Source organism: Veillonella parvula (genome assembly GCF_040097785.1).
GTDB lineage: Bacteria > Bacillota > Negativicutes > Veillonellales > Veillonellaceae > Veillonella > Veillonella parvula_D.
Genome location: NZ_JBBNNS010000001.1, coordinates 519042 through 576712, shown reverse-complemented (window position 1 = coordinate 576712; position 57671 = coordinate 519042). Strand labels below are relative to the sequence as shown.

59 protein-coding genes (2 of these 59 cut by a window edge) are annotated in these 57671 nt (G+C 38.2%); 56 read left to right on the top strand and 3 right to left on the bottom strand.

From position 1 onward, the window contains the following. From AAA071_RS02745 to AAA071_RS02720, 6 genes are all read left to right on the top strand, one after another. Window positions 1–625, top strand: the 3' portion of a protein-coding gene (locus AAA071_RS02745) for a cobalt-precorrin 5A hydrolase (protein ID WP_316589119.1). The gene continues 521 nt to the left of window position 1, outside the view; the window shows 625 of its 1146 coding nt (coding positions 522–1146); its start codon lies beyond the left edge, outside the window; it ends in the stop codon at window positions 623–625. A 29-nt stretch (window positions 626–654) separates the two neighbouring features. Next, window positions 655–1344 carry a precorrin-3B C(17)-methyltransferase gene (gene cobJ / locus AAA071_RS02740; RefSeq protein WP_232055015.1) on the top strand — a complete coding sequence of 230 codons (690 nt, stop codon included), beginning with the start codon at window positions 655–657 and terminating at the stop codon, window positions 1342–1344. Beyond that, window positions 1341–2129: a precorrin-6A reductase gene (cobK, locus tag AAA071_RS02735; protein WP_008714166.1), complete on the top strand. Its 789-nt coding sequence runs from the start codon at window positions 1341–1343 to the stop codon at window positions 2127–2129. The genes cobJ and cobK overlap by 4 nt, the downstream gene beginning before the upstream one ends. Next, window positions 2116–2781, top strand: coding sequence for a precorrin-8X methylmutase (locus tag AAA071_RS02730; RefSeq protein ID WP_004696261.1), 666 nt, complete (start codon window positions 2116–2118; stop codon window positions 2779–2781). The genes cobK and AAA071_RS02730 overlap by 14 nt, the downstream gene beginning before the upstream one ends. 72 nt (window positions 2782–2853) lie before the next feature. Continuing rightward, the gene (locus tag AAA071_RS02725) at window positions 2854–3849 is read left to right on the top strand and encodes a FecCD family ABC transporter permease (protein ID WP_156697606.1); all 996 of its coding nucleotides are present in this window, start codon (window positions 2854–2856) and stop codon (window positions 3847–3849) included. Then, entirely contained in the window at window positions 3849–4631 is a 783-nt protein-coding gene (locus AAA071_RS02720) for an ABC transporter ATP-binding protein (protein ID WP_008601260.1), read from the top strand. The genes AAA071_RS02725 and AAA071_RS02720 overlap by 1 nt, the downstream gene beginning before the upstream one ends. 68 nt (window positions 4632–4699) lie before the next feature. On the opposite strand, the gene AAA071_RS02715 is transcribed toward AAA071_RS02720, so the two are convergent. Then, window positions 4700–5641 carry an ABC transporter substrate-binding protein gene (locus AAA071_RS02715; RefSeq protein WP_008601258.1) on the bottom strand — a complete coding sequence of 314 codons (942 nt, stop codon included), beginning with the start codon at window positions 5639–5641 and terminating at the stop codon, window positions 4700–4702. Window positions 5642–5692: 51 nt separating this feature from the next. Then, a complete protein-coding gene (locus AAA071_RS02710) occupies window positions 5693–6682 on the bottom strand; it encodes a sirohydrochlorin cobaltochelatase (RefSeq protein ID WP_302131568.1) in 990 nt (329 codons plus the stop codon). A gap of 1187 nt (window positions 6683–7869) precedes the next feature. On the opposite strand from AAA071_RS02710, the gene AAA071_RS02705 reads away from it, so the two are divergent. The 29 genes from AAA071_RS02705 to AAA071_RS02565 all read left to right on the top strand — a co-directional run bounded on the left by AAA071_RS02705 (window position 7870) and on the right by AAA071_RS02565 (window position 37794). Further along, window positions 7870–8874: a DUF805 domain-containing protein gene (locus AAA071_RS02705; RefSeq protein WP_156697604.1), complete on the top strand. Its 1005-nt coding sequence runs from the start codon at window positions 7870–7872 to the stop codon at window positions 8872–8874. Window positions 8875–9286: 412 nt separating this feature from the next. Further along, complete coding sequence (locus AAA071_RS02700) at window positions 9287–10168, top strand: sirohydrochlorin cobaltochelatase (RefSeq protein ID WP_004696252.1); 882 nt, start codon at window positions 9287–9289, stop codon at window positions 10166–10168. A gap of 206 nt (window positions 10169–10374) precedes the next feature. Next, complete coding sequence (locus AAA071_RS02695) at window positions 10375–11229, top strand: sirohydrochlorin cobaltochelatase (RefSeq protein WP_302131569.1); 855 nt, start codon at window positions 10375–10377, stop codon at window positions 11227–11229. Window positions 11230–11315: 86 nt separating this feature from the next. Continuing rightward, window positions 11316–12023, top strand: a complete 708-nt coding sequence (gene cobI / locus AAA071_RS02690; RefSeq protein ID WP_077708518.1) for a precorrin-2 C(20)-methyltransferase — start codon at window positions 11316–11318, stop codon at window positions 12021–12023. Window positions 12024–12052: 29 nt separating this feature from the next. Then, window positions 12053–13429, top strand: coding sequence for a cobyrinic acid a,c-diamide synthase CobB (locus AAA071_RS02685; protein WP_077708517.1), 1377 nt, complete (start codon window positions 12053–12055; stop codon window positions 13427–13429). A 171-nt stretch (window positions 13430–13600) separates the two neighbouring features. Next, window positions 13601–14143 carry a cob(I)yrinic acid a,c-diamide adenosyltransferase gene (cobO, locus tag AAA071_RS02680; RefSeq protein ID WP_077708516.1) on the top strand — a complete coding sequence of 181 codons (543 nt, stop codon included), beginning with the start codon at window positions 13601–13603 and terminating at the stop codon, window positions 14141–14143. Between the two features lie 139 nt (window positions 14144–14282). Then, window positions 14283–14672: a class II SORL domain-containing protein gene (locus tag AAA071_RS02675; RefSeq protein WP_004696242.1), complete on the top strand. Its 390-nt coding sequence runs from the start codon at window positions 14283–14285 to the stop codon at window positions 14670–14672. 319 nt (window positions 14673–14991) lie between these two features. Then, window positions 14992–16221: an aspartate kinase gene (locus AAA071_RS02670; RefSeq protein WP_004696945.1), complete on the top strand. Its 1230-nt coding sequence runs from the start codon at window positions 14992–14994 to the stop codon at window positions 16219–16221. 7 nt (window positions 16222–16228) lie between these two features. Next, window positions 16229–16546, top strand: coding sequence for a hypothetical protein (locus AAA071_RS02665; RefSeq protein ID WP_004696238.1), 318 nt, complete (start codon window positions 16229–16231; stop codon window positions 16544–16546). A gap of 140 nt (window positions 16547–16686) precedes the next feature. After that, window positions 16687–19596 carry an insulinase family protein gene (locus AAA071_RS02660; protein WP_156697602.1) on the top strand — a complete coding sequence of 970 codons (2910 nt, stop codon included), beginning with the start codon at window positions 16687–16689 and terminating at the stop codon, window positions 19594–19596. A gap of 80 nt (window positions 19597–19676) precedes the next feature. After that, entirely contained in the window at window positions 19677–20651 is a 975-nt protein-coding gene (gene gluQRS, locus AAA071_RS02655) for a tRNA glutamyl-Q(34) synthetase GluQRS (RefSeq protein WP_302131570.1), read from the top strand. A 132-nt stretch (window positions 20652–20783) separates the two neighbouring features. Then, window positions 20784–21158: a CoA-binding protein gene (locus tag AAA071_RS02650; RefSeq protein WP_287525650.1), complete on the top strand. Its 375-nt coding sequence runs from the start codon at window positions 20784–20786 to the stop codon at window positions 21156–21158. 9 nt (window positions 21159–21167) lie between these two features. Beyond that, on the top strand, window positions 21168–21488 hold the full coding sequence (gene trxA / locus AAA071_RS02645) for a thioredoxin (RefSeq protein ID WP_287525648.1): 321 nt from the start codon (window positions 21168–21170) through the stop codon (window positions 21486–21488). 402 nt (window positions 21489–21890) lie between these two features. Beyond that, window positions 21891–22322 carry a division/cell wall cluster transcriptional repressor MraZ gene (gene mraZ, locus AAA071_RS02640; RefSeq protein WP_004696227.1) on the top strand — a complete coding sequence of 144 codons (432 nt, stop codon included), beginning with the start codon at window positions 21891–21893 and terminating at the stop codon, window positions 22320–22322. Between the two features lie 9 nt (window positions 22323–22331). Continuing rightward, complete coding sequence (gene rsmH / locus AAA071_RS02635) at window positions 22332–23264, top strand: 16S rRNA (cytosine(1402)-N(4))-methyltransferase RsmH (RefSeq protein ID WP_156697599.1); 933 nt, start codon at window positions 22332–22334, stop codon at window positions 23262–23264. A 21-nt stretch (window positions 23265–23285) separates the two neighbouring features. After that, on the top strand, window positions 23286–23690 hold the full coding sequence (gene ftsL, locus AAA071_RS02630) for a cell division protein FtsL (RefSeq protein WP_004697156.1): 405 nt from the start codon (window positions 23286–23288) through the stop codon (window positions 23688–23690). A 55-nt stretch (window positions 23691–23745) separates the two neighbouring features. Next, window positions 23746–25230, top strand: a complete 1485-nt coding sequence (locus tag AAA071_RS02625; RefSeq protein ID WP_278469763.1) for a UDP-N-acetylmuramoyl-L-alanyl-D-glutamate--2,6-diaminopimelate ligase — start codon at window positions 23746–23748, stop codon at window positions 25228–25230. A 1-nt stretch (window position 25231) separates the two neighbouring features. Further along, on the top strand, window positions 25232–26590 hold the full coding sequence (locus AAA071_RS02620) for a UDP-N-acetylmuramoyl-tripeptide--D-alanyl-D-alanine ligase (protein WP_278469761.1): 1359 nt from the start codon (window positions 25232–25234) through the stop codon (window positions 26588–26590). Window positions 26591–26646: 56 nt separating this feature from the next. Beyond that, window positions 26647–27633 (top strand): phospho-N-acetylmuramoyl-pentapeptide-transferase, encoded by a 987-nt coding sequence (mraY, locus tag AAA071_RS02615; RefSeq protein WP_302131572.1) that lies wholly within the window; start codon window positions 26647–26649, stop codon window positions 27631–27633. Between the two features lie 83 nt (window positions 27634–27716). Next, window positions 27717–29087, top strand: a complete 1371-nt coding sequence (murD, locus tag AAA071_RS02610) for a UDP-N-acetylmuramoyl-L-alanine--D-glutamate ligase (protein ID WP_302131574.1) — start codon at window positions 27717–27719, stop codon at window positions 29085–29087. Further along, on the top strand, window positions 29087–30196 hold the full coding sequence (gene murG / locus AAA071_RS02605; RefSeq protein WP_004696212.1) for an undecaprenyldiphospho-muramoylpentapeptide beta-N-acetylglucosaminyltransferase: 1110 nt from the start codon (window positions 29087–29089) through the stop codon (window positions 30194–30196). Before murD ends, murG begins: the two co-directional genes overlap by 1 nt. Before the next feature lie 14 nt (window positions 30197–30210). Further along, window positions 30211–31593, top strand: a complete 1383-nt coding sequence (gene murC, locus AAA071_RS02600) for a UDP-N-acetylmuramate--L-alanine ligase (RefSeq protein ID WP_004696210.1) — start codon at window positions 30211–30213, stop codon at window positions 31591–31593. Next, window positions 31590–32522 carry a D-alanine--D-alanine ligase family protein gene (locus AAA071_RS02595; RefSeq protein ID WP_004696208.1) on the top strand — a complete coding sequence of 311 codons (933 nt, stop codon included), beginning with the start codon at window positions 31590–31592 and terminating at the stop codon, window positions 32520–32522. Before murC ends, AAA071_RS02595 begins: the two co-directional genes overlap by 4 nt. 28 nt (window positions 32523–32550) lie before the next feature. After that, on the top strand, window positions 32551–33432 hold the full coding sequence (locus AAA071_RS02590; protein ID WP_060919742.1) for a cell division protein FtsQ/DivIB: 882 nt from the start codon (window positions 32551–32553) through the stop codon (window positions 33430–33432). Next, window positions 33433–34128, top strand: coding sequence for a DUF881 domain-containing protein (locus tag AAA071_RS02585; RefSeq protein ID WP_004697175.1), 696 nt, complete (start codon window positions 33433–33435; stop codon window positions 34126–34128). Further along, window positions 34125–34469 (top strand): small basic family protein, encoded by a 345-nt coding sequence (locus tag AAA071_RS02580; RefSeq protein WP_004696202.1) that lies wholly within the window; start codon window positions 34125–34127, stop codon window positions 34467–34469. The genes AAA071_RS02585 and AAA071_RS02580 overlap by 4 nt, the downstream gene beginning before the upstream one ends. 138 nt (window positions 34470–34607) lie before the next feature. Further along, entirely contained in the window at window positions 34608–35648 is a 1041-nt protein-coding gene (gene ftsZ, locus AAA071_RS02575) for a cell division protein FtsZ (protein WP_004697140.1), read from the top strand. An 80-nt stretch (window positions 35649–35728) separates the two neighbouring features. Continuing rightward, entirely contained in the window at window positions 35729–36298 is a 570-nt protein-coding gene (locus AAA071_RS02570; RefSeq protein ID WP_004696198.1) for an outer membrane beta-barrel protein, read from the top strand. Between the two features lie 248 nt (window positions 36299–36546). Further along, entirely contained in the window at window positions 36547–37794 is a 1248-nt protein-coding gene (locus AAA071_RS02565) for an aminotransferase class I/II-fold pyridoxal phosphate-dependent enzyme (protein WP_270278635.1), read from the top strand. A gap of 130 nt (window positions 37795–37924) precedes the next feature. Here AAA071_RS02565 and AAA071_RS02560 read toward each other — a convergent pair whose 3' ends face one another. Continuing rightward, window positions 37925–38194, bottom strand: a complete 270-nt coding sequence (locus AAA071_RS02560; RefSeq protein WP_024062250.1) for a DUF896 domain-containing protein — start codon at window positions 38192–38194, stop codon at window positions 37925–37927. Window positions 38195–38317: 123 nt separating this feature from the next. Between AAA071_RS02560 and nth the strand changes: the two genes are divergently transcribed. The 21 genes from nth to AAA071_RS02455 form a co-directional block, all read left to right on the top strand. Beyond that, entirely contained in the window at window positions 38318–38953 is a 636-nt protein-coding gene (gene nth / locus AAA071_RS02555) for an endonuclease III (protein WP_118091303.1), read from the top strand. A 1-nt stretch (window position 38954) separates the two neighbouring features. Further along, on the top strand, window positions 38955–40400 hold the full coding sequence (locus AAA071_RS02550; RefSeq protein WP_287511097.1) for a hypothetical protein: 1446 nt from the start codon (window positions 38955–38957) through the stop codon (window positions 40398–40400). Window positions 40401–40504: 104 nt separating this feature from the next. Further along, window positions 40505–40774, top strand: a complete 270-nt coding sequence (locus AAA071_RS02545) for a YdbC family protein (protein WP_004696187.1) — start codon at window positions 40505–40507, stop codon at window positions 40772–40774. 79 nt (window positions 40775–40853) lie between these two features. Further along, window positions 40854–41051 carry a 50S ribosomal protein L31 gene (gene rpmE, locus AAA071_RS02540; protein ID WP_004696185.1) on the top strand — a complete coding sequence of 66 codons (198 nt, stop codon included), beginning with the start codon at window positions 40854–40856 and terminating at the stop codon, window positions 41049–41051. A 57-nt stretch (window positions 41052–41108) separates the two neighbouring features. Further along, window positions 41109–42014, top strand: a complete 906-nt coding sequence (locus AAA071_RS02535) for a DUF1385 domain-containing protein (RefSeq protein ID WP_008601206.1) — start codon at window positions 41109–41111, stop codon at window positions 42012–42014. 2 nt (window positions 42015–42016) lie between these two features. Further along, on the top strand, window positions 42017–43099 hold the full coding sequence (gene prfA, locus AAA071_RS02530; RefSeq protein ID WP_004697261.1) for a peptide chain release factor 1: 1083 nt from the start codon (window positions 42017–42019) through the stop codon (window positions 43097–43099). After that, window positions 43092–43973 (top strand): peptide chain release factor N(5)-glutamine methyltransferase, encoded by an 882-nt coding sequence (prmC, locus tag AAA071_RS02525; RefSeq protein WP_123137883.1) that lies wholly within the window; start codon window positions 43092–43094, stop codon window positions 43971–43973. Before prfA ends, prmC begins: the two co-directional genes overlap by 8 nt. Further along, on the top strand, window positions 43963–44994 hold the full coding sequence (locus AAA071_RS02520; RefSeq protein ID WP_302131575.1) for an L-threonylcarbamoyladenylate synthase: 1032 nt from the start codon (window positions 43963–43965) through the stop codon (window positions 44992–44994). The genes prmC and AAA071_RS02520 overlap by 11 nt, the downstream gene beginning before the upstream one ends. Before the next feature lie 112 nt (window positions 44995–45106). Next, window positions 45107–45553 (top strand): low molecular weight protein arginine phosphatase, encoded by a 447-nt coding sequence (locus AAA071_RS02515; protein WP_004696171.1) that lies wholly within the window; start codon window positions 45107–45109, stop codon window positions 45551–45553. Between the two features lie 11 nt (window positions 45554–45564). Next, on the top strand, window positions 45565–46002 hold the full coding sequence (rpiB, locus tag AAA071_RS02510; RefSeq protein WP_004696168.1) for a ribose 5-phosphate isomerase B: 438 nt from the start codon (window positions 45565–45567) through the stop codon (window positions 46000–46002). Between the two features lie 45 nt (window positions 46003–46047). After that, entirely contained in the window at window positions 46048–47280 is a 1233-nt protein-coding gene (glyA, locus tag AAA071_RS02505; RefSeq protein ID WP_004696166.1) for a serine hydroxymethyltransferase, read from the top strand. Window positions 47281–47465: 185 nt separating this feature from the next. Continuing rightward, window positions 47466–48092, top strand: a complete 627-nt coding sequence (gene upp / locus AAA071_RS02500; RefSeq protein ID WP_004696164.1) for a uracil phosphoribosyltransferase — start codon at window positions 47466–47468, stop codon at window positions 48090–48092. A 244-nt stretch (window positions 48093–48336) separates the two neighbouring features. After that, window positions 48337–49362 (top strand): sugar-binding transcriptional regulator, encoded by a 1026-nt coding sequence (locus AAA071_RS02495; RefSeq protein ID WP_195213162.1) that lies wholly within the window; start codon window positions 48337–48339, stop codon window positions 49360–49362. 67 nt (window positions 49363–49429) lie between these two features. Further along, on the top strand, window positions 49430–50440 hold the full coding sequence (gene gap, locus AAA071_RS02490) for a type I glyceraldehyde-3-phosphate dehydrogenase (protein ID WP_004697289.1): 1011 nt from the start codon (window positions 49430–49432) through the stop codon (window positions 50438–50440). 13 nt (window positions 50441–50453) lie between these two features. Next, window positions 50454–51632, top strand: a complete 1179-nt coding sequence (locus AAA071_RS02485) for a phosphoglycerate kinase (RefSeq protein WP_038125415.1) — start codon at window positions 50454–50456, stop codon at window positions 51630–51632. A 1-nt stretch (window position 51633) separates the two neighbouring features. Further along, window positions 51634–52404 (top strand): triose-phosphate isomerase, encoded by a 771-nt coding sequence (gene tpiA, locus AAA071_RS02480; protein WP_302131576.1) that lies wholly within the window; start codon window positions 51634–51636, stop codon window positions 52402–52404. 13 nt (window positions 52405–52417) lie between these two features. Then, window positions 52418–53944, top strand: coding sequence for a 2,3-bisphosphoglycerate-independent phosphoglycerate mutase (gpmI, locus tag AAA071_RS02475; RefSeq protein ID WP_302131578.1), 1527 nt, complete (start codon window positions 52418–52420; stop codon window positions 53942–53944). Between the two features lie 117 nt (window positions 53945–54061). Then, window positions 54062–55345, top strand: a complete 1284-nt coding sequence (gene eno / locus AAA071_RS02470) for a phosphopyruvate hydratase (RefSeq protein WP_024061889.1) — start codon at window positions 54062–54064, stop codon at window positions 55343–55345. Between the two features lie 188 nt (window positions 55346–55533). Next, entirely contained in the window at window positions 55534–56544 is a 1011-nt protein-coding gene (locus tag AAA071_RS02465) for a GspE/PulE family protein (RefSeq protein ID WP_004697265.1), read from the top strand. Further along, window positions 56528–57547, top strand: a complete 1020-nt coding sequence (locus tag AAA071_RS02460; protein ID WP_128113878.1) for a type IV pilus twitching motility protein PilT — start codon at window positions 56528–56530, stop codon at window positions 57545–57547. The genes AAA071_RS02465 and AAA071_RS02460 overlap by 17 nt, the downstream gene beginning before the upstream one ends. An 8-nt stretch (window positions 57548–57555) precedes the next feature. Then, a protein-coding gene (locus AAA071_RS02455; RefSeq protein ID WP_287508979.1) for a type II secretion system F family protein crosses the window boundary here: on the top strand, window positions 57556–57671 show its 5' end (the start). 1060 nt of this gene lie beyond the right edge of the window; only the first 116 of its 1176 coding nucleotides appear in the window; it begins with the start codon at window positions 57556–57558; its stop codon lies beyond the right edge, outside the window.

Genomic DNA, 57671 nt, shown 5'->3' with positions numbered 1-57671 from the left:
TGCCATCGTTGGAGGAGAGCGTGTTGATTATTATATCGATGCAAGCTTACCGAATGCAGAGCATTTAGAACAAGCTGCGAAAGCTCATATTGGTAAACATGGTATGGTTCATATTGTTTCTTTGGATCAACTTGAGTCTATTCCCTGTAAAAATGAGAGCGCTGGAGAGGGCTCATCTCGAGTTGTAATTACTGATAAAGTAATGACCGAGTATGGTCATCAATTGATTTTGCGCCCTCGTACGTATACGATGGGCATTGGCTGTCGTCGAGATACGCCGAAGGAATTGATTCTTGATGCTATTCAACAGTCGCTAGCAGCACATAAGCTTTCACCAAAGAGCCTTGTAACGGCTGCATCGGTCATAGTTAAACAAGATGAAGTAGGCCTCTTAGAGGCTATGCAAATTATGGGGTGGCCTATCGTGTTCTATACACAAGACGAGATGGCACCACTCATTGAACAAGAAGAATTAAAAGAATCTAATTTTGTAAAAGGAACTATAGGAGTAGGAAACGTATGCGAGACAACGGCATTACTAGCGGCCAAGAGCCGAACACTAATACAGCACAAAACAATTTATCCCAAAACAACGGTAGCCATTGCTCAGGTAACATCAAAGTAATCGGCATCGGCCCTGGCGATGAAGAGTTCATGACACCTCAAGCACGTGAAGCTATCTTAGCGGCTGACCGTGTTGTAGGTTATTTGACTTATCTTGACTTGATTAAAGACCTAATTGAAGGTAAAGAGACTGTAGGCACTGCCATGATGCAAGAGGTAGATCGTTGCCAACAAGCAGTTGATTTAGCAGTAGAAGGTCATCAAGTCGTAGTTGTATCATCTGGTGACTCTGGCGTATACGGCATGGCAGGTCTTGTGTTGGAACTTGCTAATAAAATACCAGCAGAAAAACGTCCTTCCGTAGATATCGTACCTGGCCTTAGTGCTGTAAACGTAGCGGCTTCTGTTTTAGGCGCTCCGTTGATGCATGACTTTGCAGTTATTTCTCTTAGTGACTTGATGACTCCATGGGATTTAATTAAAAAACGTGCTGACCTTTGTGCACAAGGTGACATGGTTATCTCCTTGTACAACCCGCGCAGTAAAAAACGCGTTACTCATTTAGATGAAGTTCGTGAAATCGTTCTTAAATACCGCGATCCTAAAACACCTGTTGGTATCGTGCAAAAAGCAGGTCGTCCAGGGCAACACATGGTAATTTCTGACCTTGAGAATTTTACAAACGAAGAAGTGGATATGCAAACACTTGTTATTATCGGCAATAGTCAAACCTATGTTGAAAATGGTCGCATGATTACACCTCGAGGCTACAAATTATGATTTGGGTCATCGCTGGTACCTTGGATGGTCGTACCTTAGCGGTAGACATCCAAGAACGGACAGGTGAAGAGGTTCTCGTTACTGTTGTGAGTCAATATGGGGCAGAGCTTGCTGCCCATAAAGGCATTACTGTTCATACGGGCCGTCTTGATCAAGAGGCTATGCAAAATTTGATTAAGAAACACAACGTACGTTTATTAATCGATGCAAGCCATCCGTATGCGGCTATTGTTACAGCTACGGCCCAAGATGCAGCAAAAGCTGAAGGTATTCCTTTTGTTCGCTTTGAACGTAAAGAGGTGCCATTGCCAGACTATGATAAATTGCATATCGTAGTGGATGAGGTAGAAGCCGCTAATTTAGCTGGCAAATTGGCAAAGGAAAACAATAAACATGTGTATTTGACCACAGGTAGTAAGACAATGCACATCTTTGCTAAATCTGAGGCTTTACAAGATTGTGAAGTATGGACACGTATTTTGCCGACCGCCGAGGTGTTACAAATGATGGAAGACCTCAACGTGAGTCCTAAGCGCATTGTTGCTGTCCAAGGTCCATTTTCTTATGATATGAACCGCATCATGTTCCACGATACACAGGCAAGCGTTGTAGTTATGAAAAACTCTGGCCTTGTAGGTGGTGCTGATACAAAATTACAAGCAGCTATGGATCTTGGTATCCATGTTATTGTTATCGATCGTCCGCGTGTTAAACTTGAAAGTCACGTGGTATCATCAAATGATGAATTCTTTAAATTATGGGAGGACACTAATGGATTACGTTAAAAATCCTAAAGCTATTGAAGATAAAAGCATGGAAATCATTTACGATTATGTAAAGGATTTAGGCTTAACAGATGATGAAGTGCGCGTTGTATCTCGTACAGTACATGCGTCTGGCGATGTTGAATATGCTCAACTTGTAAAAATGAGCCCTGATGCTGTTCAAAAAGGTATTGAAGCATTGGATAATGGTGCAGATATTTATACAGATGTAGAAATGGTTCGCACAGGTATTTCTAAGCCAGCTCTTAAAATTCGCGGTAATGAAGTGCACTGCTTAATTAAAGATGAAAATGTAGCTAAAATGGCTAAAGAATTAGGTGTAACTCGCTCCATCGCAGCTATGCGTACCTTTGGCAAACAATTAGAAGGACAAATCGTTGCTATCGGTAATGCACCAACTGCATTGTATGAAGTATTGCGCCTTGCTTTAGAAGAAGGCATTAAACCAGCTCTTATCATTGGTATTCCTGTAGGCTTCGTAGGTGCAGCAGAATCCAAAGACTATCTGATGGAAGTATCTCCGGTTCCTTACATCACTGTAAAAGGCAACAAAGGTGGTAGCCCAATCGCTGCCTCCGTATGTAATGCATTGCTTTATACAGACGTAAAACGCAATGACATGCTCTTCGTAGAAGGCAAAGAATCTAAATAATACAAAACCCGAATCGTATATGTAGTTTTGCGATTCGGGTTTTACTGTATATATTATTGAGAGGGGATTCATATGGCATCAAGTAATGAACGAAAATTATTTCGCGTATCAGTGATTTGTATCTTAATCATCGCCGTTATTACGAGCATGATTATATCTCTTATTTGGGGATCAACACCCGTATCATTAGCTGAGATTTGGCATACATTATGGTCTAGTGAGCTAACTGATACATCTTCACAAATTATTTGGAATATTCGATTGCCTCGCAATATTGTAGCTGCGTTAGTGGGGGCTTGTCTAGCTGTATCTGGTGCAATTTTGCAAGCAGTTATGAAAAATCCCCTAGCGGATCCACAGATTGTAGGAGTATCCTCTGGTGCAGGACTAGCTGGTGTTATCATATTTATTTTATTTCCTGGGTATGATCATATAGTTCCTTTAGTGGCCTTTTTAGGTGCTATGGCTGCAGCGCTCATGGTGTATGCATTAGCATGGAAAAATGGAGTGCGACCTAGTCGTATTATCTTAGCTGGTGTTGCGGTCGCAGCCTTTTTAGGCTCAGGTATTTCAGCACTACTTGTATTCTTCGGTGATCGTGTACAAGGGGCATTGCTTTGGATGGTAGGGGGACTCGCTGCACGCAGTTGGCCTCAGGTAGAAGTGCTGTTTCCATATGCTATAATTGGTCTTATTTTTGCCTGTTTAGGAGCTAAACGACTTACCATTTTAAGTTTAGGTGATGAAACTGCAAAGGGATTAGGCCTTAAGGTAGAACAAACACGGTTTATTATGACTGCAGTGGCTGCTCTTTTAGCGGCTGGTGCTGTAAGTATAGCTGGGCTTATCGGATTTGTAGGTTTGGTTATTCCCCATATGTTACGTCTTATAATCGGTAACGACTATGCATATTTACTGCCTGGATCCGCATTATTAGGCGCACTAGTTCTTGTTGTCAGTGATACAATAGGACGTGTTATGTGGAGCCCTATAGAGGTACCAGTGGGCATTATTATGGCATTTTTTGGAGCGCCGTTCTTCTTGTATCTGTTGAGGAGGGATAACTAATGAATACCGCTATTGATGTAAAACAGTTATCCGTAACTCTTGGTAATCGTCATATTCTACATGACATTAATGTATCGGTTCCTATCGGTAAAATTACGACATTAATTGGGCCTAATGGTTGTGGTAAAAGTACGCTTTTACGATCTATGATCGGATATATTCATAGTCCTCATGAATGTATTACCATATTTGATAAACCGTTACAATCATATTCTCAAAACAATCTGGCAAGGCAAATGGCATTTTTGCCACAAGTACCGAATATGCCAAAGGATATGACTGTAGAAGAATTGGTATATTGTGGACGGTATCCATACCAAACGTGGTGGAAAAACACGGCTAAAGAAGATCGTGAGATTGTTGACTATGCGTTACATATCACGAAAACGAATCATTTGCGAGAACAATTAATCCCATTCCTATCTGGTGGTGAACGGCAACGCGTTTGGATTGCTATGGCGCTAGCACAGCAACCAAAATTATTAGTCTTAGACGAACCAACAACATATTTAGATATTAATCACCAATTAGAAATTATGGAGTTATTGAAACGATTAAATAAGGAACAAGATTTAACCGTTCTCATGGTACTTCACGAACTAACACAGGCGGTTCAATATTCACATTATATGGCTGTTATAAAAGAAGGCCATTTAGTAGTATCAGGAGAGACAAGTAAAATTATATCGGATGAGTTGTTTAGAGATGTATTCTCTGTAGATGTACAACTTGATACATTTGATAATAAAAAATATGTGCGCGTAAAAGGATTAGTTGAGTAGCTTGATACTAATAGAAAAAGAGGGCATTCCCTATTTGGGGGATGCCCTCTTTCGCATGATACAATATGTTAGAATGTAACATTAATACCGTATGCTTCTTTAACTAAACGTGCCATAGCTTCAGGTGTTTGTAGTCCTGGGTTTAATAGGAATAGTTTAGATGGTAAGTATATTACGCGGTTATTTTGTACGGCTTTTAAATTAGCCCATGCAGGATTATCTGTCATAGCTTGTTTCATAGCTTTTGTAATTTCTTCTTCTTTACCCATTGTAACAACAAAGATAATATCAGGGTTATCTGCAGTCAATGTTTCAAGAGAGTAAGGGACAGTTTTATCCTTAGTTGTGCCTTCTAAGTGGGAGGCAACAACGTTTGTCATGCCTAGTTCTTTTACCATAGATGCAGTAACTGCTTCATCAGTTTCGGCAGTTACACCTTTTCCTGTGGCACGTAATACGGCAACACGTGCAGGCTGTTGATTCTTAACAGCATCTTTTACCTTGGTAATATTGCTTTCATAGGTATTAATAACAGATTTAGCCTTATCTTGATGGTTGGTTAACTCGCCAAGGAATGTTAACATTGGTACATTATCTTTAATACCATCGTAATCAAAAAGTACGGTTGGAATATTATTAGCTTGTAATTGGGATTCATATTTTTTATGTTGATTTACTAAACCCAATACTACATCTGGCTTCAAGCCTAATAGTTGTTCCATGTTGATATTTGCAGTTTGACCAAGAGCGGGTAGAGCTTCTAATTCTGGGGCTAATTTATCCGTTGTATTGGCACGGCTAATGGCTTTACCATCGACAGCATAAAGCATAGATAAAACAGAATTAGATAATACAGCAATTTTTTGTGGATCCTTTGGTACAGTATAGGTTTGACCATTAAAGGTCAACTCCTTCGTAGTAGCAGAAGAGCTGGATGTGGTTTTACCACACCCAGCTAGTGCTAGTACAATCATAACCAAAGCGATACTACCGAGTAGTAGTTTTTTCATGATGTACTCCTATGAATGTTATATATGCAATAACGATCTTAGTTATATTGATTATTTTTCTAATGCATCCCAAGCTTCGTTAGCACGTTCAACGAATAAGTTACGGATGTTTTGGTTTTCACCTAAACCATGGATGTAAGTGTCAACTTTGAAGCCTTCTTTTTCAAGAATGGATTTGTGGGAATCTGGTTCGTTACCAGCCATGTCGTTGTTTGCATGGTCACCAGCAACCATCATGAAAGGCATCAATGTAACATGTTTAATACCATGTAATTTCAATTGAGGGATAACTTGTTCAAGATTTGGTGTACCTTCTACTGTGTAGATGAATACATTTTTCATGCCAAGAGTATGGATACGGTCTTGAATTACAGAATAGTATGCATTGGAAGGATCTGGAGTACCATGAGCCATGATAAGAAGACCATCTTCTTTACCTAATTTAGGGAATTGGGATTGAACAGCTTTTAATGTTTCAATAACTTGGTCAGTTTGGTTTTCTTGACCCATCCAGTACATAAGAGAAGTACCGAGTGTCATTTTTTTGAAATCATTTTTGTATAAATTATATACTGCTGCATCGTAGTTATATTCCATACCAGGAATTACATCTAGAGATGCCAATGCAACGCGAGTGTAACCATCTTTTTTAAGTTCAGCTAAAGCTTCTTCAGGCGTAGGGTATGTTATACCTTCTTTTTGTTGGATACGATCACGAATAATATGGCTTGTGAAAGCAGTTATCACTTTAGTATTTGGGTGAGCTGTCTTAATAGCATCTACAGTAGCATCGATTGTTTTCACACGAGTATCTTTATAAGTTGTACCAAAGCTCATAACAACCATAGCATCTTTGTTTGGCAAGTTTTGTAAAGCTTCTGTATTATGTGTACGAACACCAATTGCAGCGGCTTCTTTCAATGCTGGTGTAGGATCTTTTACTTCCTCATTTAATTGATATGCAGCATTAGATACAACTGGTGCACCAAAGGATACTGCAAGACCTAGAATAGCGGATGCTAAAGCTAATTGTTTTTTCATTTCTATACTCCTATCTATAACTATAACTACACTAATATGCAATCATTTACATAGTTCTATTATATGAAAACTATGGATTCATTGCATATATATAACCTTATTTCAATCGTAACAAAGCGGAAAACAGGTGTCAATAAACCCTATACCCCTAGAAGTATAGAGAAATTAAAAAGTTTTTAATAAATTAATGTGATGAATAAAGTATGATAGTACATTTTATAATTATATTCTTATTGGTTATAAGGATATGAATATGTGAATATATAAGTGATTTTATTTGATCTTTATTTAGGCATATTTTGATGGGGCCCCATAACATTACTACAAATATATTAAAAATGATGCCCTATACTTGTTTGCTCCTCGTTCCTGATGTCGCTACACAAGTACAGGGCATCATTTTTATTACTGTAGTTATGTAGGCGTCCCATCAAAATATGATATATAATAAATATAAATATAAAATTTTAGTAAAATAAAATTATCATATAAAAGAGAGAAGGACTATGTTTGTTTTTTTGAGAGAGAACAAATTCTTTTAAAACAGAATGTATACGATCTACTACATAATACTAGGATAGGTAGAAAAGCTTTTTTACTTATTGTTTGGTAAGGGATCTTGGCAATTTGTAAAAGACCTCTAGGTTTATATTCTATGAAATAGGAAATAGATTATAATATATGATTTATTAATTTTAGGCATTAGTATATGGTTATTATATGATATTTTTCTTATGTATAAAGCAAAGAATAAATCACAAGTCCTAATAGAGTTTATATTGCTTGCTGTATTAATTGCTGGATACTTAATAAATAAACTGTATGAAACTAACTATTTTGTATCAGATATATATTTTTATTTAGGTATGGTATTAGCGGTTATTATATATTGTTGTATATTATGGTTACATAGTTATAAATATATAAATACTGACGACGAGAGAAAAAAGAAAAATATAATTAATTCAATTCTAACAATTCATGCAATCATATTTTTATATGGATTAGTGATAGTTTGGATAGTATTCTTTTAGATTTTAATATGATTCTTAATTAAAACATGGTGTTGGACTCCTTTGAGTTTAACACCATTGGTAGATATGTTTGAGAATATTGTAAATGGAGGATGGATACCATTGAGTAAATCAGATTTTCAAAATAATTTTACTAAATATAAAGGGTAGATTATGCATCTTAAAATAAATATCCCTAATGACTGTAATTTATTCAAAGCTAATATACGAGCATTAGGAGATTCTAATATTTTTAGAAATAGACGTTTAAATATTATAACAGCAATAACATATTATGCTGCGATAGTATTTATATTCTTAATGACAATGGCTTTAGGTTTTTATGTTAACCCTAGATTATATAGCGCCTTTTTTTATGGGATTGATATGATAACTAATATATTGTTTTTAGTTGTATTGGGATATCGATGTCAAGATTATGGGATTCATAGATATATAGGTATTTTATGTGTTGTTGTAATTAGTTCCCTTATTACCTTATATTGTGGTGGTGATTTTTTTGTAAGTCCTAGTAATTATATTTTAGCGGTATCGGATACAACTATTTCTCTTAATAAACCCTTTTTTTTCATGGTAATGAATAGAATGATTTTTTTATTACTTTTAATTCCTGGAAGCCAAAAGAATTCGTATGGTGATAGACCTGCATCCGGATTTTGGGATGGCTCTTATTTAGTAATGGATCCTTTAAATATTAAAATTGTAAAGAGTAAGATTAGAAAATTATGGAATAATTTAATTGGTAAAAAGGACTATGATGATACATTAAGGTCTGGTAATGCTATAAAAGAGCAAAAGTTTGAGTTTATGGAAGTTCTCCAAAAAATTCTCATTAAAGATATTTTTAATTTTGAGGGCCGATCTTCTAGAGATGAACTGATGATATTTACTATGCTATTTTCTGTGCTATCAATGTTATTAAGTTATATAAATATATCTGATATATTGAATAGTTATGTTGTTAATATTTTTATAATTGACGTCTTAGTCGCTATTATTATATTAGTACCTTATATAAGTTTACTTGTTCGTCGTCTTCATGATAGTGGAAATAGTGGTCTTTGGCTTTTCTTTATAGTAGTTCCTATTGTAAACGTATATGTTTTATATATGCTATTTTTTAAGCCAACCTATAATGATGAGACAATCAAATGCTGAAATTGATTTTTTATTTATTTTTAGAGAAAATTGATAGGTTGGTATGTTTGAGAATATTGTAATTGGTCTCTTTGGCTTATTAATGGTGAATTATCTCGTCATATTTGAAGTATATTTTGATTATTATTCTTTGTATTGCTTGTGTCTTTGATCTATGGCGTCATAATCGCTCAGGCAAAATCACAGCTGACGACAAGAGAATGTATGATACCTTTATAGGTCGAATTAAGTTCATTGTTATGTTTTTACTTGTTTTATGTGGTGTTGCATCGGTTATACATTATTTTGGTTGATTTTGATATTTTTTCTCATTGACTTCTATAGATTAATCTTGTACTATTATTACATAGTAGTTGATAACAATTTTCAATTGTGAAAGTTGTTTCATGTATGAGTAATATGGAGGTCACATATGAAAGGCATAATTATTGCATCCTTTGGATCAATTTACCAAGATGCTGTGGAGAAATCCATTGGCAGTATAGAGAAAAAAGTACGTTCCATGTATAGTGATATGGAGGTACGCCGCGTATTCTTATCTGATGCATTAGTAGAGAAGTGGAATGAGAAATACGAAGATAAGATTTCTTCTTTCACAGAGGCTATGCAAGATTTCGCTCGTATGGGTATCGATGAGGTGTACATTCAACCTATTACATTGGTGGCAGATCAGTGTTACCAACAAATGCGCAAACAAGCATTAAAATTTTTACATAGCAATGAATATGGTTTTAGCCAGGTAAATATTGGTAAACCATTGCTTACCTCTTTAGGTGTAAAAAATTATGCCGATGATTATGAAGCAACATTAGAAAGCATTGTTCGTCACGTTAATACAAAAGCACTTAATAAATCTGTTGTGCTCATGGCGAATGGTCAAAATCAATTAGAGTTCAGTACATTGCAATTAAAGGCGATGTATGGTGCAGCACCAAATGTAGTAGTATTTACTACAAATGGTTTCCCTACTTTTAAACAAGCTCTTACTTTCTTGGATCGTATGGGGCATAAAGATTTATTAGTTGTACCATTGGCTCTCATAGGTTCTACACATTTAATGGATTATCTTGGCGGTGAACGCTCCGATTCCATTTATGCTTTACTCGCTGAGGAAGGCTACAATGTTGACATCTGGAATGAAGGGCTTGGGGAAAACCCACATGTACAAGATTTATTTTTGAAACATTTAGGTCAAGCTATCCGCATGTCTGATCGGAAACGGCCCATGCCTAGAGAATCCGTAAAACCTGTCATGACAAATTCTCGCTTAGAAGCGCAAGGTTTGATTTCTTGATTTTTGCTATTACATAATTAGACATACAACACTCCACTCTTTCACATTAATAAAAATCCTCCTTGTTGGACATCCAATGAGGAGGATTTTTACTTTTACCATGAAAGATAAGAATAATTTCTATTTTATACGTACCACGGTATGCCCCTATAGAATGGTCTATGGTATGATTAAGATACATTATTAGTTAATATAAGGAGACATTCATGAAACAAGCTATTTTAGTTGTTGCCTTTGGATCCACTGTGGACAGTGCTCGTGAACATAATATCGATTCCGTAGTAGAACATATTCGTAAATCGTATCCGGATTATACTGTAGAATTAGCTTTTTCCTCTCGTATCATCGTTAAGCGCTTACGTGAGCGTGGTATTGAGATTCCTACTGAACAAGGGGCGTTAGAAAAACTAATTCGAGAAGGTTATACACATGTATATGTGCAGCCACTTCATTTCACCGGTGGTGAAGAGTTCGATAAATTGAAAAATAATATCCTTGCTCATGAAGGGGAAGGACAACTCGAAGTATTACGTGTAGGTAGACCTCTCGTATACTATATGGGACAAGAAAAGCACCCAGATGATTACCAAATCTTGATTGACCATTTCATTAAATCTCTTAATATTTCCAAAGATGATGGTTTGTTATTGGTCGGTCATGGAGGTCTTGGTTCTGGCAATTCTTCATATGGTAATTTACAGTTTAAGCTAATCCGTAATGGACTTACGAATGTGCGTATTGCTGTACTTGAAAACGCACCATATGTGTCAGATGTAGCAATGCCTTGGGAATGGCTTGATGGTAAACGTCCAAAAACAATTTATGTACATCCTTTATTATTGGTACTCGGGGATCATGCACAAAATGATTTATTTGGTGAGGAAGAGGATAGTGTTGTTAATGAACTTTCTGGAGCAGGATATGCGGTTAAACCAATTCATAGTGCTCTAGGTGAATATGAAGCGATTCATGATATTTTCCGTCAACATGTGCAAGATTGTATCGATGATTTGTATGGCAAACGTAGCCCACATCGTCCTGCAATTCCAAATATTAAATAGTATCTTTGTATATATTGTATAAATTGGTTATAATAAAAGATATTGCAATTATAAATAGAGTGTGACTATAAGAATAGGAGATACCCATGAAAGGTAAATTATATGGTATTGGCGTAGGCCCTGGCGATTCTGAATTAATGACTGTGAAAGCTGCTCGCATCGTAGGTGAAGCAGATATTATCATCACACCTAAAACAGAAAAAAAAGATGGTTCCGTAGCCCTTGATATTGCATCCCCATATATTCAAGAACATACAGAAATCGTTCCCGTAGTATTCCCAATGGTATTGGATGATTCTACACAGGAGGAAGGTTGGCAAGAGGCTAAACGCATTATCTTGTCTTACTTAGATGAAGGTAAAAGTGTTGTATTCTTAACATTGGGTGACCCGATGTTCTATAGTACATATATGTATGTATATCGTTTGATTGAAAATACAGGTCATGAAATTGAAACAATTCCTGGTGTGACTGCATTCTGTGCTATCGGATCTCACCTTGGCTATCCAATTGTAGAGAAGGAAGAGGTATTGGCCATCGTTCCAGCTACAGCGCCTAAAGAAAAAATCGATGCTGTATTAGCTGTTGCAGATGATGCAGTTATCATGAAGGTATATAAAAACTTTGATGAAGTACAAGAAACCTTGATTAAACATAATATGGCAGATGATGCGGTTATGATTAGCCGTGTAGGCTTGCCTGATGAGCAAGTATTTATAGGTTTAGATAATATGCCAAAAGATACTAAACTCAACTACTTATCTACAATTCTTGCAAAACGCAAGGATCGTTAACAAACACATCGTATTACGAGGTAATATCTATGAACACAGTACAGATTCCACGTGTTGTCATTGCTGGCACTAATTCTGGTGTTGGTAAAACAACTATCGTAGCGGGCTTATTGGCCGCTTATGCAAATGGTGGACGTACGGTGCAATCCTTTAAAGTGGGCCCGGATTATATTGATCCGGGCTTTCATAAAATTGCATCCGGCCGTGACAGTTATAATTTAGATACGTGGCTCGTGCCACCTCATAAATTAAATCCTTTCTTTGCTACTATGGCGCACGATGTAGACCTTGCCATTATTGAAGGTGTTATGGGCCTTTATGATGGTGGGCGAGAAGGTGTTAGCTCTACAGCTCAAATTGCTAAACAGTTAAATGCACCAGTGGTGCTCGTTATTGATTGCAAGGCTATGGGTGAAAGTGCGGCTGCTATTGCAAAAGGTTTCCGTGATTATGACCCAGAGGTAAACTTTGGCGGTGTCATCTTGAACCGCTTAGGCTCAGCTAATCATGAGCGTATGGTTCGTGAAGGGATGGATAAAATTGGCGTACCTGTTATTGGTGCCATTTATCGTGATGATCGTATGCATTCTCCAGAACGTCATTTAGGACTTACACCGGTTACTGAAATTGATCCAACAGAGGCGATTAATACGATTCGAGAAGCTGTTGAGAAAATGGTAAATCTCGATGCACTATTGGAAATTGCTACTAATGCACCAACTATCGAACTACCAGATGCTATAGATGTTAAAACAATTGAAAAACGTGTGAAAATCGGTGTAGCTTATGATGAGGCGTTCTCTTTTTACTATCCAGCTAGTCTTGCTGCGTTAGAGGAAAAAGGGGCTGAGCTTGTTTATTTTAGTCCGCTTAATGATTCGGTAATTCCTGATGTAGACGGACTTGTATTTGGGGGTGGCTTCCCAGAAATGTTTTTATTCCAGTTATCTAGCAATGAGTCTATGAAGGAATCCATTCGCCAAGCTAATGCACAAGGTATGCCTATTTATGCCGAATGTGGTGGCCTTATGTATCTTTGTGAAAGCATTCATGACTTTGAAGGTTTTGTATATAAAACTGTAGGTATTGTACCTGCCAATTGTGTGATGCAACAAAAGCTTCAAAAGGTGGGGTATGTTACAGCAACTGCAAAGAGAGATACTTTATTAGGCGCTATGAATACAGCTATTCGTGGTCATGAGTTTCATTTCTCTACAATGGAGCCAACTATAGATGACTTCCCATGGGCTTTTCATTTAGAAGGAGGCCGTAAACCTCAATCGTATGACGGCGGCTATGCAACAAAAAATGTATTAGCTTCTTACTTACATTTGAACTTTGCTGGCTCTGATGAAGGGGCACAACACTTTGTTGATACATGTGCTACTTATAAAGCTCAAAAGTAATTGATGTATTTAATCGGTTTATATCATTAAGTATTATCGCAATTACATTTATAAGTATTATCGTAAATACATTCATAAGTATTGTTGCGATTACATAGCTAAGTACTAGTGAGATGTTATTGATTGGGAATAGTTAGTTCTAAGGGGCAGGTTCGTATTAAAGGAGCTATTATGAATGAACGAGGTTTAATTCTAGTTAATACAGGCAATGGTAAAGGTAAAACAACAGCTGCTTTAGGTGTTGTTTTGCGTGCTGTTGGACAAGGTTTCAAGGTTCTTATATTACAATTTATTAAGAGCGGCAATGGCTATGGTGAATTGGCAGGTCTCGCTAAACTAGGTGATCAAGTTGAAATTCGCTCTATGGGAAAAGGCTTTATTTACTATAAACGGGATGAAGTTGGGGAAGCTGAGCTTTCTCGTCACAAAGAAGCAGCACAAGTCGCTTGGCGTACATTAGTAGAGGAAGTAAATTCCGACAAATGGGATCTAATTGTTATGGATGAAATAAATAATGCCATTAATTATGAGCTTATCGATGTGCACTCTGTAGTGGAAATGCTTAAAAATAAGCCAAAAAGACTTCATGTTGTTTTGACGGGGCGTTATGCTAAACCTGAAATCATTGATATGGCGGATACTGTAACAGAAATGAAGGTAGTAAAGCATGCTTATGAAAAGGGCATAAAAGCTGCTAAAGGAATAGAATTTTGATTTAATTCAAAAAAATCGAAAAAAATCGAAAAAGAACTTGCTAAAACTATATCGAAAATGTATAATATAGTCATAAGCACAGAGGTGCTCAATATTCTTGACATTAAGTATGTATATAAGACTAACCAGGAGGTTAACTATGGCTGTACATGATTACATTAAATCTGGCGATTTCGCTACTGAAAAACACGTTCCTGTTATCGAAACAGTTGACACTGTAAAAGCAGGTGAAACATTCCACGTTACTTTATCCGTAGGTAAAGACATTGCACATCCAAACACTGTAGAACATCACATTGATTGGATTAAATTGTACTTCGTAGCTGAAGGCACTCAATTACCATTCGAAGTTGGCGCTATCGAGTTCAACGTTCATGGTGACGGTGCAACTGCAAACGAAGGTCCTGTAGCAGCAGTTTCTGAAGGTACTTTAGCAGTAGCTTTGAAAAAATCTGGTAAATTGATCGCTGTTTCCTACTGCAATATCCACGGTTTGTGGGAATCCGAAAAAGATATCGTAGTTGCTTAATTAACTATTACAACTAATAAAGACCAGTCCTAGGGCTGGTCTTTTTGTATATCTATGTGTTCACATAGTTTAATAATGAGGCAAAGTTAAACTTTTAATAGTAGATATTTAATGGCATTATGGCTAATACATGTTAGGATTGTTTAATGCATATTCATAATATTATAGACATATTATTTGATTTTTAATGTCCGCATAAAAAGGAGTTTTGTATCACTCCAGTGGATTAATTGCTGTACATCCCTTTACAGTGCTATTTGTTTGTGGTAAAGTATATGCATATTGATATTTAGTAAACATAGTTAAATGAGGGATTATTGTGGCCTTAATCGTTAAAAAATTTGGTGGTAGTTCCGTAGCTACACCAGAAAAAATATTTAATATTGTTGATCGCGTTCTTCGTGAGAAGCAAGCTGACGATAAAATCGTTCTTGTTGTATCTGCTATGGGTGATACAACTGATGACTTGGTGGCCTTAGCTAAACAAGTTACATCCAAGCCGTATGGTCGCGAAATGGACCGCTTGTTGTCTACCGGTGAACAAGTAACAATTGCATTGATGGCAATGGCTTTTAACGAACGTGGTCAGGAATCTGTATCCTTAACAGGTGATCAAGCAGGTATCACAAGTAGTGATACGTTTAATAAAGGTCGCATTTTGGGCGTTGATCCTAATCGTGTGTTTGAAGCTTTGGATGAAGGTAAAATTGTGGTAGTTGCTGGTTTCCAAGGTATAACTGAATATGGTGATATGGTGACATTAGGCCGTGGTGGCTCTGATACAACAGCTGTTGCATTGGCAGGTGCTATGAAAGCGGATGTATGTGAGATTTTTACGGACGTAGACGGCGTATATTCTACAGATCCTCGCGTGGCGAAGGAAGCTTTCAAATTAGAAGAAGTAACGTATGGCGAAATGCTTGAGATGGCACGCCTTGGTGCAGGTGTAATGCAGCCGCGTGCCGTAGAAATGGGTTTCCGTTATGGTGTACCTATTCATGTACGTTCTACATTTAGTGATAAACCAGGTACTATTATTCGGGAGGATTATACTGTGGAAGCAAATAAACACGTAATTACTGGCGTAGCTGATGATACAAATACAGCAAAAGTAGCTCTTGTAGGCGTTGAAAATAAACCAGGTGTTGCAGCGACTGTATTCAAAGCATTAGCTGCTAGAAACGTTGACGTAGATATGATTGTTCAATCTATCCGTTCCGTGGGAGAACCAAAAACTGATCTTATCTTTACAGTAGCTATGGATGATGTGGTATTAGCTCGAGAAGTATTAGAAGAATTACAAAAAGCAGTAGATATTGAAGCTGTTAATATTGACGAAAAAATGGCGAAAGTTTCCATTATTGGTGCAGGCATGTTAGGACAACCTGGTGTAGCTGCGCAAATGTTTGATATCTTGAGCCAAGAAGGTATCAATATTGAAATCATTTCTACTTCTGAAATTAGTATTTCTTGTCTTGTTGCTGAAGATCGCGTAAAAGATGCTGTTCGTGTAATTCATAATGGCTTATTGTTAGATCAACGAGGTTAATCACTGCATGGATAGTCTACGTAGTTTTATGGATGAAATGCTCAATGACCAAGGTCGTAAGGAAGGTTTCATTAGCGATCTACTAGGAAATCTAAAAAATCAGCCTATTCCAACATTGGAACAAGCTCAAACTGGTTATACAACAATGAGTAATTTACATGGTATCTTCTATGATTACGATAAGTCTGAGGTTACTATTACTTACAAGGTTGTACCAGATATGTATCAACCATATACATTGAGTTTTATACAATTCGAAGCCGTGTTAGAAGGCTTATTAACCTTGCGTCGTAATCAAAAGTGGCAGATGCAACATAATAAATAATATGAACCCCATGGGTATACTTGCCTATGGGGTTTTGTAATTCGATAATTATTCTTAACATCTATATATAGAGTCATCGATATGATATAATAAATTATTCAGAGAGAAATCATTATATTAGTATAGAAAGAAGGGACAGCATGGAAATAAATAAGGTTTATTCTGGCTTTCGCCTTGACCGCATTGAGCGCATTGATGAGATCAATGGTACCGCTTATGAAATGAAACATGAAAAGTCTGGTGCTCGTTTAATTTATATTGATTCACCAGATTCTAATAAAGTATTCAATATCGCTTTTAGAACAACACCACATAATAGTACTGGTGTGGCACATATTATGGAACATTCCGTTTTATGTGGTTCTCGTAAGTTTCCTTTAAAAGAGCCATTTGTTGAGCTTGTTAAAGGATCTTTAAACACGTTCTTAAACGCTATGACTTACCCTGATAAAACAATGTATCCTGTAGCCAGTAAGAATGATAAAGACTTCCACAACTTGATGGACGTATATCTTGATGCTGTATTGTATCCACGCGTTCGTGAAGATGCGGAAATCGTAATGCAAGAAGGTTGGCATTATGAATTAGATAGTGCGGACGATGAACTTACCTATAAAGGTGTTGTATTTAATGAGATGAAGGGGGTTTATTCCTCTCCGGATTCCGTTCTAGAACGCCAAATGATGCGTGAACTTTTCCCAGATACCACTTATGGTGTTGATTCTGGTGGAGATCCTGACCATATTACAGACTTAACTTATGAAGAGTTCCAAGAGTTCTATCGAGTTCATTATCATCCGTCCAATAGTTATATCTTCCTTTATGGTGATATGAATATTGAAGAGCAATTGGCATTCTTGAATGATGAGTACTTAAGTCATTTTGATGCTATTGAGGTTAATACAGAGGTTGGTATACAAACTCCATTTACAAAAGGTAAGGTGGTAAGCTATCCATATAGCGTAGGTTCTGAAGAGCCAACAGACAACCGAACTTTACATTCCTTTGCCTATGTTTTACCTGATGTAACGCCTGAGCATAGCTTGGCTTTTGAGGTATTAACACATGCATTGTTGACATCTCCTGCGGCTCCTCTTAAACAGGCTTTGGTGAAAGCAGGTATTGGCTCTGATGTGAGTGGCTATTATCTTGATAGTATTCGTCAACCTTTGTGGACCGTGCAAGCAACTGGTTCCAATCTCGATAAACAAGCTGAGTTGCAACGCATTGTGGAGTCTACATTGCAAGAACTTTGTGATAATGGTTTAGATAAAGAATTATTAGAAGCTTCCTTGAATAGCATTGAGTTTGCTCTTCGTGAAAGTGACTTTGGTGGTCGGCCAATTGGTTTAGCGTATGTTATCCGTATGATGGATAACTGGCTATATGACAATGATCCACTCGAGTTATTACACTACGAAGAAGCATTAGTGAATATTCGTAAGGGCTTATCCGGTACGTACTTTGAAGATTTAATTCGTCAATCTATCTTAAATAACAATCATAAAGTGCTTGTTTCTATTTATCCTGAACGGGGTCTTCAAGAGCGCAAGGATGCAGAGGTTAAAGAACATTTAGCTTCTGTAAAAGCTAAGATGTCTCCAGAAGAAATCGAAGCAATTGTAGAGCAAACAAAACGACTTAAACTTCGTCAAGAGGCTCCAGATAGCGACGAAGCGTTAGCATCGATACCATTGCTTGAATTATCAGATTTAAATCCTAATATTGAAGAGGTAGAACGTCGTGAAAGTAAAATTGGCAACACTACAGTACATTTTGTGCCTACTTTCACAAAAGGCATCAACTATGTAGGGCTTTACTTTAATTTAAGCTGTCTTACAGAAGATGAATTGTTCTACGCCGATATTTTAAGTGATATTATTGGTCGTATTGACACATCTGAACGTGGCTATGAAGCATTGGCGAAAGATATCAATATGAATCTTGGTGGTTTAAGCTCAGATATTACGGCTATTAGCAAAGATGGTAAGCGTGATGAATTTACGCCTCTCATGATTGTTCGAGCTAAAGCCTTGCATTCCAAATTACCTGACTTATGCCGTTTGATTAACGAAGTAGTACAAAAAGCAGATTATAGCGACGATAGACGCTTGACCGAACTTGTTCAAGAAAGCAAAGCTATTTGGGATAATGAAGCATTCCGTCGTGGCAACTCCATTGTAAGTCAACGTGTTATGGCACAAGTATCTGCAGTTGGTAAATTTAGAGATAATGGTAACTTTGGTTACTATCAAAAGATTAGTGAATTGGCTTCTAATCCTGCGGCATTACCATTATTGCCAGAAAAATTAGCTGATGTGGCTCGTAAGATTTTCCGCGCTAATAATGTGGATATCATGTTCGTTGGTGAAGAAGGCGAATTAGAAGCCTTTGAAAATCTCATGAAACCATTGATTGAAACCTGGGATACTACTGACTTAAGTAATGATACATTAAAGATTACACGTTTGTCTGGTAATGATGGTATCGTTACAGCTGGTAAGGTTCAATACGTAGCTCAAGGTGGTAACTTTGTAGACCATGGGTATAAACACGTAGGCCCAATGAGTGTATTGGAAACGATTTTACGCTATGAATATCTATGGATTCGCATTCGTGTACAAGGTGGTGCTTACGGTGCCTTTGCAAACTTCTATGACGATGGTAATATGATTTTCTGTAGCTATCGCGATCCAAACTTGGTAGAAACATTAAATGTATATAAAGAATTACCTCAATACCTTCGTGAGTTTACGTTGACTGATCGTGAGATGCGTAAATATATTATCGGTACTATGAGCTCCTTGGACTTGCCTATGACTCCTGCGTTGCGTGGTCCACGTGCGATGGGGATGTATTTTAGCGGTGCTAAACTAGAGGATAAGGTAGAGTTTCGTAAACAAGTTATCGCTTGTAAGCCAGAGGATATCGTTGCTTTAGCAGATGTGGTTGAACCAGTGTTGAAGGACAATCATATTTGTACAATGGGGAACGAACAAAAAATTAAAGACGCTGGTAAGGTATTCGATAACATTATTTCTCTAGGATAATCGTTTTATATCATGTATAGTGGCATATTCTGTGTAAGTTTACGGGATATGCCACTTGTTTTGTACTGTAGGAGGGCATCATGAAAGGTCGATTTGCTCCAAGCCCCACAGGATATATCCATCTCGGAAATGTATGGATAGCCCTCTTATCTTATGTTTCTACGAAGCAACAAAAAGGGCAGTATGTTGTGCGAATGGAGGATATAGACATCCAACGCTCTAAACGTGAGTTAGGGGAATCTCTATTAGATGATTTAGAGTGGCTAGGCTTTGAATGGGATGAAGGGCCTCGTGTTGGTGGACCAGAATCAACATATTGGCAAAGTGAACGACAAACATATTATGGAGACGTATTAGAACATTTTGCATCAGAAAAACTAATTTATCCTTGCTTTTGTAATCGCACAAGATTGCATTCTATTGCTTCGGCGCCCCATGTAGGAGAGGTAGTACATCGATATGATGGTCATTGCCGTCATCTAGAGGATAAATTGATAAAAGAGTTTATGATGTCTAAGGAGCCATCTTTGCGTTTAGCCGTTAATTCCTGTGATATAGATTTTGTAGATCGTTGGCAAGGCTTTCAACATATTCATTTGGAAGGTGAATTAGATGATTATGTATTGCGTCGTGGTGACGGTATGTATGCCTATAATTTAGCTGTTGTACTGGATGATATTGCTATGGGGATAACAGAGGTCATTCGTGGAGATGATTTACTAGAGACTACGGGGCAGCAAATATATTTATATAAAACATTACAAACCAGTTTCAAATCTAAAAATATACAACTACCTTCTTATGGGCATGCTCCATTATTAATTGATTCTGAAGGGCACAGATTATCTAAGCGACAAAAGAGTATTACTATTCGTGAATTACGTGAAAATCAATGGTCTCCTAATAGGATTTTAGGTGAGCTGGCTATTGTAGGGGGCTTAGTTGAAGCTCATACATTAAGTCGTAGAGAAATCAGTTTATCTGAATTAATTGAGATTGATTTAAATTTACCTAGTCTTAGTCAAAAAGCGATTGAGATAGAAATCAAAGAATAGAGCAAAAAAATAGTATTGCTTTATGTTATAGGATGTTTGCTAAAAGAGAATAATTCTTTAACCATATAATTCGATATAATATATTGACAATATTCGATATTTATTTATAATAGTATATAAGAGGTGGTCGAAATGACAATTCAACAAGCTTTAAATCAAAAAGTATGGGCCGTTATTGGAGCTACCCATAAAACCGAAAAGTTCGGTTATAAGATTTATAAATGTCTTAAAGATCACGGATATGAAGTATATCCAGTCAATCCTAATATTGCAGAAATAGATGGAGACACTTGTTACTCTAGTCTTTCTGCACTTCCCGTTGTGCCTACTGTGGTAGATTTTGTTGTACCAGAAGCAGCGGGGTTAGCTGCACTTGATGAATGCAAAGAACTTGGCATTTCTATTGTGTGGTTGCAACCGGGGGCGGATAAACCATCTGTTGTTGAAAAAGCACATGCTTTAGATTTGCATGTCATTCAAGATTGTGTATTAGTTCAATTACCGTAGGAGGGTACAATGAGCGAATTAAAAGATTTAAAAACTGCTGAATATCAAGATTTAGTAGACCAAGGTGGTGTTACTGTTGTTGACTTCTGGGCTCCATGGTGCGGTTATTGCGTACGTATGATGCCAATCATTGAAGAAATTGCAGGTGAGCTTGAAGGTAAAGCTAACTTTGTAAAAGTAAACGCTGATGAAGAACCAGAATTAGCACGTAACTTACAAGTTGAAGTATTGCCTACATTCGTTATTTTAAAAGATGGTGAAGTAGTAGACCGTAAAATTGGTTTCTTGCCTAAAGGCGATCTTCAAGCGGCTATCGAATCTAAATTCTAATACTATAAATAAAATTATATAAATAGAGGAAAACCTCATCAATGTATGTGTTGTACATTGATGAGGTTTTTTTGCTTTTTAATATAGACCTAAATATATTTAACGTTTATGCGTTACTAAACATAATACATTGAGTTGCTAAACATAATACATCTAAAAGTGGGGTTTATGTCCATTTAAGGCGTGACATTACGCAATTGTGGTGGAGAGTGGTTTAAATTGTTTATTTTTGAATATTTAATCGAACATATGTATTAAAGAAAAGAGGAGAAAAATAGAGATTAAACAAGAAAAATATAAAAAAGTGGGATAAAAATGGATTTTTTGTTGTGAAAGGTGGGGAATTGTGGTAGAATTTACCATATAGTGGTGGATAAGAAATAGAGAAAGGCGGTGATACGTATGTTCATGGGCGAATATAATCACACCATTGATACAAAAGGGCGGATGATTATACCTGCGAAAATACGTGAACAACTAGGCGATTTGTGCATCGTTACAAAAGGCCTAGATAACTGCTTAGCTATTTACACCGAAGAGGCGTGGAAGAAAATTTCCACTGCTTTACAATCACAATCTTCCACTAAAGCTAGCGTGCGTGCCTTAAAACGTTTTGTTTTTGGTAGTGCTGCTGAGCTTGAATATGATAAACAAGGTCGTGTCCTCATTCCTGTACCACTACGTGAATATGCAAGCCTCGATAAACAGGCTGTTATTGTAGGTGCTGGGGACCACGTTGAAATTTGGAGCCGTGAAAAATACGATTTCTATGATGAGCAAGTGGCTGAAAGTATGGAAGAATTAGTTGAAGGGCTTGAAGGGATTATGTTATAGGAGGCTATGATGGAATTTAATCATACTAGCGTACTCTTACGTGAAACGGTGGACTCCGTCGTAACTAATCCAAAAGGTATTTATGTGGACTGTACCCTTGGTGGGGCAGGACATGCTCATGCAGTGGGCGAGATGCTAGATCCAGAAGGCATGATTATAGGTTTAGATCAGGATGAAGATGCTTTGAGTGTAGCTCGACAGCGTTTATCTGATTTGAAATGTCAGGTGTTAACGATACCTACAAACTTTTCTAACTTAAAAGAAGCCCTCCAAAATGCAGGCATTTATGAAGTCGATGGTTTTATATTTGATCTTGGTGTATCCAGCTATCAACTAGATACTCCTGAACGAGGTTTTTCATATATGAATGATGGACCTCTTGATATGCGAATGGATAAAGATGCACCTCTCACGGCAGAGGAAATTGTCAATGAATATGACAGCGAACAATTACTGCAAATTATCCATGATTATGGGGAGGAACGATGGGCTAAACGAATTGTCGAGTTTATTGTTGAAGCACGTCAAGAAAAAAGAATTACTACTACTGGTGAGTTAGTTAGAATTATTAAGAATGCAATACCTGCAAAGGCGCGACAAGATGGACCTCATCCGGCAAAACGGACGTTTCAGGCCATACGTATTGAAGTAAATAGAGAATTAGCAATTTTGCATGATAGTTTTGTAGATGCTGTATCAATGTTAAAACCAAAGGGAAAGATTGGAGTTATTACATTCCACTCCTTGGAAGATCGAATTACAAAGCAAACTTTTAAAGAGTTAAGTACTGCATGTATATGTCCTCCACAATTGCCTGTGTGTGTTTGTAATCACAAGGCAGTTGTAAAGGCAAAGAATAAGGCTATAGAGCCAAGTATAGGGGAGATTGAAGTTAATCCGAGAGCTAGAAGCGCTAAATTGCGCGTAGCAGTAAAGTTGTAGATTTGGAAGGGGTTAAGTGTTATGTTAGCTAGAAAGGCTGTTGTGGGCCAAGTAAAAGGTGATATGTTGGTCATTGCACAAGGGAGAAGACGTAGTGCAAACGTAGCTTTAGATTTAAGCCCTATGATGTGGCAAGTTGTATATGGTATTGCTGCATTAGTTGCATGCTTACTTATCATGATGGTTATGAATGCATACAGTACAAAGTTGGGCTATGAGGTAGTTAAAACACAGCAAGCTGTAGTACAATTAACAAAAGATAACGATGCATTGGACGTTGAAGTGGCTTCCTTGAAGTCTCCTGTACGTATCCAACAAATCGCAGAAGAACAACTAGGAATGGTTTTGCCTGATTCTTTTGTTTATAGCACAAAAAGCGCTGTTACTGAACGTAATGTACAAGAGAAACAGCAAATTATAGACTAGCAGGCGAAGCAGCTCGTATTGGGCTGCTTTCCTTTGCGTGTAAAGGAGATTGTATATGAAACACTTACAAGATATAGTAAAAACCTTACATGCACCGCATGTAGAAGGTAATACAGCTGTTGAAATTTTAGATGTAACCGCTGATTCTCGTGCTGTAAAAGCAGGTAGTTTATTTATTGCTTTAGATGGTGCTACTGTCGATGGACATGATTATGTTAATAAAGCTGTTGAGGCTGGGGCAGTAGCCGTATTAGTATCTAAACCTGTTGAGGTAAATAGTGATGTTTGTGTTATCACTGTTGAAGATACACGTGTGGCTATGATGTCCTGTGTGCCATACTTTTTTGATTATCCAGCCAATTCCATGCGCATGATTGGTGTTACTGGTACTAATGGTAAAACGACTACAACTCATATGATTCGTCATATTTTGAAAGCTCAAGGTCATAAGGTCGGTGTGATTGGTACTGTTCATATCATGATTGGTGATACATCATATCCGATTCATAATACGACTCCTGACGTAGTAGATTTACAACATATTTTGCATCAAATGGTAGAAGAGGGTGTTACACATTGTGTAATGGAAGTATCTTCTCATGCGTTGGCTTTAGGACGCGTATCTGGTGTTGAGTATGATACGGCTGTATTCACAAATCTTACACAAGATCATTTAGACTTTCACAAAACATTTGAGAATTACTTGGCAGCTAAATGTAAACTATTTGAACAAGTTAGCAAATCAAACCAAGTAAAATCTGGTAAGGGTGCTGTTATCAATATCGATGATGCCTATGGGCATCGGGTTGTTGAAAAAACTACTGCCCCTATCATTACCTATAGTATTGATGGTAGCGGCACATTGAATGCTCATGACGTAGATATGACGCCAAAGTCTAGCCGTTATACTGTATCTTATGATGGTCATGATTATACAGTTGAAATGAATACGACTGGCTTGTTTAATGTGTATAATACATTAGCAGCTATTGGTGCCTGCCTATTGGAAGGTATTTCCATGGAAGACATCGATAAAGCGTTGAAAACATTTAGTGCTGTACCTGGTCGTTTTGAATTGATTGAAGAAGGTCAACCATTTGCTGTTGTTGTAGACTATGCACATACACCAGATGGGTTAGAAAATATTTTACAAACAGCAAAGGCTATTCAAGAAAATCGTATTATTGTAGTCTTTGGCTGTGGCGGGGACCGAGATGCAACCAAACGTCCTATTATGGGACGCATTGCGGCACAATACGGTGATGTTGTGTATGTTACATCTGATAATCCGCGTACAGAGGATCCTGTACAAATTGTTAAAGATGTGGAAGTCGGCGTTAAAGACGGCCTTCGAGAAGGAACTCACTATGAAGTTATCGTTGATCGTCGAGAAGCGATTCAACATGCAATACAACATGCAAAACCTGGGGATATTGTACTCATTGCAGGTAAGGGGCATGAGGATTACCAAATCTTAAAGGATAAAACGATCCATTTTGATGATCGTGAAGAGGCGCGAGCAGCCCTCAAGGAGATCTAATATGGCAGAATTTACATTGTCTCAAGTACTGGAGGCCACAAAGGGGACGAGTGCACATACCGATAATATTAAGTTTTTAGATGTATCTACTGATACAAGAACTATTGAATCAGGCTTTTTATTTGTAGCCTTAAAAGGTGATACCTTTGATGGTCATGATTTTATCAATGCGGCTATCGAAAAAGGTGCTACAGGGGCTATCGTTGAAAAAGGACGTTCTGTAGAAGGTATTGCTTGCATCGAGGTAGACAATACTTTGGTAGCATATCAAAACTTAGCACGATATCATCGTCGCCGCTTTGATATTCCTGTAGTTGCTATTACTGGTTCCTCTGGTAAGACTACGACAAAGGAAATGGTGGCAGCCGTACTTGGCACAGAATTTAATGTATTAAAAACTGAGAAAAATTTTAATAATGAAATTGGCTTACCAAAAACACTATTGCGCTTAACTGCTGAGCATGAAGCCTGTGTTGTTGAAATGGGTATGCGTGGGCTCGGACAAATCGAAGAACTGGCCTTGATTGCAGAACCAACGATGGGGATTATTACCAATGTTGGTACTAGTCACATCGAGCTTTTAGGTTCTCGAGAAGCCATTGCCGAAGCGAAAGGTGAATTGATTCGTTGCTTGCCTGAAAACAGCGTGGCTATCCTTAATGAAGATGATCCATATGTAAAAGCTATGGATCGTTTAGCTAAGGGTAAAACAATTACCTATGGTATTGAACGGAATGCTACTTGTATTGGTAGCCATTTGCGCTATAAAAAAGACGGTATTAAGTTCACTTGTAAGTGTTATGATGAAGTTTTTGATATCTTCTTGCCTATGATTGGTGAACACAATGTATATGATGCATTGGCGGCTATCGTTGCAGGTCGAGTGCTAGGCATTAAATCTAACACAATTCGCAAAGGTTTGAGTGAGTTTAGTGGAACTCCAATGCGTCAAGAAATCGTCCCATTTGAAGATATTGTTATCTTAAATGATGCTTATAATGCAAACCCTTCATCCATGGCAGAAGCTATTAAAGCACTTGGCCAATTAGAAGGTAAGCGTAAAATTGCGATGTTAGGCGATATGCTCGAGCTCGGCGACTTCTCTAAAGAAGCACATCGTGAAATCGGCCATTTGCTTGCTGAAGAGGGTTATAGTGTTGTATTCACCTTTGGTGATGCTGCTGCCTTCATTGCAAAGGAAGCAAAAAAAGCAGGTTTAACTACATTCCGTTGTAACAGCCATTTAGAAATGGCCAACGCATATAGTGATATTCGTGAAAAAGGGGATGTTATCCTTGTGAAAGGTTCTCGTGGTTTACGAATGGAGCGCGTTGTTGAAGAATTAAAGGATCGAGAATAATAGGTAACGGCTAGTTATATCTAGCCGTCCTATTTATTAATAAGTAGAGGATTCATATGATAAATCACATTCTATTAGCCTTCGTAGCGACTTTCATCATTACGGTAGTGCTAGGTAAAATTGCTATTCCTATGTTGCGTTCTTTGCACGCACAACAAAGTATTCGTGAAGAAGGCCCTGAAAGTCATCAAGCAAAAGCCGGTACGCCAACAATGGGTGGTGCTTTCATGATGGTGGCCCTTATTATTGGCGTGGCATTGTTTGCACCATGGAATGTGGGCACAGGAATGTTATTATTCTTAACACTGGGTCATTGTTTATTAGGTTTTTTTGATGATTTTGTAAAAGCTGTAAAAAAACGCAATCTTGGTTTAACAGCAAAGCAAAAATTACTTGGACAATTTATATTGGCTGCCGTATTCTGTTATTGCATTACTGAGATTATGGTTGTTCCTACCACATTATGGATTCCTGTTGTAGATATACAATTACAATTGGGATGGGGTTATTATGTATTGGCATTTTTGATTATTGTAGGAGCTACAAATGCAGTAAATTTAACAGATGGTCTTGATGGTCTTGCTGGTGGTACATCAGCAGTGGCGGCGATAGCATTCTCTGTTATTGGTTTGATGGCTGCATCGATGACAAATTCTATTGGTGCTGAAAGTGTTGCGTACTTCGGCGCTATAATAGCAGCTGTATGTCTTGGCTTTTTGGTATATAATGTGAACCCTGCAAAAGTATTCATGGGGGATACAGGCTCTTTGGCATTAGGTGGTGCCTTTGCAGCAATGGCTATTTTAACTAAAACAGAATTGCTACTTGTGGTGATTGGTGGCATTTTTGTTATGGAAGCATTATCTGTTATTATTCAAGTTATTTCTTTCAAAACACGTGGTGTGCGTGTTTTGAAGATGAGTCCTATTCATCACCATTTTGAACTTTCCGGATGGGCAGAACAAACAGTTGTTAATCGCTTCTGGTTTGGTGGAGCTGTTTTAGCCATTATTGGTGTACTTTTAGCGACTATAACTTTATAAGATAATACTTAACGGAAGTTGTAAATAATGGTATGCTTATTAGATAGGATACATTAATTTTATAAATAGTTTAGGTGATATAGATGGAATATGGAGATAAACATATACTTGTTCTTGGAGCTGGAGCCAGCGGTATAGGTGCATCTTGGGTATTAGCCCAAGTGGGTGCGCATGTTGTGTTAAATGATTATAAGCCTATGACACTGCCTACGGCTGAGGAGAAACGACTCGTTGCGGCAGGGGTAAATATTATTACAGGACGTCAAGATGAATCCTTGCTAGATGGCGTGGATCGTATCGTTATTTCTCCAGGTATTTCTTTAGACATTCCGATTGTAAAAGCAGCACATGCCCGTGGTATTGACGTGGTCAGTGAAGTAGAATTAGCTTATGAAGTATCTAAATCACCTATCGTAGCTGTTACTGGTACAAATGGTAAGACTACGACAACAACCTTATTAACTAAAGTACTAGAAGGCTCTGGAAAACCAGTTCACGTCGGTGGAAATATTGGGGATTCCCTTAGTGAAGTGGCGTATTCTATGCCTGCAGGCGGTTTTTTGGTAGCTGAATTATCTAGTTATCAATTAGAGACAATTAAGTATTTTAGGCCTATTGGGGCTATTATGCTCAATATTACTCCAGATCACTTAGCTCGTCATAAGACGATGGAAAACTATATTGCTGCGAAGGAACGCATCTTTGAAAATCAATTAAGTACAGATTATTTAGTGTTGAATATAGATGATCCCGTTGTAGCTGATATGGAACATCGTGCGCCTAGTCATATTCTAAAAATTAGTCAAAAAAAAGCCGTAGAGAATGGCGCTTATTATGCTGATGGGCAATGTTATATTGCTAAAGATGGGGTAGCAAAATTTGTTATTGCAGATGAAGATATTCATATTCCAGGCAGTCATAATATTGAAAACATATTGACCGTTATTGTTTTATCTCATGCATTGGGCGTACCCGTAGAAACAATTCATCGTATTATTAGTGAGTTCCATGGCGTTGAACATCGTTTAGAACGCGTTAAGACGATTGATGGTATTACATTTTATAATGATTCTAAAGCGACTAATGTAGATTCTGTGGTTAAAGCATTAGAATCCTTTGATCAACAAGTTATTCTATTAGCTGGTGGTCATGATAAAATGACGCCTTTAGAAGACTTCATGGAGTTAGTTAAGGAGAAGACTAAAGCTGTTATTTTCATGGGGGAAGCAGCAGATCGTTTTGAGACGGCTGCAAAAGAGGCTGGTGTGAAGCTGATTTATCGTGCTTTATCCATGAAAGAAGCCGTAGAACAAGGCTATAAATTGGCAGAGACTGGCGATATTGTGCTATTATCTCCGGCTTGCTCAAGCTTTGATTGGTACAGCTGTTTTGAAGAGCGTGGAGATGACTTTAAACGTTGTGTTCATATGTTGCAAGAGGGAGGACACCATTAATGAAACGTGTTATTATTTCAGGTGGTGGCACTGGTGGACATATATATCCAGCAATAACTATATATAAGGAAATTATGAAACAAAATCCTGATGCAAAGGTGTTATATGTTGGTACCAAGCAAGGTCTCGAGGCTACATTAGTTCCTAAAGAGGGGATAGAGTTTACTACGATTCCTGTGCAAGGCTTGCAGCGTCAATTATCGTTAGGTACATTAGTTACATTAGGTAAAACTGCTTTAGGCATTGTAAAAGCTAATGCCATAGTTTGTAAGTTTAAACCTGATGTGGTTATTGGTACTGGGGGTTATGTATGTGGCCCTGTTCTCTTGGCTGCAGCATTACATAATATTCCTACTATAATTCAAGAACAGAATGTCATAGCAGGCATTACTAATAAAATTCTGAGTCGTTTTGTTGATGTGGTAGCCCTAGGCTATAAGGATGCAGAAGCATCGTTTTCTAAAGCAAAGCGCGTAGTCTATACAGGGAATCCTGTTCGTCCAGATGTGCTAGTTGATTCGAGAACAGAGGGACGTAACTATTTCAACTTAAGTGATGATACTTTTACAGTACTCATAGCTGGAGGTTCTCGAGGGGCGAGAACTATTAACAATGCTATGATAGATGTACATAAACACTTCCAAGGTGTGAAAGGTATTAAATTAATCCATATTACGGGAAACGGAGAATATGAATCTGTTTTATCCCAATTGGGCATTACCGATGGGGATGGTTTAGGTAGTTCATCTTTGATTTTGCCGTATTTACATGATATGCCAAAAGCACTAGCAGCAGCCGACTTAGCAGTATTTAGATCTGGTGCTATAGGTCTTGCAGAATTAGCAGTTCGCGGTATTCCATCCGTATTGATACCGTATCCATACGCAGCGGAAGATCATCAAACCTATAATGCACGTATCTTTGTACAAGAAGGGGCGGCGCATATGATTGTAGATAAAATGTTGAGTGCTCACGATTTAATAGGGGAAATCGAGATGTTTATGGCCAACCGTGATTTGTTGGCACAAATGGGAGACCGAGCATTGCAATTGGGAAAACCGAATGCGGCTCACGATATTGCAAAATTAGCTTTATCTATTGCAAAGTAACAAGGAGAGGTTTTATGTTAGACGGTATTCACAAAATTCACCTTATCGGTATTGGTGGATCTGGTATGCGTGCGATAGCGAATATTTTGATTCAAAAAGGTTATGATGTATCTGGTTCAGATATTGCTGAATCTGCAGTGATTTCTAAGTTTAGAGATATGGGTGCCACGGTGCATATCGGTCATAATAAAGAATATGTAAATGGTGTTGATGCCATAGTTCGTTCTACAGCGATTCGTGAAGACAATCCTGAAATTGTTGCCGCTAAAGAGCAAGGGATTACCATTTTACATCGTTCTGATATTGTAAAGGCTGTATTAGATGTAACAGATGGTATCGCAGTAGCTGGTGCGCATGGTAAAACATCTACAACTTCAATGATTGGACAAATTTTAGTGGAGGCTAATGCGGACCCTACGGTAATTATCGGTGGCGAAGTAGATTATCTCAAAGGTAGCAGTTGCCTTGGGAAAGGCCATTTTTCAGTTGTGGAAGCGGATGAGAGCGATGGTTCATTTTTAAAATTGCATCCACATACTATCGTTATAACTAATATTGAAGATGATCATATGGATCATTATAAGACTATGGATAACTTGTTAAACGCTTTCTGTGAGTTCGTCGAAACGTTACCAGAAGCAGGCAAGGCTATCGTATGTGGTGATAATGAAAATATTCGTTATGTTATGAGCCGCGTAAAACGTACTTTTATTACATATGGCTTAGAGGATAATAATGATTATGTAGCAAAAAATATTCATTATGTGGACTCTTCCTTGGTATATGATGTATATCATAAAGGTATTAATATAAGCCGTATCAGCTTGCGCGTGCCTGGAGAACATAATGTATTAAACTCATTGGCAGCCTTTATTGTGGCTCATGAATGTTGCGGTGTAGAAAATCGCTTTATTACAAAAGCGTTAGGTAAATTTATCGGTGCAAAACGACGTTTTGAAACAAAAGGTCATGTTGCTGGCGTCTGGGTTGTCGATGATTATGCACATCATCCAACAGAAATTAAAGCGACCTTAAGAGCAGCAAAAGAACTTGAAAAACATCGCGTTATTTGTGTGTTTCAACCGCATCGGTATACACGTACAAGCTTGTTGAAAGATGAATTTGCCACTGCTTTTACAAGTGCTGATGAAATATATATGACAGATATTTACAGTTCTGGTGAAGATCCGATTGCAGGTATCGATGGACGTACTATTCCTGACGCTGTTGAAGCTGCTACACATAAGGTTGTACATTATGTACCATCTGTTGATGATATACCGGCTGTATTGGCAAAAATTGTGCGACCTAACGATCTGGTTATCACAATGGGGGCTGGTTCTATTAATCAATATGGACCAAAATTATTAGCTATATTGGAGGAAGGCTTACAATGAAAGATAGAAAAATAATTGTATTGATGGGTGGCCCTTCCAAAGAGGCTGAAGTATCTCGCCGTACTGGCGCTGCTATTGCGGAAGCACTCGAAAGTAAAGGGTATAATGCCCAAACATTAGAACTTAATCCTCGTACGGTTTTAAAAGACATTGAATCCTTAGGTGGAGAGATTGTATTTAATGCAATTCACGGTCGTTATGGTGAAGATGGTGCATTACAAGGCTTACTTGAAATGGCTGAAATTCCATATACTGGATCGGGCATCATGGCTCATGCGGTAGGAATGAATAAAAAAGTAAGCAAAGATGTTTTCAAAGGGGCTAATATTCCAACAGCTACTTCTGAATCCTTTAATGGTAATTTAGAATCTGCAGAAGCTATTATAGGACATATTCGTAAACAGTTTACGATTCCTGTAGTGGTGAAATCTGCTACTCAAGGCTCTAGTATTGGCGTTACCATCGTTCGTGATGAGGCACAATTGGAGGCTGCTGTTACAGAAGCGCTAAAATATGATCCGATTCTTGTAGTAGAGCAATTTCTTGATGGTCGCGAATTTACAGTATCCGTTCTTGACGGAAAGGCATTGTCAGTAATTGAAATCCGTCCACATTCTGGGGAGTATGACTATACCAGTAAATATACTGTAGGTGCTACAGAATATTTAGTACCTGCGCCTATTAGTGAAGAAATGACTGCTGAGATGCAACGCATAGGGGAACTTGTGTATCGCGAAGTACAAGGCAGTGGGGTTATTCGTGTTGATATTATGACAGATCATGCAGATAATATGTATGTTCTAGAATACAATACTGTGCCAGGTATGACGGCAACGTCTTTAGTACCAAAGGCAGCTAAAGAAATGGGTATTGACTTCCCAACATTATGTGAAAAGATTTTATTAACAGCTAGTATAGGGAAATTTTAAGGGCTGAATAGAATATAAGGAGTTATCTATGGATGATAAGCAATACCATCCATCCAACTCTGGGGAGATGCAGTCTTCTACACCTGTTCAAGATGAACGGGCTGTATTTAGAAAACGAGTGTTAAAAATCGGTGGTGCAGTTACTCTCGTGTTGGTGGGATTGTTTACACTACCTATTCCTTTTGGATCCTTAAAAATTGTAGGATCGGATAAGGTAACTGTACAAGATGTAATGGTAGCAGGGGATATTCATGAACCTGTAAATATATTGCAAATTAGTACAGAGAAATTAAAAACTAGATTGGCGAAAGACTTACGGGTTGAAGAGGCTCAAATTAGTTATCAATTGCCATTTACAATGGTCGTACGTGTCATAGAACGCAAAGCTGTTGCAGTTGTACCAGCTCAGTTTGGCTATCTAACACTTGATAGTAAAGGTCAAGTGATTGCATCAGAGCCTGCTATACAAGATACGTCGGTACCAATGATATCAGGAGTTAAGGCGGGAAATATTTTATTAGGTGATACCGTTGTGGATAAACCTATTTTAGCGGCTCTTGAATACTTGAACTCTCTTGATGAAAGCACCTTCAAGAATATTGCAGAAGTCAATATAGGAGACCCTGATGCAATAATGGCGTATACCGTATCGGGGGTACAAATTCGATTAGGAGATAGTAAAGACTTACCTAAAAAAGCCGAGTTAACTCAGTCTATGTTACAAGATATTAAGACAACACATAGCAATGTACAATATATAGATGTTAATGTTTCATCGCCATATATAAAAACTGATGTAATACCGGAAGTTAAAAAGCATCAGTCTGGAACAAAGAATACAGAAGATTCATCTACTAAGAAGGATGATACAAAACAAGATAAACAAGGTCATGTTGAAGATAAAAGGTAGATGATTGTCGTGAGACACGAACGGTGGGCAATAGCCTTAGTCAGCTGTATATTGGGCTTCATGGTTGTTACTCAATATAAGATGACTCAAGATAATATAGAAGAAAATATCCGTTTACAACGGGCTGGTGATTTAGCCGTACAATTGCGAGAGGCTCAAAGTGAACGTGATGCATTGTTAAAACAAATAGAAGAACTTAAACAGTCTGGTGCTAGTAGCAATGTTAAAGCAGATGAACAGTTGATGATGAAAGCAGCTTTAACTAATGTTAAAGGTACGGGTGTTAGTGTATTAATTGAGGATAGCTTAAAGCCAATTCAAAGTGGTGAAAATCCTAATTTATATGTAATTCATGATGAGGATATTTTACGTATTGTTAATGAATTGCGAGCTGGTGGGGCTGAGGCGATAGCTATCAATGACCAACGTCTCATAGGGACTTCTGAAATACGATGCTCTGGTCCGACTATTACTGTGAATGGTAAGGTTTTTGGGGCTCCTTTTACAGTTAAAGCGATTGGTGATCCAAAAACATTAAATTCTGCGCTCACTATGCGAGGCGGTGTGGTGGATTCCTTGAAACACTGGGGCATAAAGGTAACCATAAAGGAAGAAAATGAAATAGCTATTCCAGCTTTTACAGGAACCTTTAGAGAAGAGCATATAAAGCCTAATGAAACAGGAGGTAAAGAATGAATATTTATATCTTTGCCATTGTTGGTTTAATTGTAGGTACTACATTAGGGTGGCTTTCACCATTTCATATACCTATAAGTTATGCGAACTACACATCAGTTGCTGTTCTGGCTGCACTAGATGCTGTATTTGGTGGTAGCCGTGCTGCATTGGAACGAACCTTTGATCTTAGTAATTTTGTGCTTGGGTTCTTTTCAAATGTTGTGTTAGCTGTTATTCTTGTATATGTAGGTGACCTCATAGGAATTAACCTATATTACGTAGCTCTTATTGGCTTTGGATTGCATGTATTTATTAATGTAGGCGCTATACGAAAGATTATTATGACTAAGCGATTCTAATAAATCACATTCTATATAGTGGAAAGTTTTTAAATTTTAGTGTAAAATAAATGTAATTGTTATAAGATTGTCAGTATATAAATCGATACATTGGGACGTATATTGATACGATAGATAACGATAAGAGGAGGAAGTTCAATGTCTGATTTTGCAAATATTAAAGTTATCGGTGTTGGTGGCGGCGGTAATAACGCTGTTAATCGCATGGTAGATAGCGATCTTAAAGGTGTTCAATTTTTATCCGCTAATACTGAAAGCCAAGTGCTTGAATTATCTAAAGCGGATGTAACGATTCAAATTGGCGAGAAGGTTACAAAAGGTCTTGGTGCAGGCGCAAATCCACAAATCGGTGAAGAGGCTGCTCAAGAAAGCCGCGAAGAAATTATAAAAGCTCTTGAAGGTGCTGATATGGTATTTGTAACTGCTGGTATGGGTGGTGGTACTGGTACAGGTGCTGCTCCTATCGTTGCAGAATGTGCTAAAGAAATCGGTGCATTGACAGTCGGCGTCGTTACTAAACCGTTCGCATTTGAAGGTAAACGCCGTCGTGCACAAGCGGAAAAAGGCATTGAATTCTTGACTCAAAAAGTAGATACTATTATCGTTATTCCTAATGATAAATTGTTGCAAGTTGTAGATAAAAAATGTTCCTTAAGCGATGCATTCCGTACAGCTGATGATGTACTTCGCCAAGGTATCAAGGGCATTTCAGACTTGATTCAAGTTCCTGGCTTGATCAATCTTGACTTTGCAGATGTTAAAACTATCATGACTGAACAAGGCGAAGCATTGATGGGGATTGGCGTTGGCGAAGGTGAAAACCGCGCTGCTGACGCAGCTAAAATGGCTATTAATAGCCCATTGTTGGAAACATCTATCGATGGTGCAAAAGGCATCTTACTCAATATTTCCGGTAGTGCTAACTTAAGCTTGTTTGAAATTAATGAAGCTGCCGAAATTATTTCTGAAGCGGCGGATCCTGATGCAAATATTATCTTCGGTTCCGTTATCGATGAAAGCTTAGGCGATACAGTTCAAATTACTGTTGTGGCAACTGGTTTTAATTCAAATACTAAGAATGTACCTGAATTCGGTAAAACAACAACTACATCCCGTCCGGCATCCACTACAAATACTAACAGTGGTATCCCTGATATCCCTGTATTCATGAAACGCTAATTTATAGATTGTATAATTACTATACCTATCGATTAGTAACTTATTAAGACATACCGTTGGTATGTGTATAGGAGGTAAAAATGAAGAAATTAGTATTATTAACTTTAGCAGCTACAGTTGTAGCCGGTAGTGCATTTGCTGCAGCTCCTGTAACGAAAATTAGTGATGGATCCACTAAGGTACAAGCTGATTATGCTTTTAAACAACATGTATCTAACGGTGGCGGCAATAGTAATGATGGTTTCGGTGTTTCTTTACAACACGACCTTTCCAATAAAGCCGCATTACAATACTCTTACGATAAATTAAATGCAAAAAATGGTGATATTAAAGATCATCAATTAGCATTGGTTTATAAAGTACATCCAAATGTAAATTTATATGGTGCAGGTACTGCGATTCGTACAAATGATACTGAACTTGGTTTCCAAGCTGGTGTTATCGGTCATGTACCTTTGACTAATAAAGTAAACGGCTTTGCTAAGGCTGGTTGGGGTAATGATATTAAGCAAACTTATCAAGTAGGTGCTCAATATGAAGTACGCCCTGATGTAGATTTGAATGTATACTATGGCTATGATAAATATAGTGTAGATAGCAATGATAAAACTGCAAAAGGTTTACACGCTGGTGTAGGCTATTCCTTCTAAGGATGATGATGACCACTCTTTTGAGTGGTCTTTTTTTATATATTTACTGTTTTATTGTATATTTGTTAATTATTTTTCCTAAATAAGGTACTTAATATATTCTATATATATTTAATAAGTGTTGAGTTACTAATAGTTAGTTAAATCTTCTATGTATACAATATATTTACTGAATATACGTTGTATATTTAAATTAGTTTAGGTATGATAAATATGTAATATTCATTTCAGATAGGATGGTGCTAGTTATGACAAGTGTTGCTGCAAAGCATGCAAAAGGAAAAAAATTAAAAGATGTGATCTTCGTAACTGCTGGTCAAGCTCAAGCTGATGCTAAAGAAAATGGCCGTGAGAATGTTGTAAATGGTACGTTGGGTGCTATTCATGATGAAGAGGGAAACTTAGTTTTTCTTAAGACCGTTAAAGAAGAATATTTGAGTCTTTCGGATTCTGAACATGTTGGTTATGCACCAATTGCGGGTATTCCAGATTTTTTGTGTGCTGCTGAAAAAGAATGTTTTGGAAATTTCCGTCCAGAAGGTCATATTCGTAGCATTGCTACCGCAGGTGGCACTGGTGGCATTCATCATTTGATTCATAACTATACAGAGCCTGGTGATGAAGTATTAACAGCGGATTGGTACTGGGGTGCATACCGTGTTATTTGTAGTGATACTGGACGTACACTAGTTACGTATTCCTTATTTGATGAACATAATAACTTTAATCATGAGGCATTCCAAAATCGTGTAAACGAATTGGCGGCTAAACAAACAAATGTGGTTGTTATCTTTAATACACCTGGTAATAACCCAACCGGCTACTCTATTGAGGATAAAGATTGGGATTCTATCCTTAATTTTCTGAAGGATTTAGTTGCTATTGGTCGAAATAATGTGATTATTGGTATTGATGTAGCATATCTTGATTACTCTGGTGAAAAAGATGAGGTACGTGCGTTCTTCAATAAATTTAGTCATTTGCCAAAAGAAATACTCACCTGTGTGTGTTATAGCTTATCTAAAGGATTCACTATGTATGGTCAGCGCGTTGGTGCGATGATTGGGATCTCTGACGATGAAGAAATAGCTGATGAGTTTTTCGAAGTTAACAAATCTACAAGTCGTGCCACATGGTCCAATATTTGTCGTCCCGCAATGCGTACAATGGCTAATATTGTGGCTGATCCAGCTAAGTTTAAGGAATATGAAGCTGAACGTAATTGCTATTATCAATTAATTCGCGATCGTGCTGATATCTTTAAACAAGAAGCAGCACAAGTGGGTCTTCCCATGTTACCTTACCGTGGTGGGTTCTTTATTACAATCCCTACAGACTCTGCAAATGCTATTTGTGAAGAGTTGAAGAAAGAGCATATCTATGTAATTGCATTAGCAAATGGTATTCGCATAGCTGCCTGTGGTATTCCTAAAAAACAAATGACAGGACTCGCCGGGAAAATTTATACTGCTATGAAACGTCTTGGTAAATTATAATAGATAAGTGAAATTATATTAAAAACCACTTGATACATGTATCAAGTGGTTTTTAATATGTATATATAAATTTGATTGAATAAATATAAAAGGATATTAGTAATGTAATCAATTTTGTTTATTTGTTACATTAATAAATATCCTTATGCTCTTTAATGTCTTGATCAACTTCTTTTGCCAAGTTTTCAAGCGCTCGTTTAGGAGCGGTTCTTTCACCTGTTTCTGGGTCTACAAATTCAACGCGATTCAAGGTGCTTGTAATTTGACCACGAATGAAGCTTAAGTAGATTTCGTATAATTCTTTTTTTTCTGCTAATTCCTCTGGTGTTAATTCTTGCCCAGATTTTTTCTTTGCAGCTAGTTCATTTATTCGTTTTAATGTATCGTTAATATGACTCATATGCGCCTCCTGTATTCTATATTAGAATAGCATGTTTTATTATAACATAGAACTTAATGAATACGTATGGTAAGATATAAGTTGTACGCGTCTGTACTTTCACAGGTGAGAAAGGAGAACTGTATGCGTGTAACAAAAGCGATAAAGGCAGAGCAGTTGAAACTGTTACAAGAGCATTATTTTGATGCAAAACCTGCCCTTGAGTATACAAATGAATTTGAATTATTAGTTGCTGTAGTTTTGTCTGCACAATGTACGGATGAACGGGTTAATATTGTTACTAAACGACTGTTCCCAGAACTTAATCATCCTGCAAAGATGCTTGAAATCGGAGTTGCTAAGTTAGAGACTCTCATTAAAGATTGCGGCCTTTATAAGTCCAAGGCAAAAAACTTAATTGCTACTTGTCAAATTTTAGTTGAACAATATCATGGAGAGGTGCCTCGTGAGTTTGATCAACTCGTTGAATTGCCTGGTGTGGGGCGTAAAACAGCAAATGTTGTGGTATCCGTTTTATTTGGTACACCAGCCATTGCGGTAGATACACATGTATTTCGCGTGTCTAACCGATTAAAATTAGGTATTGCTAAGACGCCAGAAGAGATGGAACAAAAGTTACAAAAGGCAATTCCAAAAAAGGATTGGGCTGCTGCACACCACTGGTTAATCTATCATGGCCGTAGAGTGTGTAAGGCTCGTAAGCCTTTGTGTAATGAATGTTTTTTAAATCATCTATGTCCTTCAGCCGGAAAGGTTTAATATGAAAGTAAATAACGAAGAATTTATTGCCCTTTGTGCTAATCATGGTATTGAGGGAATTGATATTGTAAATGAGTTAATGCGTTTTAAAGTGCTAGATCAATTGATTTCTAGTAATGCTAGCTCCCGTGAGTGGGGGGTAACGGCAGATGATTTATATGCGTTAGCAGAAAAATCCACAGTAGAATCCTTTGGTCCAGTACCATATGATTTGAATACATTCCAAGCTCTTTATGGACCATCCTTTAGAGTGGAATTGTTTGATTTTATTAGTGACACAGGCATTTTAGAAGGTCTAGATGTAGGCACTATTTGGGAAACTCCTGTTCGTGAAAGTATCGAAGCTCATAGTAAAACGGGAGAACTGGTTCTGTATGCTTATGTAGAAGAATATGCAGGCATGGTTGAAGAGATTCTTCAATCTTATGAAGATAAAAAAGTCGTTCTGTATACGGCATCTCCCGTGTGTTATAGCATTTTGACACGTTTATATCCGATGGCTCAAATCATTAATCAATGGCCTCATCGTAGCTATTTTGACCATATCTTTACAGGCACAGTTGGTATGTTCCAATCCTCTGAAGATATTGTAGAAGAGGTCGCTAACGGATTACATAACTTGGTTCCAGAAGGGACTGCTCAATTATTCTTACCTGCTACAATGGCACAAAATCAATTGGGCTTAAATAATATGGCGTTGCAATTTTTCTTGAACCAAAAACGAGTGGAAGCTATACGAGAATGGACTCCATTAGGGGCTTATGAAATCGTATATGGTAAATACGATGTAAAAAAAATGCGTGTTGGTCTTCGTGAACGTGTAGGGGATAAGTGGAAAACAATTAATTATATTCCATTACCCCATGGCGTATTTGCGCAATTGCCAGTATTTACGGTATTAAATTATGGCTTGTCCTTGCGCTCTATTTTGTTGCCCGGCGGTCAAACGGACGTAGCCTTAGGTCAAGATGGTATTTATTGCATTGATAGCCGTGTATCTGAATTAGGTCGCACTGCTCTTATTGAAAGTGGAGCTTATTTTCTTACTTTTAAACGTCATACTGATTATATTGATGTAGATATTACGACAGAAGCGCCTGTAGATGATATGTACTGGATGTTCCCAGATGCTGAATTAGCATATATGTGGTATGCCTATTTCTGCAGCACTACGGGTCAAACATTGATTCAAGAAATCTCCATGCTCGTTCAAACAGATGAATCCTTTGGCTATATGCTTAGTAGCGTACGTCGTCGCGTATTAGATGTGAAGAATGAAGCCCAACTAATTAAATCTGTACAGGCTGCTGACGAGGCATATATCAAGGCTGTTACGGAGGCTACAAGGAGTTGGAAAGAGACCGTAGATTCATTAGGTGCACAAGTTATGCCACCTACAGCTTCTATTGATATTGAAGATTATAGTGACTATAAAAAAGAATTGTAAATCATATAATTTTGGTTTAAAATATATCGTATCCTAAAAAATATAAACTACTAAATATAGTAGATACGAAACATAGCATATGAATATGTAAGAAAGGAGGACCTATGGCAGTTATTAATTTTGAAATCTTCAAGGTTATTGGTACTTTATCTGAAGATAAAGATGGTTGGAAAAAACAATTAACATGTACTAGTTGGGGAAAATACAATCCTAAGTTTGATCTTCGTGCTTGGGATAGTGAATATACAAGCATGAAAAAAGGTATTACCCTTTCTTTAGAGGAGCTCATTGCATTGCGTGACATCCTCAACGAAAGTGACTTGGAAGCTATTTTAGCTGAGGCTATTGAAGAAAAGCAAGCGTCCAAGGAATAGTATTGGTTACTTGCATTTGTGTAGGTGTCATGCTATAATCTATAAGAATAATATTGATTGCTGGAAAGAGGTGTATAGAATGAAACAAGGTATTCATCCAGACTATAAAGAAGCTACAGTAACTTGCGGTTGTGGCAACACATTCAAAACTGGCTCTGTAAAAGAAGACCTTCGTGTAGACGTTTGCTCCAAATGCCATCCGTTCTTCACTGGTCAACAACGTGCGGCTCAAGCTCGTGGTCGTATTGAACAATTTAACAAACGTTACGGCAAATAATTTGTTTTGTAATGTAACATGTATTGGCAGGGCTGTTGGCTCTGCCTATATTTGTTTATGAGAGGAGATCTTGTGAACAGAGAACGTATAAAAAAGTTTGTCGGAGGACAGGCTGTGATTGAAGGTGTCATGATGAGAGGCCCTGGCTATACGGCAACTGCCGTACGTGAGCCTGCGGGAACTATTGTAGTTCAAAAAGAAGCTACAAAGTCCATTGCTGACACATATCCAATATTGAAAAAACCATTTCTTCGCGGCTGTGTAGCTCTCTATGAATCTCTAGTGATAGGCATGAAGGCTTTATCCTTCTCCGCTAAGGCTGCTGGCGATGAAGAGGAAGAAATGTCTAATAGTGAAATCGCCATTACCATGGTCATTTCTACACTGTTTGCGATAGCTGTGTTTTTGGCATTGCCTACATTTATCGTAAAATTCATTCCTGGTGTACAGGATAATCATATAGTATTAAATCTCATTGAAGGTGTCATTCGTTTAGTACTTTTCTTACTTTATATTTGGGGGATTGGTCTTACGAAGGATATTCAACGAGTTTTCCAATATCATGGGGCAGAGCATAAAACGATTCATACTTATGAATTAGATTTGCCTTTAACTGTAGAAAACGTTCGCCAACAAAGTCGCTTGCATGCGCGATGTGGTACAAACTTCTTACTTATTGTTATGGTAGTTAGTATCTTTGTATTTGCTTTCTTGGGTTGGCCCAATTTGTTGGAACGTATCGTGAGCCGCGTACTCCTTATGCCTGTAGTAGCTGGTATTGCGTACGAGGTGATTCGTCTTGCTGGACGTAGCGATCATTCTTTTGTGAAAGCTCTTATAAAACCAGGTCTTGCGTTACAATATATGACAACGCGTGAACCAGAAGATGATCAAATTGAAGTTGCTATACGAGCTTTAGAAGAGGTCCGTCCTCCTGAGAGTGACGCATATGAAGAGGAATAAACATGTTAGTTGATAAATTACAAGTTATTGAAGATAAATTTATGGATCTTGAGCAGCGCATTAGTGACCCAGAGGTCATTGCTCGCCAAGATGAATGGCGTAAATTGACCCGTCAACATGCTCAATTATCTGAAACTGTTGAAACGTTCCGTACTTACAAAAAAGTTTTATCTGGTATTGATGAAGCTATGGAAGTTATTGAAGATAAATCCATGGACGAAGAATTCCGAGAAATGGCTCAAGAGGAATTGAAAGAGTTAAAACCTCAAAAAGAGGAATTGGAAGAAAAGTTGCAAGTTCTATTATTGCCTAAGGATCCTAATGATGATAAAAATATTATCATTGAGATTCGCGGGGGCGCTGGCGGTGATGAAGCTGCATTATTTGCAGGCGACTTGTTCCGCATGTACACAAAATATGCGGAAAGCCAAGGCTGGCGTTGTGAGATTATCGATGCTAATGAACCAGAGCTTGGTGGCTTTAAAGAGGTTATTTTCTCTGTGGATGGTGAAAATGTATACTCTAAGATGAAATTTGAATCTGGTGTACATCGTGTACAACGTGTACCGGCTACAGAAACACAAGGCCGTGTACATACATCTACAGTTACAGTAGCCGTATTGCCAGAGATGGAAGATGTTGATATTGAAGTTAATGAAAAAGATTTAAAAATTGATACATATCGTGCGAGTGGTGCCGGTGGTCAGCATATCAATAAAACTGAGTCTGCTGTTCGTATTACACACTTACCATCTGGTATCGTTGTAGCGTGTCAAGATCAACGATCTCAATTACAAAACCGTGAAAAAGCTATGCGTGTATTGCGTGCTAAGTTACAGGATCAAGCTGAACAAGAGGCCATTTCTAGTATGGCTGCAGATCGTAAGAGTCAAGTCGGCACAGGTGATCGTAGTGAACGTATTCGCACCTATAACTACCCACAAGGTCGCGTCACAGATCATCGTATTAATTTAACATTATATAAATTAGATGCTATTTTAAATGGCGATCTTGATGAAATTATTCAAGCCTTAAATGCTGCAGACCAAGCGGCAAAAATGCAGGAGGCTAATACAAATGCATAAGGAGATTTGGACAATCGGTCGTATTCTCCAGTGGACAGAGCAGTACTTTCAAAGCAAGGAGATGGATACACCTCGACTTGATGGGGAAGTACTGCTTTCTCACGTTTTAGGTAAAGATCGGATTTATCTATATACCCATTATGACCAACCGCTTATTCAAGACGAGCTCGATGCCTTTAGGCCTCTCGTTCAACAACGGGCTAAGGGGCATTGTGTAGCGGCTATCATTGGGGAAAAGGACTTTATGGGGTTGACCTTTAAGGTGAATGATAAGGTATTGATTCCACGACCTGATACGGAAACCTTGATTGAGCATGTACTAGGTACTTATCCAAAAGATAGTAATGTGCGTATTCTTGATGTATGCACAGGCCCTGGGACAATATTATTAAGTCTATTACATTATTTGCCAAATGCTAGTGGTGTTGGTTTAGATATCTCCACAGATGCTTTACCGGTGGCACGCGAAAATGGTGAGTCCTTTAATTTAGCTGACCGAGTACAATTTATGGAATCAGATATGTTCTCCACTTTATATGGAAAAGAGGAGAAGTTTGATCTTATTGTTTCTAATCCTCCATACATTCGAACTGGTGATTTAAAGATGTTGTCACCAGATGTATTAAATGAGCCTCATATTGCATTATTTGGTGGAGAGGATGGACTTCAATTTTATCGAATCTTAGCTAAAGAATGTAGAAATTATTTAAACGCTAATGGCCGTGTGGTGTTTGAAGTAGGCTTTGACCAAGCAGAAGAGGTAGGTGCTTTATTGCAAGAAATAGGTCAATATTCGAATATTCAATTTATAGCTGACCTCGGTGGTCATAACCGCGTAGTGACAGCTGTATATGAGGGCAAATATGGATACTAAAATCATTACAAATCCATCAGAACAAGATATAGATACTTTGGCCCGTGCTTTGCGCAATGGTGAATTGGTATCTATACCAACCGAAACTGTATACGGTTTAGGTGCTAATGGTCTAGATCCAGAGGCGATGGATAAAATCTATGCTGCCAAAGGACGGCCTTCTGATAATCCACTTATTTTGCATGTTCCTAATAGTGAAAGCATAAAACCTTTAGTAACAGAAATTTCTGCTACGGCGCAAGCCTTAATGGATACATTCTGGCCAGGACCATTAACGATTACATTGCCTAAATCTGATTTAGTGCCAGACCGTGCTACCGGAGGTCTACCTCGCGTGGCATTGCGTTGTCCTGATCATGAGGCATGTCGAGTATTATTAGACCGTGCAGGTATACCTATAGCGGCACCTAGTGCCAATATTTCAGGGCGCCCAAGTCCAACTACTGCAGAAGATGTATATAATGATATGAATGGTCGCATTTCCTATATCTTAGATGCTGGTCCATGTACGATTGGTGTAGAGTCTACTGTTGTGGAAGTCCATGATGATAAGGTCATTATATTAAGACCTGGTGGAATTACAAAAGCACAGCTTGAACGTGTGGTGTCTACTGTTGAGTATGATACTGCTTTAGTTAATGCAACCACTAAGCCAAAGGCTCCTGGTATGAAGTATACGCATTATGCGCCTGATGCACCTATGACGGTTGTTGTAGGTAGTCCAGAGGCGATAGCATGTACTTTTAAAGAACTTTCAGAAGGTATAGAAGGTCCTATCGGTTGTTTGGTAAGTCGTGAAACGTACGACCTGATTAAAGGGAATACAGATTTTATGTGCTATTGTTTTGGCCATCATGGTGATGCGTTAGCATTGGGGCACGACTTTTATAAAAGTCTATTACATTTTAATGAAAATCATGTTACCCTAATCTTGGCAGAAGGTGTTGATGATGACGGTTTTGGTGTTGCTATTATGAATCGTATGGAGAAGGCATCGAGCCATCATATCATTTATAAGTAAATTTACTAGCATAAAAATGTCCACTGATAATAGAAAAATGTCTTTACATATTGGATGAATTTGCTATAATGTATAAAGTAATCACAAAATGTGATTAAGTAAGGATGTTATTATGAATATTTTATTTGTGTGTACCGGTAACACTTGCCGTAGCCCTATGGCTGAAGGTATTACACGGGCACTTGCAGCGGAGCAACATAAGGATGTTACCACTGTATCGGCTGGGTTATTTGCCGCTTATGGCGCAAAACCAACTGAACAAGCCGTGGAAGCCGTCCGTTCCATTGCAGATATTTCTGATCATGAATCGAGACCATTGACGATGGAACTCGTGAATGCAGCAGATCTTATCATTGGTATGACGAAAGATCACAAATCTGTACTACTTCGCCAATTCCCATTTGAGGAAAGTAAAATCAAAACGATTTCCGAGTGGGGTGGTCAAGATGGTGATGTTACGGACCCATATGGATCTGATCAAACCGTATATAATCAATGTGCGGAACAAATTTATCACTTAGTAGAGGCTGGTCTTACATCAGTGCCTCAGAAGGCGTAGGAGATGAAATTATGAAAGTTGCAATCGGTTGTGATCATGGCGGATTAAATTTAAAGGCATCCGTTAAGGAATTGTTAAATGCATTGGGACATGAAGTAGAGGACTTTGGCTGTCATACAGCTGATTCTTGCGACTATCCTGATATTGCTGTACCTGTAGCAAATGCAGTTGTATCTGGTCAAGTAGACAGAGGTATTTTGATTTGTGGTACTGGTATTGGTATCGGTATTGCAGCAAATAAGATTGCAGGTATTCGCGCTGCTCTTTGTCATGATACATTCTCTGCCCATGCATGTCGTGAACATAATGACGCTAATATTCTCACAATGGGGGAACGCGTTATCGGCCCCGGCCTTGCAAAGGACATCGTTACTATTTGGATGGCAACGGATTTTGAAGGTGGCCGTCATGAACGCCGTGTGAAAAAGATTAAAGCCTTAGAGAAGTAATACATCGTTACCTTATACGCATATATTTACATGAGGAGGATACTTATGAGTTTCTTAGAAAAACAAGACCCTAATATTCAAGCTGTTATCAATCAAGAGTTGGCACGTCAACGTGACAAATTGGAAATGATTGCTTCTGAAAACTTCGTTTCTCAAGCAGTAATGGAAGCTCAAGGTAGCGTATTGACTAACAAATATGCAGAAGGGTATCCTGGTAAACGTTATTATGGTGGTTGTGAAAATGTTGATGTTATTGAAACATTAGCTATTGAACGTGCAAAACGGTTGTTCGGTGCAGAACATGCTAACGTGCAACCTCACTCTGGTTCTCAAGCAAACTTTGGCGTGTATTTCGCATTATTACAACCAGGTGATACTATTGTGGGCATGAACTTGTCCCATGGCGGTCACTTAACTCATGGTTCCCCTGTTAACGTATCTGGTACATATTTCAACGTAGTACCTTACGGTGTAGATGCAGAAACACAACAAATCGATTATGATGAGTTCCGCAAGATTGTCTTGGAAGCAAAACCTAAATTGATTATTGCCGGTGGTAGTGCTTATAGCCGTCAAATCGACTTCAAAAAAATGGCTGATGTAGCTCATGAAGTTGATGCTATCTTCATGGTAGATATGGCTCACTTCGCAGGCCTTGTAGCAGCAGGTTTACATCCAAATCCTGTAGAATATGCTGATATCGTTACTACAACAACTCATAAAACATTGCGTGGTCCTCGTGGTGGTATGATTCTTTGCAAAGAAAAGTATGCTAAAGCAATCGATAAAGCCATTTTCCCTGGCATTCAAGGGGGTCCTTTGATGCATGTTATCGCTGCTAAAGCCGTAGCATTTGGTGAAGCTTTACAACCTGAGTTCAAAGTATATGCACAACAAGTCATCGACAATGCAAAAGCGTTGGCTGCAGCATTGCAAGAAAAGGGCTTAACAATTGTTTCTGGTGGTACAGATACTCATGTTATGCTTGTAGATGTTCGTAATACTGGTTTAACTGGTAAAGAAGCTGAACACTTACTCGATGAAGTAGGTATTACATGTAATAAAAATACAATTCCATTTGATCCAGCTAGCCCCTTTGTAACAAGCGGCATTCGACTTGGCACGCCAGCTCTTACGACACGTGGTTTGCAAGTGAAAGATATGGAAGAAATTGCCGATATTATTGCAGTGGTTCTTAAAAATCCTGAAGATAAATCGGTCCATGAAGAAGCTAGTAAACGTGTCGCTACACTTTGTGAAGCGTATCCATTGTACTAATCGATTACATTAAAATTACATTATATATTTATAGTCCTATAAGTTTATAGGTAGTATAAAAGGGGTGTGCCCTCGGCACATCCCTTTTAATATTTTTATGGCATGATTTTCTAATCTGTGATAGAGTAAATATGATAGTTAATAGCTAGAATGGGATATGTATATTGTTTTATAGGAGGACAGTCATGAAAGTTAATGTTATGACACATCCATTGATTCAACACAAAGTTACATTGATGCGTGACGTACAAACAGGCTCTAAAGATTTCAGAGAACTACTTGATGAAATTACTATGTTGATGGGGTATGAAATTACACGCAACTTACCACTTGAGGATGTGGAGGTAGAAACACCATTAACTAAAATGATTGGCAAACGAATTGCAGGTAAAAAATTGGGTATTATTCCAATTCTTCGCGCTGGTCTAGGTATGGTAAATGGTATGCTTAGTTTAATTCCAACTGCAAAAGTTGGTCATATCGGTTTGTACCGTGATCCTGAGACTTTGAAACCAGTAGAATACTACTGTAAACTACCATCTGACGTAGGCGAACGTGACTTTATCGTAACTGATCCAATGCTTGCTACTGGAGGGAGTGCAGCAGCAGCTATTACATTGTTAAAAGAAAAAGGAGCTAAGCATATTAAGTTAATGTGCTTAGTGGCTGCTCCTGAAGGTGTAGAGGCTGTAAATAAAGAACATCCTGATGTACCTATTTATGTAGCAGCACTTGATGAAAAGCTTAATGATCATGGTTACATCTTGCCTGGCTTAGGTGATGCAGGTGACCGTATCTTCGGTACAAAATAAAATACAATAAAGTAAAACGACATATTAAAATATAATAAGAGGACATGACGACATATTATTAGATTTGAAATAATAACAAATCATCTAAGACGTATGTCGTTTTCTCTTATTTAGGGTTGAATAAAATTTACATAAGGTATACAATACAAGTGTAAAAGTATTTTTTTATTTTAGGTGGGACGGATTTTGTTCACATGGGACGAAAAACGATTCATGCAATCCAAACGGGTAAAGGAGGGACCCGATGAACGAATTTCTAATGATATGTGAACGTATTGTTCCTGAAATTGTTAGCGTATTGAAGGAGCGATACAAAATACTAAACCACCTTGTTTATGAAGAGCCTATAGGCCGTAGGACATTAGCTACTGCAACGGACCTTCCTGAGCGAACCGTACGAAGTCATATTGAGTTAATGCGTGCTAATGGTCTTGTAGACATTTATAAACCAGGGATTTTTCTCACTGATGAGGGACATGCAATTGTTCCAAAGTTGCGAAATTTTTTAAATGAGCTAGATCGTATTAACGAGCTAGAACATCGATTGACTGAAGCACTTCATATCGATAGGGTTATCATCACTCCTACTGAAGGAACCTTGATGGTTAAAAAGTTAGGTTTTGCAGCAGCAAAGCTATTACAGGAATTATTAGAGCCTGACTCTGTAGTTGCCATCAGTGGTGGCAGTACAATGGCTGCAGTAGCTGAAGAGATGCCAGTATTACCATTTAATCCTATTGTTGTACCTGCCCGGGGTGGCGTTGGTGAGGTAGTGGAGTATCAAGCTAATGTAATCGCTTCTGTGTTAGCTGAAAGACTTCGCGGGTCCTATAAGATGCTCCATTTACCTGATGGACTTTCACAAGACTCATTACATATGCTCATGACTTGTGAACCACAAATTAAAGAAATTGGAGACCTCATTAGTAGGACTGACGTACTATTATTTGGTATTGGTACTGCAATGCGCATGGCGGATCAGCGCCATATTGCCGATGATGTGCGTAAGCAGTTGGTAGATAATCATGCGGTAGGTGAAGCACTTGGCCAATATTGTGACATTGAGGGTAAGTTAATTTATTCTACTAATAATATTGGTTTATCACTTCCCGATGTAGTAAAGGTTCCCAATGTTATTGCTGTAGCTGGCGGACAAGAAAAAGCGAGCGCTATTATAGGTGTGATGCGAGCTTGCCAGAAAGGGATACTTATCATTGATGAGCAAGCAGCCGAAGGTATGCGTCAATTGTTACAAATTTCTGCCTTATAGGCGAATTAGTAGTTATAAATTTTAGTTTGAATTTGGTTAGAATTTTTGTTATTAGGAGGATCTAACAATGGCAGTAAAAGTTGGTATTAACGGTTTTGGTCGTATCGGTAAATGCGTAGTTCGCGCAGCGATTAATAATCCTGATGTGGATGTAGTGGCAATTAATGCAACTGGTGATAATGAAGGTACTGCATTATTGTTAAAATACGATTCCGTACACGGTACAATTCCTAATGAAGTAACATTTGATGAAGAAAATATCTACGTTGATGGTAAAAAAATCCGTGTATTCCATGACCGCGACGCTTCTAAATTACCTTGGTCTGAAGAAGGCGTAGAAATTGTTATGGAATGTACTGGTAAATACCGTGATGCAGAGGAAGCAAAGGTTCATTTGAATCAACCTACTGTAAAAAAAGTATTAATCTCTGCACCTGGTAAAAACGAAGACTTAACTATGGTTATGGGCGTTAACCAAGATATGTATGATCCTGCAAAACATCACATTATCTCTAATGCATCTTGTACAACAAATTGCTTGGCTCCATTTGCTAAAGTATTATGTGATGAATTCGGTATCAAACGCGGTATGATGACTACAATTCATTCCTACACTAATGACCAAAAAATTCTTGATGCACGTCATAAAGACCCTCGCCGTGCTCGTGCTGCAGCAATGTCCATCATTCCTACAACAACTGGGGCAGCGAAAGCTGTTGCTAAAGTATTGCCTCAATTAAAAGGTAAATTAGATGGTTTTGCATTGCGCGTTCCTACTCCAGACGTATCTGCTACAGATCTTGTTTGCGAACTTGAAAAACCGGCTACTAAAGAAGAAATCAACGAAGCATTTCGCAAAGCAGCAGCTGGTGAATTAAAAGGTATTCTTGGTGTATCTGATGTACCATTGGTATCCTGTGATTTCAGCTCTGATCCTCGTAGCTCCATTGTTGATGCTGATTTGACAATGGTTATGGATGGTAACATGGTAAAAGTTGTTTCTTGGTATGACAACGAATGGGGTTACTCCGAACGTCTTATCGACATGGCCGCATTTGTAGCAAGCAAAGGCTTATAATCAGGAGGCTTTGATGAAACAAACAATTGAAGGTTTACAAGTAGCTAATAAAACAGTATTTGTTCGTGTTGATTTTAATGTTCCTATGAAAGACGGTGTTATCACTGATGACACTCGTATTCGTAGTGCATTACCTACTATCAATTACTTAATCGAAAAAGGGGCAAAGGTTATCCTTGCTTCTCACTTTGGTCGTCCTAAGGGAGAACGCAAACCAGAAATGTCTTTGGCACCATGTGCTAAGCATTTATCTGACCTTATCAACAAGCCTGTAGCATTCGTAGATGACTGCATTGGTCCTAAAGTTGAAGAAGCTGTAAAAGCATTACAATCTGGTGATGTATTGATGCTTGAAAATTTGCGTTACCACAATGAAGAAACTAAAAATGACCCTGAGTTTGCTAAGCAATTGGCATCTCTTGCAGATGTTGCTATCAATGATGCGTTTGGCGTATCTCACCGTAATGCGGCATCTGTAGTCGGCATTGCTGATTATATCCCTATGGCAGCAGGTTTCTTGCTCAAAAAAGAAATTGACGCATTAAGTGCAGCTATAGTACATCCCAAAACACCTATGGCAGCTATTATTGGTGGCGCGAAAGTTACAGATAAAATCTCCGTTATTTCTAACTTATTGCCTAAAGTTGATGTAATGATCATCGGTGGCGGTATGGCTAATGCGTTCATTAAAGCGCAAGGTTGTAATATTGGTAGCTCCTTATTTGAAGAAGGTCAAGAAGTTATTGCTACAGACCTTGTTATGGAAGCTCGCGTAGCAGGTGCTAAATTACTGACACCTATCGATGCTGTAGTAGCAGATGCTTTCAGCAACGATGCTAATACTAAAATCGTTGATGTTGATCAAATCGAAGATGGCTGGATGATATTAGATATTGGGCCTAAAACCCGCGAACTTTATGTAGAGGCATTGGCGCCAATGAAGACTATTATTTGGAATGGTCCTATGGGCGTATTTGAAATGGAAAACTTTGCAGCTGGTACAAATGCAGTAGCGAAAGCTGTAGCTGAATCTGATGCGATGACTATCGTTGGTGGTGGCGACTCTGTAGCAGCCATTGAAAAAAGTGGTTTAGCAGATAAAATTAGTCACATCTCCACAGGTGGCGGTGCATCTTTAGAATTCTTAGAAGGCAAAATCCTACCGGGTATTGCTGCATTGTCCGAGGCATAATATGAGAAAACCCATTATTGCAGGGAATTGGAAAATGAATGGCACCATTGCATCTGGATCAATTCTGATCGAAGCGTTTAACAGCGTGTTACAAGATATGGAATTGTCCTGTGATGTAGTTGTATGTCCGCCTTTTACAGCTATCGAACGTGCTGTAGTATTGACGAAAAATACAGCTATTGAAGTAGGTGCACAAACTATGGATTATCATGATGCTGGTGCGTTTACTGGTGAGATTTCACCACTTATGCTTACAGAAGTAGGCGTTAATTATGTAATCATTGGTCACTCTGAGCGCCGTGAATATTATGGCGAAACAGATGAGACCGTTAATGCAAAAATTAAAAGTGCATTTCATCATAATTTGAATCCTATTGTCTGTGTTGGTGAAAGTTTAGAACATCGTGAAACGGGTCATACACTTGACTGGATTACGTCTCAACTAAAAGGGGCTTTGGCTGATACTCCGAAAGAACAAGTCAGTCAATTGATCATTGCGTACGAACCAATTTGGGCTATCGGTACGGGCAAGACAGCAACGGCGGATCAAGCTGAAGAGGTATGTAAAGAAATCCGCAATTACATTCGATCTCTATATGATAATGAAACTGCTGAGGCAATACGCATCCAGTATGGTGGTAGCGTTAAATCAGAAAATGCATTAGAAATCCTTGGAGAGCCTAATATTGACGGTGCTCTCGTAGGTGGTGCATCACTTGTGGTCGATGAATTTATTGATATAATTAAAGCTGCAAACCAAGTAAGCGCTTAATATGAGGTTACAAATGGCTAAATTAGAGGCTCCCGTAATGCTAGTCATCCTAGATGGCTTTGGCTTGGGGGATAAATCAGACACAACCAATGCTGTAGTACAGGCGAAGCCGCTCTGTTTTAATCGATTATGGGATATGTATCCACATACAACATTAGAAGCATCAGGGCTTGCGGTAGGTCTTCCAGAAGGTCAAATGGGAAATTCTGAAGTTGGCCATTTAAATCTTGGCTCTGGTCGCATAGTGTATCAAGATTTGACTCGTATTACTAAAGATGTCGAGTCTGGTGAGTTTTATAATCGCCCTGTTATGAAGGAACTATACGAAGTAGCTAAGAAGCAAAGTTTACATCTTATAGGCTTAGTTTCAGATGGCAATGTGCATTGCTCCTTAGACCATATTAAGGCTGTCATCAAGGGGGCTCATGATAATGGAATCGAGCATGTGTATGTCCATGCTTTGCTCGATGGTCGTGATGTAGCTCCACAATGTGCACAAGGCTATTTAAAGGACTTAGAAACGTATATGGCTAATTTAAATTGTGGCAAAATTGCTACAGTTAGTGGTCGCTATTATGCAATGGACCGCGATAATCGTTGGGACCGCGTTGAATTGGCATATAATGCTATCGTACATGGTCAAGGTGAAATAGCTACATCTGCATGTGAAGCAGTGCAACAGTCTTATGATAAAGATGCGGCAGATGAGTTTGTACGTCCTACGGTGATTGATGCTGCAGGGACTATCAAAGATGGAGATGCGGTTATATTCTGTAACTTCCGCCCAGACCGTGGGCGTGAACTTACAAAGGCACTAGTGTTACCTGATTTTGATGGCTTTAAACGGGAGCCACTATCTATATATATGGCAACTATGACAAAATACGAGGATGGTTTGCCCGTACATATTGTGTATCAAAAGGATACATTATCTGAAACATTAGGTGAAGTTCTAAGTACAGGTGGTTATCGCCAATTGCGCATCGCGGAAACAGAAAAGTATGCTCATGTTACATATTTCTTTAATGGCGGTGAAGAGGAACCCTTTGAAGGGGAGGACCGCATTCTCGTAAAATCCCCTCAAGTGGCCACCTATGATTTACAACCAGAAATGAGCGCTTATGAAGTGACCGATAAGGTTGTACAAGCAATACAAGATGAAACATATGACATGATCATCTTGAACTTTGCAAATCCAGATATGGTTGGTCATACTGGTAGCTTTGAAGCTGCCGTTAAAGCGGTTCAAGCAGTAGATACTTGTTTAGGTCGTATCGTGGAGGCTATTCGTAACAAGAAAGGTCATCTGTTAGTTACAGCAGATCATGGTAATGCAGAGCTTATGGTTAACCATGAAACAGGTAAGGTACATACGGCACATACAACGAACTTGGTTCCTTTAATTTTAATGAGCGACAGTTTAAAAACAGCTACATTAGAAGCTGGTAAATTATGTGACATTGCTCCTACATTATTAGATTTAGCTGGGATACAACAACCAAAAGCTATGACAGGTCACAGCTTGGTACATAAAGCATAATATGGAGCTTTCACTATATTAGTAGTTAATTAGAGTTATAAGCCTATAAGGTTTAGCTCAATATATATAATGGCTGTCAGATGGCAGTTATTCCATTAGATTATATGAGGTGAAGAAATGGCAGTAATTGAACAAGTCATTGCAAGAGAGATTTTAGATTCCCGCGGTAATCCAACAGTTGAAGTTGAAGTATGTTTAGAAGATGGCACTATTGCTACAGCAGCTGTTCCATCTGGTGCATCCACAGGTATGTTTGAAGCCGTAGAATTACGGGATGGAGATAAATCCCGTTATTCCGGTAAAGGTGTTTTAAAAGCTATCGATAATGTAAATGCTAAAATCGGTCCTGCACTTATCGGTTATGATGCGACAGAACAAGTGGCAATCGATAACTTAATGTTGCAATTGGATGGTACAGATAATAAATCTAACCTTGGTGCAAATGCAATCCTTGGTGTATCCATGGCAGTAGCTCGTGCTGCAGCTGAATCTTTGGACTTGCCATTATTTGTATATCTTGGTGGCTTTAATACAAAAGAGTTGCCAGTTCCTATGATGAACATCTTGAACGGTGGCGCACATGCTGATAATAACGTAGACATTCAAGAATTTATGATCATGCCTGTAGGCGCTAAATCTTTTGCAGAAGCTCTTCGTAGCTGTGCAGAAGTATACCATACTTTGAAATCCGTACTTCACAATAAAGGTCTTAGTACTGCAGTAGGTGATGAAGGTGGTTTCGCACCTAACTTATCATCTAATGAAGAAGCATTAGAAGTAATCTGTGAAGCTATTAAAGCTGCTGGTTATGAACCAGGAAAAGATTTCAAATTGGCACTTGATTCTGCATCTTCTGAATTCTACGAAGGTGGTAAATATAACCTTGCTGGGGAAGGTAAAGTTAAAACAGCAGCTGAAATGGTAGATTTTTACGAATACCTAGTAGGCAAATATCCAATCATATCCATCGAAGATGGCCTTGCAGAAGAAGATTGGGAAGGCTGGAAATTGTTGACAGATCGCCTTGGTGACCGCGTACAACTTGTTGGTGATGATTTATTTGTAACTAACACAAAACGTTTGGCTCGTGGTATTGAGCTTGGTGTAGGTAATTCCATTCTTGTAAAAGTTAACCAAATCGGTACTCTCACTGAAGCTTTCGATGCTATGGAACTTGCTAAACGTGCTGGTTACACTTGCGTAGTATCTCACCGCTCTGGTGAAACTGAAGATACATTCATTGCTGATATTGCTGTAGCTGTAAATGCTGGTCAAATTAAGACTGGTGCACCGGCTCGTTCTGAACGTGTAGCAAAATATAATCAATTACTTCGCATTGAAGAAATGTTATACGAAACAGCTCAATATAAAGGTAATGACGTTTTTTATAACTTAAAATAAGATACGTTATATCTAATAGTCCAATAAGGGCGCCCTTTGGGGCGCCTTTTTTGTATGTCTAAAAAAAGAAAAGTTTTCGCTTCGTGGATTTTTAAAAATAAAAGAGGGATTTAGAGGCTGATGTCGAAACCTATAACGCCATACGCTAGTGTGAGGTAAAAACATACCGCAAGGTATTGGAGGTGACCATGTATGTAGACGTAACATTAGACGATATTATCTTGTATGCCTTAGAACACCATGTAAGTGATATCCACTTTGATCCCGTTGAAAGTGGTGCTCATGTTCGGTTGCGACAAGATGGACTGCTGCAACATTACATGACTGTATCATTTGAAGAAGCTGAACTCATTATCAACCGTATTAAGGTTTGTAGCTCTCTAGATATTAGCGAGAAGCGTTTACCACAAGATGGGCGTTGGTCTTGGAGTCATAAAAATAAGTCTGTAACGATGCGTGTATCTACATTGCCTAGCCTATACGGAGAAACCTTAGTATGTCGCCTTATGGGAAATGAAGGGAGTCATAAAGACTTAAAAGAATTAGGCATGCAGCCGGATATCTTTGAGCACATTGAACAATTATTAAAACGTCCTTATGGATTATTACTTATCTGTGGACCTACAGGCAGTGGTAAGACAGCTACTTTATATGCCATGCTTCGCATGTTAAATTTAGACGAAACTAAGCTTATCTGTCTTGAAGATCCTGTAGAAGCTGAAATCAAAGGGGCTATACAAATTGGTATTAATGAAAAGATTGGATTTACCTTTGCCAAAGGTCTTCGCTCTGTATTACGGCAAGATCCAGATACGATTATGATTGGTGAAATTAGGGATAAGGAGACCGCAGAGTTAGCCGTTAAGTCTGCTTTAACGGGGCATCGCGTATTATCTACTATACATACCAATACAGCTATAGGCGTTGTAACGCGACTCATGGATATGGGCGTAGAGCCGTACTTAATACGGGCTACTTTAATGGGGGCTATTGCACAACGGCTAGTGCGAAAATTTGATGGTACATCATATCAGGGACGGACTGCTCTATTTGAATACTTAGAAATACCAGCTAATTCGGCTCATTGGGACGAATTGGAAACACATTTATTATTGTCATTAGAAGAGTCTGCTCGTAAGGCCGTATCTCAGCATGTTACATCTATAGAGGAGGTGCATCGTTGTGGACTCATGCTGTAAACGTGAAAGTTTAGAAACTATTGTAGAAAATGCAATACAACTATCATCAACAGATATTCATCTACAATGTGGTCAGCCTATCTATTTGCGACATGGTGATGGATTAAAGGCTACTTCATTTATGTGTACTACAGAATTAATCGAGGATATATTGCGCCGTTGCGGTATAGCATCCTATGAATGGCAGTCTCTTGATGAGGCTTGTTCCTGTTGTGGTGTGCGTATCCGCGTTCATTTATATCGAGCTAATCAGACAATATGTGGTACATTGCGATTACTTTGTCATCAGCAACTTAAGTTAGATGATAATAGTGAAGGTCAGTTATTACAAAAACTATGCGAAGCACATGATGGTCTGTTGCTTGTTTGTGGCCCTACAGGTAGTGGTAAAAGTTTTACCTTAGCTTGTTGTATTGATTATATAAATCAGACTATGGAGCGCCACATTATTACCTTAGAAGACCCTGTCGAATTTGAGTTTGTACCTAAAAAGTCTTTAATACATCAACGACAATTAGGTGCTGATATTAATACTATGTCAGATGGTATTCGAGATGCTTTACGAGAGGATCCGGATGTCATTATGGTAGGCGAACTTCGAGATCGTGAAACCCTTGAAGCGGCACTTCATGCGGCAGAGACTGGTCACCTTGTAATGGCGACTATGCATACACAGCGTGCAGTGATGGCGGTTCACCGCATGATTTCTCTATTTCCTGGGGAGCAACAAGAAGAGATACGCAATCAAATATCTCAAGTGTTACGGGCCGTTATATGTCAGCGTTTACTTCGATGGAATAAAAAGTTCATTACTATTCGTGATATTTTGCTAAATACCCATGCAGTAGCAAATTTGATACGGACCCGTAAGGAACCACAAATCATATCTATTCAAGAAACGCAACTACCGATGAAAACATTAGAAATGGCTGTGCGAGATGTAAAGGCACAATATGGAGCCCAACAACAATTGCATACCTTGCTTGATCAACAATTATCGTAGGTGAATATATGGAGGCTTATGAATATGTCGTAAAAAATAATCAAAATGAAACCGAAAAAGGTTTGATGTGGGGGGATTCAGAACAAGAAATTGCAATACGGTTAAAACGAGATGGTTATAGAAT

What these genes read in the sequence shown, in the direction of transcription:
- prfA (WP_004697261.1), top strand. Translation starts at nt 42,017, where the DNA reads ATGTTAGTTGATAAATTACAAGTTATTGAAGATAAATTTATGGATCTT.
- AAA071_RS02730 (WP_004696261.1), top strand. Translation starts at nt 2,116, where the DNA reads ATGGATTACGTTAAAAATCCTAAAGCTATTGAAGATAAAAGCATGGAA.
- AAA071_RS02710 (WP_302131568.1), bottom strand. Translation starts at nt 6,682, where the DNA reads ATGAAAAAACAATTAGCTTTAGCATCCGCTATTCTAGGTCTTGCAGTA.
- glyA (WP_004696166.1), top strand. Translation starts at nt 46,048, where the DNA reads ATGAGTTTCTTAGAAAAACAAGACCCTAATATTCAAGCTGTTATCAAT.
- AAA071_RS02550 (WP_287511097.1), top strand. Translation starts at nt 38,955, where the DNA reads ATGAAAGTAAATAACGAAGAATTTATTGCCCTTTGTGCTAATCATGGT.
- trxA (WP_287525648.1), top strand. Translation starts at nt 21,168, where the DNA reads ATGAGCGAATTAAAAGATTTAAAAACTGCTGAATATCAAGATTTAGTA.
- AAA071_RS02725 (WP_156697606.1), top strand. Translation starts at nt 2,854, where the DNA reads ATGGCATCAAGTAATGAACGAAAATTATTTCGCGTATCAGTGATTTGT.
- AAA071_RS02595 (WP_004696208.1), top strand. Translation starts at nt 31,590, where the DNA reads ATGAAAGATAGAAAAATAATTGTATTGATGGGTGGCCCTTCCAAAGAG.
- ftsZ (WP_004697140.1), top strand. Translation starts at nt 34,608, where the DNA reads ATGTCTGATTTTGCAAATATTAAAGTTATCGGTGTTGGTGGCGGCGGT.
- AAA071_RS02485 (WP_038125415.1), top strand. Translation starts at nt 50,454, where the DNA reads ATGAAACAAACAATTGAAGGTTTACAAGTAGCTAATAAAACAGTATTT.
- tpiA (WP_302131576.1), top strand. Translation starts at nt 51,634, where the DNA reads ATGAGAAAACCCATTATTGCAGGGAATTGGAAAATGAATGGCACCATT.
- AAA071_RS02620 (WP_278469761.1), top strand. Translation starts at nt 25,232, where the DNA reads ATGGCAGAATTTACATTGTCTCAAGTACTGGAGGCCACAAAGGGGACG.
- cobJ (WP_232055015.1), top strand. Translation starts at nt 655, where the DNA reads ATGACACCTCAAGCACGTGAAGCTATCTTAGCGGCTGACCGTGTTGTA.
- gpmI (WP_302131578.1), top strand. Translation starts at nt 52,418, where the DNA reads ATGGCTAAATTAGAGGCTCCCGTAATGCTAGTCATCCTAGATGGCTTT.
- AAA071_RS02660 (WP_156697602.1), top strand. Translation starts at nt 16,687, where the DNA reads ATGGAAATAAATAAGGTTTATTCTGGCTTTCGCCTTGACCGCATTGAG.
- AAA071_RS02675 (WP_004696242.1), top strand. Translation starts at nt 14,283, where the DNA reads ATGGCTGTACATGATTACATTAAATCTGGCGATTTCGCTACTGAAAAA.
- AAA071_RS02720 (WP_008601260.1), top strand. Translation starts at nt 3,849, where the DNA reads ATGAATACCGCTATTGATGTAAAACAGTTATCCGTAACTCTTGGTAAT.
- rsmH (WP_156697599.1), top strand. Translation starts at nt 22,332, where the DNA reads ATGGAATTTAATCATACTAGCGTACTCTTACGTGAAACGGTGGACTCC.
- murD (WP_302131574.1), top strand. Translation starts at nt 27,717, where the DNA reads ATGGAATATGGAGATAAACATATACTTGTTCTTGGAGCTGGAGCCAGC.
- AAA071_RS02590 (WP_060919742.1), top strand. Translation starts at nt 32,551, where the DNA reads ATGGATGATAAGCAATACCATCCATCCAACTCTGGGGAGATGCAGTCT.
- AAA071_RS02625 (WP_278469763.1), top strand. Translation starts at nt 23,746, where the DNA reads ATGAAACACTTACAAGATATAGTAAAAACCTTACATGCACCGCATGTA.
- AAA071_RS02705 (WP_156697604.1), top strand. Translation starts at nt 7,870, where the DNA reads ATGCATCTTAAAATAAATATCCCTAATGACTGTAATTTATTCAAAGCT.
- ftsL (WP_004697156.1), top strand. Translation starts at nt 23,286, where the DNA reads ATGTTAGCTAGAAAGGCTGTTGTGGGCCAAGTAAAAGGTGATATGTTG.
- AAA071_RS02650 (WP_287525650.1), top strand. Translation starts at nt 20,784, where the DNA reads ATGACAATTCAACAAGCTTTAAATCAAAAAGTATGGGCCGTTATTGGA.
- cobI (WP_077708518.1), top strand. Translation starts at nt 11,316, where the DNA reads ATGAAAGGTAAATTATATGGTATTGGCGTAGGCCCTGGCGATTCTGAA.
- rpiB (WP_004696168.1), top strand. Translation starts at nt 45,565, where the DNA reads ATGAAAGTTGCAATCGGTTGTGATCATGGCGGATTAAATTTAAAGGCA.
- mraZ (WP_004696227.1), top strand. Translation starts at nt 21,891, where the DNA reads ATGTTCATGGGCGAATATAATCACACCATTGATACAAAAGGGCGGATG.
- cobO (WP_077708516.1), top strand. Translation starts at nt 13,601, where the DNA reads ATGAATGAACGAGGTTTAATTCTAGTTAATACAGGCAATGGTAAAGGT.
- AAA071_RS02580 (WP_004696202.1), top strand. Translation starts at nt 34,125, where the DNA reads ATGAATATTTATATCTTTGCCATTGTTGGTTTAATTGTAGGTACTACA.
- AAA071_RS02515 (WP_004696171.1), top strand. Translation starts at nt 45,107, where the DNA reads ATGAATATTTTATTTGTGTGTACCGGTAACACTTGCCGTAGCCCTATG.
- murC (WP_004696210.1), top strand. Translation starts at nt 30,211, where the DNA reads ATGTTAGACGGTATTCACAAAATTCACCTTATCGGTATTGGTGGATCT.
- AAA071_RS02520 (WP_302131575.1), top strand. Translation starts at nt 43,963, where the DNA reads ATGGATACTAAAATCATTACAAATCCATCAGAACAAGATATAGATACT.
- gluQRS (WP_302131570.1), top strand. Translation starts at nt 19,677, where the DNA reads ATGAAAGGTCGATTTGCTCCAAGCCCCACAGGATATATCCATCTCGGA.
- AAA071_RS02585 (WP_004697175.1), top strand. Translation starts at nt 33,433, where the DNA reads ATGATTGTCGTGAGACACGAACGGTGGGCAATAGCCTTAGTCAGCTGT.
- AAA071_RS02560 (WP_024062250.1), bottom strand. Translation starts at nt 38,194, where the DNA reads ATGAGTCATATTAACGATACATTAAAACGAATAAATGAACTAGCTGCA.
- AAA071_RS02685 (WP_077708517.1), top strand. Translation starts at nt 12,053, where the DNA reads ATGAACACAGTACAGATTCCACGTGTTGTCATTGCTGGCACTAATTCT.
- rpmE (WP_004696185.1), top strand. Translation starts at nt 40,854, where the DNA reads ATGAAACAAGGTATTCATCCAGACTATAAAGAAGCTACAGTAACTTGC.
- gap (WP_004697289.1), top strand. Translation starts at nt 49,430, where the DNA reads ATGGCAGTAAAAGTTGGTATTAACGGTTTTGGTCGTATCGGTAAATGC.
- AAA071_RS02535 (WP_008601206.1), top strand. Translation starts at nt 41,109, where the DNA reads ATGAGAGGAGATCTTGTGAACAGAGAACGTATAAAAAAGTTTGTCGGA.
- nth (WP_118091303.1), top strand. Translation starts at nt 38,318, where the DNA reads ATGCGTGTAACAAAAGCGATAAAGGCAGAGCAGTTGAAACTGTTACAA.
- AAA071_RS02570 (WP_004696198.1), top strand. Translation starts at nt 35,729, where the DNA reads ATGAAGAAATTAGTATTATTAACTTTAGCAGCTACAGTTGTAGCCGGT.
- prmC (WP_123137883.1), top strand. Translation starts at nt 43,092, where the DNA reads ATGCATAAGGAGATTTGGACAATCGGTCGTATTCTCCAGTGGACAGAG.
- cobK (WP_008714166.1), top strand. Translation starts at nt 1,341, where the DNA reads ATGATTTGGGTCATCGCTGGTACCTTGGATGGTCGTACCTTAGCGGTA.
- AAA071_RS02565 (WP_270278635.1), top strand. Translation starts at nt 36,547, where the DNA reads ATGACAAGTGTTGCTGCAAAGCATGCAAAAGGAAAAAAATTAAAAGAT.
- AAA071_RS02495 (WP_195213162.1), top strand. Translation starts at nt 48,337, where the DNA reads ATGAACGAATTTCTAATGATATGTGAACGTATTGTTCCTGAAATTGTT.
- AAA071_RS02545 (WP_004696187.1), top strand. Translation starts at nt 40,505, where the DNA reads ATGGCAGTTATTAATTTTGAAATCTTCAAGGTTATTGGTACTTTATCT.
- mraY (WP_302131572.1), top strand. Translation starts at nt 26,647, where the DNA reads ATGATAAATCACATTCTATTAGCCTTCGTAGCGACTTTCATCATTACG.
- AAA071_RS02665 (WP_004696238.1), top strand. Translation starts at nt 16,229, where the DNA reads ATGGATAGTCTACGTAGTTTTATGGATGAAATGCTCAATGACCAAGGT.
- AAA071_RS02715 (WP_008601258.1), bottom strand. Translation starts at nt 5,641, where the DNA reads ATGAAAAAACTACTACTCGGTAGTATCGCTTTGGTTATGATTGTACTA.
- AAA071_RS02695 (WP_302131569.1), top strand. Translation starts at nt 10,375, where the DNA reads ATGAAACAAGCTATTTTAGTTGTTGCCTTTGGATCCACTGTGGACAGT.
- upp (WP_004696164.1), top strand. Translation starts at nt 47,466, where the DNA reads ATGAAAGTTAATGTTATGACACATCCATTGATTCAACACAAAGTTACA.
- AAA071_RS02465 (WP_004697265.1), top strand. Translation starts at nt 55,534, where the DNA reads ATGTATGTAGACGTAACATTAGACGATATTATCTTGTATGCCTTAGAA.
- murG (WP_004696212.1), top strand. Translation starts at nt 29,087, where the DNA reads ATGAAACGTGTTATTATTTCAGGTGGTGGCACTGGTGGACATATATAT.
- AAA071_RS02700 (WP_004696252.1), top strand. Translation starts at nt 9,287, where the DNA reads ATGAAAGGCATAATTATTGCATCCTTTGGATCAATTTACCAAGATGCT.
- eno (WP_024061889.1), top strand. Translation starts at nt 54,062, where the DNA reads ATGGCAGTAATTGAACAAGTCATTGCAAGAGAGATTTTAGATTCCCGC.